The sequence below is a fragment of the Mycolicibacterium pallens genome, assembly GCF_019456675.1.
Lineage (GTDB): Bacteria > Actinomycetota > Actinomycetes > Mycobacteriales > Mycobacteriaceae > Mycobacterium > Mycobacterium crocinum.
In genome coordinates this window covers 5,131,681-5,185,673 of the sequence record NZ_CP080333.1, presented here as the reverse complement: position 1 = coordinate 5,185,673, position 53,993 = coordinate 5,131,681, and the positions used below count along the sequence as shown (strand labels likewise).

Annotated in this window: 62 protein-coding genes and 4 tRNA genes (2 of these 66 only partly in view); 28 read left to right on the top strand and 38 right to left on the bottom strand. The window is 66.9% G+C overall.

Annotated features, from left to right (window positions below; all coding sequences use genetic code 11):
• From K0O64_RS25265 to K0O64_RS25235, 7 genes are all read right to left on the bottom strand, one after another.
• A protein-coding gene (locus tag K0O64_RS25265) for a GMC family oxidoreductase (protein ID WP_096312322.1) crosses the window boundary here: on the bottom strand, nt 1-468 show its beginning. 1,095 nt of this gene lie to the left of the window's left edge; only the first 468 of its 1,563 coding nucleotides appear in the window; it begins with the start codon at nt 466-468; the stop codon falls past the left edge of the window.
• A complete protein-coding gene (locus K0O64_RS25260) occupies nt 468-659 on the bottom strand; it encodes a ferredoxin (RefSeq protein ID WP_071949093.1) in 192 nt (63 codons plus the stop codon). The genes K0O64_RS25265 and K0O64_RS25260 overlap by 1 nt, the downstream gene beginning before the upstream one ends.
• Nucleotides 660-672: 13 nt before the next feature.
• On the bottom strand, nt 673-1,098 hold the full coding sequence (locus K0O64_RS25255; protein ID WP_096312321.1) for a hypothetical protein: 426 nt from the start codon (nt 1,096-1,098) through the stop codon (nt 673-675).
• Nucleotides 1,098-1,625: a hypothetical protein gene (locus tag K0O64_RS25250; protein ID WP_096312320.1), complete on the bottom strand. Its 528-nt coding sequence runs from the start codon at nt 1,623-1,625 to the stop codon at nt 1,098-1,100. Before K0O64_RS25250 ends, K0O64_RS25255 begins: the two co-directional genes overlap by 1 nt.
• On the bottom strand, nt 1,622-2,977 hold the full coding sequence (locus K0O64_RS25245; protein WP_096312319.1) for an aromatic ring-hydroxylating oxygenase subunit alpha: 1,356 nt from the start codon (nt 2,975-2,977) through the stop codon (nt 1,622-1,624). The genes K0O64_RS25250 and K0O64_RS25245 overlap by 4 nt, the downstream gene beginning before the upstream one ends.
• A gap of 154 nt (nt 2,978-3,131) precedes the next feature.
• A complete protein-coding gene (locus K0O64_RS25240; RefSeq protein WP_071942352.1) occupies nt 3,132-4,325 on the bottom strand; it encodes an integrase core domain-containing protein in 1,194 nt (397 codons plus the stop codon).
• Between the two features lie 99 nt (nt 4,326-4,424).
• Complete coding sequence (locus K0O64_RS25235) at nt 4,425-5,063, bottom strand: hypothetical protein (RefSeq protein ID WP_096312318.1); 639 nt, start codon at nt 5,061-5,063, stop codon at nt 4,425-4,427.
• A gap of 51 nt (nt 5,064-5,114) precedes the next feature.
• On the opposite strand from K0O64_RS25235, the gene K0O64_RS25230 reads away from it, so the two are divergent.
• The 4 genes from K0O64_RS25230 to K0O64_RS25215 all read left to right on the top strand — a co-directional run bounded on the left by K0O64_RS25230 (nt 5,115) and on the right by K0O64_RS25215 (nt 9,377).
• A complete protein-coding gene (locus tag K0O64_RS25230; RefSeq protein ID WP_071949098.1) occupies nt 5,115-6,005 on the top strand; it encodes a phosphoribosylaminoimidazolesuccinocarboxamide synthase in 891 nt (296 codons plus the stop codon).
• Nucleotides 6,002-8,119: a S9 family peptidase gene (locus K0O64_RS25225; RefSeq protein WP_071949099.1), complete on the top strand. Its 2,118-nt coding sequence runs from the start codon at nt 6,002-6,004 to the stop codon at nt 8,117-8,119. Before K0O64_RS25230 ends, K0O64_RS25225 begins: the two co-directional genes overlap by 4 nt.
• Nucleotides 8,116-8,604, top strand: coding sequence for a glutathione peroxidase (locus tag K0O64_RS25220; protein WP_071949100.1), 489 nt, complete (start codon nt 8,116-8,118; stop codon nt 8,602-8,604). Before K0O64_RS25225 ends, K0O64_RS25220 begins: the two co-directional genes overlap by 4 nt.
• Nucleotides 8,605-8,672: 68 nt before the next feature.
• Complete coding sequence (locus K0O64_RS25215) at nt 8,673-9,377, top strand: DUF2334 domain-containing protein (RefSeq protein ID WP_071949101.1); 705 nt, start codon at nt 8,673-8,675, stop codon at nt 9,375-9,377.
• On the opposite strand, the gene K0O64_RS25210 is transcribed toward K0O64_RS25215, so the two are convergent.
• Together K0O64_RS25210 and K0O64_RS25205 are read right to left on the bottom strand one after the other, a co-directional pair.
• The gene (locus tag K0O64_RS25210) at nt 9,366-10,172 is read right to left on the bottom strand and encodes an SDR family oxidoreductase (protein WP_096312317.1); all 807 of its coding nucleotides are present in this window, start codon (nt 10,170-10,172) and stop codon (nt 9,366-9,368) included. The genes K0O64_RS25215 and K0O64_RS25210 overlap by 12 nt on opposite strands.
• Before the next feature lie 27 nt (nt 10,173-10,199).
• Nucleotides 10,200-10,838 carry an MBL fold metallo-hydrolase gene (locus tag K0O64_RS25205; protein ID WP_164520140.1) on the bottom strand — a complete coding sequence of 213 codons (639 nt, stop codon included), beginning with the start codon at nt 10,836-10,838 and terminating at the stop codon, nt 10,200-10,202.
• Here K0O64_RS25205 and K0O64_RS25200 point away from each other — a divergent pair.
• From K0O64_RS25200 to purQ, 3 genes are read left to right on the top strand one after another with little or no spacing between them, the layout of a single operon-like run.
• The gene (locus K0O64_RS25200; RefSeq protein ID WP_225933543.1) at nt 10,837-11,529 is read left to right on the top strand and encodes an ATPase; all 693 of its coding nucleotides are present in this window, start codon (nt 10,837-10,839) and stop codon (nt 11,527-11,529) included. The genes K0O64_RS25205 and K0O64_RS25200 overlap by 2 nt on opposite strands.
• 51 nt (nt 11,530-11,580) lie before the next feature.
• A complete protein-coding gene (gene purS, locus K0O64_RS25195) occupies nt 11,581-11,820 on the top strand; it encodes a phosphoribosylformylglycinamidine synthase subunit PurS (RefSeq protein ID WP_071949104.1) in 240 nt (79 codons plus the stop codon).
• On the top strand, nt 11,817-12,494 hold the full coding sequence (gene purQ, locus K0O64_RS25190; protein WP_071949105.1) for a phosphoribosylformylglycinamidine synthase subunit PurQ: 678 nt from the start codon (nt 11,817-11,819) through the stop codon (nt 12,492-12,494). The genes purS and purQ overlap by 4 nt, the downstream gene beginning before the upstream one ends.
• Before the next feature lie 4 nt (nt 12,495-12,498).
• On the opposite strand, the gene K0O64_RS25185 is transcribed toward purQ, so the two are convergent.
• Both K0O64_RS25185 and K0O64_RS25180 read right to left on the bottom strand, forming a co-directional pair.
• Nucleotides 12,499-13,296: a family 1 encapsulin nanocompartment shell protein gene (locus tag K0O64_RS25185; RefSeq protein ID WP_096312316.1), complete on the bottom strand. Its 798-nt coding sequence runs from the start codon at nt 13,294-13,296 to the stop codon at nt 12,499-12,501.
• Nucleotides 13,296-14,318: a Dyp-type peroxidase gene (locus K0O64_RS25180; RefSeq protein WP_096312315.1), complete on the bottom strand. Its 1,023-nt coding sequence runs from the start codon at nt 14,316-14,318 to the stop codon at nt 13,296-13,298. The genes K0O64_RS25185 and K0O64_RS25180 overlap by 1 nt, the downstream gene beginning before the upstream one ends.
• 42 nt (nt 14,319-14,360) lie before the next feature.
• Between K0O64_RS25180 and K0O64_RS25175 the strand changes: the two genes are divergently transcribed.
• The gene (locus K0O64_RS25175) at nt 14,361-15,632 is read left to right on the top strand and encodes a M18 family aminopeptidase (protein WP_096313018.1); all 1,272 of its coding nucleotides are present in this window, start codon (nt 14,361-14,363) and stop codon (nt 15,630-15,632) included.
• A gap of 6 nt (nt 15,633-15,638) precedes the next feature.
• On the opposite strand, the gene K0O64_RS25170 is transcribed toward K0O64_RS25175, so the two are convergent.
• Nucleotides 15,639-16,031 (bottom strand): nuclear transport factor 2 family protein, encoded by a 393-nt coding sequence (locus tag K0O64_RS25170; RefSeq protein ID WP_071950292.1) that lies wholly within the window; start codon nt 16,029-16,031, stop codon nt 15,639-15,641.
• A 142-nt stretch (nt 16,032-16,173) separates the two neighbouring features.
• Here K0O64_RS25170 and K0O64_RS25165 point away from each other — a divergent pair, with 142 nt between their 5' ends.
• From K0O64_RS25165 to K0O64_RS25150, 4 genes are read left to right on the top strand one after another with little or no spacing between them, the layout of a single operon-like run.
• A complete protein-coding gene (locus K0O64_RS25165) occupies nt 16,174-17,469 on the top strand; it encodes a cation:proton antiporter (protein WP_096312314.1) in 1,296 nt (431 codons plus the stop codon).
• Between the two features lie 10 nt (nt 17,470-17,479).
• A complete protein-coding gene (gene purL, locus K0O64_RS25160) occupies nt 17,480-19,774 on the top strand; it encodes a phosphoribosylformylglycinamidine synthase subunit PurL (RefSeq protein ID WP_096313017.1) in 2,295 nt (764 codons plus the stop codon).
• Nucleotides 19,771-21,555 (top strand): alpha/beta hydrolase, encoded by a 1,785-nt coding sequence (locus K0O64_RS25155; protein ID WP_096312313.1) that lies wholly within the window; start codon nt 19,771-19,773, stop codon nt 21,553-21,555. Before purL ends, K0O64_RS25155 begins: the two co-directional genes overlap by 4 nt.
• Nucleotides 21,552-22,100, top strand: coding sequence for an Rv0804 family intramembrane glutamic endopeptidase (locus K0O64_RS25150; protein ID WP_096312312.1), 549 nt, complete (start codon nt 21,552-21,554; stop codon nt 22,098-22,100). The genes K0O64_RS25155 and K0O64_RS25150 overlap by 4 nt, the downstream gene beginning before the upstream one ends.
• Here the strand turns inward: K0O64_RS25150 and K0O64_RS25145 are convergent.
• Nucleotides 22,097-22,522 (bottom strand): PPOX class F420-dependent oxidoreductase, encoded by a 426-nt coding sequence (locus K0O64_RS25145; protein ID WP_096312311.1) that lies wholly within the window; start codon nt 22,520-22,522, stop codon nt 22,097-22,099. The genes K0O64_RS25150 and K0O64_RS25145 overlap by 4 nt on opposite strands.
• Nucleotides 22,523-22,578: 56 nt before the next feature.
• Between K0O64_RS25145 and K0O64_RS25140 the strand changes: the two genes are divergently transcribed.
• Both K0O64_RS25140 and purF read left to right on the top strand, forming a co-directional pair.
• Nucleotides 22,579-22,971 (top strand): sterol carrier family protein, encoded by a 393-nt coding sequence (locus K0O64_RS25140; RefSeq protein WP_096312310.1) that lies wholly within the window; start codon nt 22,579-22,581, stop codon nt 22,969-22,971.
• A 92-nt stretch (nt 22,972-23,063) separates the two neighbouring features.
• The gene (purF, locus tag K0O64_RS25135; protein ID WP_372507783.1) at nt 23,064-24,593 is read left to right on the top strand and encodes an amidophosphoribosyltransferase; all 1,530 of its coding nucleotides are present in this window, start codon (nt 23,064-23,066) and stop codon (nt 24,591-24,593) included.
• Between the two features lie 3 nt (nt 24,594-24,596).
• Here purF and K0O64_RS25130 read toward each other — a convergent pair whose 3' ends face one another.
• Both K0O64_RS25130 and K0O64_RS25125 read right to left on the bottom strand, forming a co-directional pair.
• Complete coding sequence (locus K0O64_RS25130) at nt 24,597-25,919, bottom strand: DUF2867 domain-containing protein (protein ID WP_096312309.1); 1,323 nt, start codon at nt 25,917-25,919, stop codon at nt 24,597-24,599.
• A gap of 57 nt (nt 25,920-25,976) precedes the next feature.
• The gene (locus tag K0O64_RS25125) at nt 25,977-26,405 is read right to left on the bottom strand and encodes a cupin domain-containing protein (protein WP_096312308.1); all 429 of its coding nucleotides are present in this window, start codon (nt 26,403-26,405) and stop codon (nt 25,977-25,979) included.
• Between the two features lie 29 nt (nt 26,406-26,434).
• On the opposite strand from K0O64_RS25125, the gene K0O64_RS25120 reads away from it, so the two are divergent.
• Nucleotides 26,435-27,052: a DUF2461 domain-containing protein gene (locus K0O64_RS25120; protein ID WP_096312307.1), complete on the top strand. Its 618-nt coding sequence runs from the start codon at nt 26,435-26,437 to the stop codon at nt 27,050-27,052.
• A 48-nt stretch (nt 27,053-27,100) separates the two neighbouring features.
• On the top strand, nt 27,101-28,171 hold the full coding sequence (gene purM / locus K0O64_RS25115) for a phosphoribosylformylglycinamidine cyclo-ligase (RefSeq protein WP_096312306.1): 1,071 nt from the start codon (nt 27,101-27,103) through the stop codon (nt 28,169-28,171).
• A gap of 36 nt (nt 28,172-28,207) precedes the next feature.
• Here purM and K0O64_RS25110 read toward each other — a convergent pair whose 3' ends face one another.
• Together K0O64_RS25110 and ygfZ are read right to left on the bottom strand one after the other, a co-directional pair.
• Nucleotides 28,208-28,393, bottom strand: coding sequence for a DUF3073 domain-containing protein (locus K0O64_RS25110; RefSeq protein WP_071949117.1), 186 nt, complete (start codon nt 28,391-28,393; stop codon nt 28,208-28,210).
• A gap of 137 nt (nt 28,394-28,530) precedes the next feature.
• Nucleotides 28,531-29,619 carry a CAF17-like 4Fe-4S cluster assembly/insertion protein YgfZ gene (gene ygfZ / locus K0O64_RS25105; RefSeq protein WP_096312305.1) on the bottom strand — a complete coding sequence of 363 codons (1,089 nt, stop codon included), beginning with the start codon at nt 29,617-29,619 and terminating at the stop codon, nt 28,531-28,533.
• A gap of 38 nt (nt 29,620-29,657) precedes the next feature.
• On the opposite strand from ygfZ, the gene K0O64_RS25100 reads away from it, so the two are divergent.
• Nucleotides 29,658-30,542, top strand: coding sequence for an aminodeoxychorismate lyase (locus K0O64_RS25100; RefSeq protein ID WP_096312304.1), 885 nt, complete (start codon nt 29,658-29,660; stop codon nt 30,540-30,542).
• A 249-nt stretch (nt 30,543-30,791) separates the two neighbouring features.
• Here K0O64_RS25100 and K0O64_RS25095 read toward each other — a convergent pair whose 3' ends face one another.
• The 9 genes from K0O64_RS25095 to lmeA form a co-directional block, all read right to left on the bottom strand.
• The gene (locus tag K0O64_RS25095; protein WP_096312303.1) at nt 30,792-31,100 is read right to left on the bottom strand and encodes a hypothetical protein; all 309 of its coding nucleotides are present in this window, start codon (nt 31,098-31,100) and stop codon (nt 30,792-30,794) included.
• Nucleotides 31,101-31,122: 22 nt separating this feature from the next.
• A complete protein-coding gene (locus tag K0O64_RS25090; RefSeq protein WP_096312302.1) occupies nt 31,123-31,443 on the bottom strand; it encodes a hypothetical protein in 321 nt (106 codons plus the stop codon).
• A complete protein-coding gene (locus K0O64_RS25085; protein WP_096312301.1) occupies nt 31,443-32,090 on the bottom strand; it encodes a heme-binding beta-barrel domain-containing protein in 648 nt (215 codons plus the stop codon). The genes K0O64_RS25090 and K0O64_RS25085 overlap by 1 nt, the downstream gene beginning before the upstream one ends.
• A gap of 156 nt (nt 32,091-32,246) precedes the next feature.
• Nucleotides 32,247-32,549, bottom strand: a complete 303-nt coding sequence (locus tag K0O64_RS25080; RefSeq protein ID WP_047332252.1) for a DUF1416 domain-containing protein — start codon at nt 32,547-32,549, stop codon at nt 32,247-32,249.
• Between the two features lie 2 nt (nt 32,550-32,551).
• Nucleotides 32,552-33,385: a sulfurtransferase gene (locus K0O64_RS25075; protein ID WP_096312300.1), complete on the bottom strand. Its 834-nt coding sequence runs from the start codon at nt 33,383-33,385 to the stop codon at nt 32,552-32,554.
• Nucleotides 33,386-33,418: 33 nt separating this feature from the next.
• A complete protein-coding gene (locus tag K0O64_RS25070) occupies nt 33,419-33,892 on the bottom strand; it encodes a DUF4395 domain-containing protein (protein ID WP_071949138.1) in 474 nt (157 codons plus the stop codon).
• Between the two features lie 91 nt (nt 33,893-33,983).
• The gene (locus tag K0O64_RS30340) at nt 33,984-34,085 is read right to left on the bottom strand and encodes an Ms5788A family Cys-rich leader peptide (protein ID WP_350355560.1); all 102 of its coding nucleotides are present in this window, start codon (nt 34,083-34,085) and stop codon (nt 33,984-33,986) included.
• A 20-nt stretch (nt 34,086-34,105) separates the two neighbouring features.
• Nucleotides 34,106-34,525, bottom strand: coding sequence for a TlpA family protein disulfide reductase (locus tag K0O64_RS25065; RefSeq protein WP_071949140.1), 420 nt, complete (start codon nt 34,523-34,525; stop codon nt 34,106-34,108).
• Nucleotides 34,522-35,337, bottom strand: coding sequence for a mannan chain length control protein LmeA (gene lmeA / locus K0O64_RS25060; RefSeq protein ID WP_083542987.1), 816 nt, complete (start codon nt 35,335-35,337; stop codon nt 34,522-34,524). Before lmeA ends, K0O64_RS25065 begins: the two co-directional genes overlap by 4 nt.
• 189 nt (nt 35,338-35,526) lie before the next feature.
• On the opposite strand from lmeA, the gene K0O64_RS25055 reads away from it, so the two are divergent.
• The 6 genes from K0O64_RS25055 to pstB all read left to right on the top strand — a co-directional run bounded on the left by K0O64_RS25055 (nt 35,527) and on the right by pstB (nt 41,342).
• The gene (locus K0O64_RS25055) at nt 35,527-36,330 is read left to right on the top strand and encodes a winged helix-turn-helix transcriptional regulator (RefSeq protein ID WP_071950297.1); all 804 of its coding nucleotides are present in this window, start codon (nt 35,527-35,529) and stop codon (nt 36,328-36,330) included.
• Nucleotides 36,327-37,259, top strand: a complete 933-nt coding sequence (gene mshD, locus K0O64_RS25050) for a mycothiol synthase (protein ID WP_071949142.1) — start codon at nt 36,327-36,329, stop codon at nt 37,257-37,259. Before K0O64_RS25055 ends, mshD begins: the two co-directional genes overlap by 4 nt.
• A 151-nt stretch (nt 37,260-37,410) precedes the next feature.
• Nucleotides 37,411-38,544 carry a phosphate ABC transporter substrate-binding protein PstS gene (gene pstS, locus K0O64_RS25045; RefSeq protein WP_071949143.1) on the top strand — a complete coding sequence of 378 codons (1,134 nt, stop codon included), beginning with the start codon at nt 37,411-37,413 and terminating at the stop codon, nt 38,542-38,544.
• A 75-nt stretch (nt 38,545-38,619) separates the two neighbouring features.
• A complete protein-coding gene (gene pstC, locus K0O64_RS25040) occupies nt 38,620-39,645 on the top strand; it encodes a phosphate ABC transporter permease subunit PstC (protein ID WP_096313015.1) in 1,026 nt (341 codons plus the stop codon).
• Nucleotides 39,642-40,556 carry a phosphate ABC transporter permease PstA gene (pstA, locus tag K0O64_RS25035; protein WP_096312299.1) on the top strand — a complete coding sequence of 305 codons (915 nt, stop codon included), beginning with the start codon at nt 39,642-39,644 and terminating at the stop codon, nt 40,554-40,556. The genes pstC and pstA overlap by 4 nt, the downstream gene beginning before the upstream one ends.
• Before the next feature lie 9 nt (nt 40,557-40,565).
• Nucleotides 40,566-41,342, top strand: a complete 777-nt coding sequence (pstB, locus tag K0O64_RS25030; protein ID WP_071949146.1) for a phosphate ABC transporter ATP-binding protein PstB — start codon at nt 40,566-40,568, stop codon at nt 41,340-41,342.
• Nucleotides 41,343-41,399: 57 nt separating this feature from the next.
• Here pstB and phoU read toward each other — a convergent pair whose 3' ends face one another.
• From phoU to K0O64_RS25010, 4 genes are all read right to left on the bottom strand, one after another.
• Nucleotides 41,400-42,065 (bottom strand): phosphate signaling complex protein PhoU, encoded by a 666-nt coding sequence (gene phoU, locus K0O64_RS25025; protein ID WP_047333790.1) that lies wholly within the window; start codon nt 42,063-42,065, stop codon nt 41,400-41,402.
• Between the two features lie 94 nt (nt 42,066-42,159).
• Nucleotides 42,160-44,151, bottom strand: coding sequence for an LCP family protein (locus tag K0O64_RS25020; RefSeq protein ID WP_096312298.1), 1,992 nt, complete (start codon nt 44,149-44,151; stop codon nt 42,160-42,162).
• Between the two features lie 230 nt (nt 44,152-44,381).
• A complete protein-coding gene (dusB, locus tag K0O64_RS25015) occupies nt 44,382-45,515 on the bottom strand; it encodes a tRNA dihydrouridine synthase DusB (protein WP_096312297.1) in 1,134 nt (377 codons plus the stop codon).
• 26 nt (nt 45,516-45,541) lie between these two features.
• Nucleotides 45,542-46,537: an acyl-ACP desaturase gene (locus K0O64_RS25010; RefSeq protein ID WP_096312296.1), complete on the bottom strand. Its 996-nt coding sequence runs from the start codon at nt 46,535-46,537 to the stop codon at nt 45,542-45,544.
• 215 nt (nt 46,538-46,752) lie between these two features.
• On the opposite strand from K0O64_RS25010, the gene K0O64_RS25005 reads away from it, so the two are divergent.
• The gene (locus tag K0O64_RS25005) at nt 46,753-47,223 is read left to right on the top strand and encodes a hypothetical protein (RefSeq protein WP_096312295.1); all 471 of its coding nucleotides are present in this window, start codon (nt 46,753-46,755) and stop codon (nt 47,221-47,223) included.
• On the opposite strand, the gene K0O64_RS25000 is transcribed toward K0O64_RS25005, so the two are convergent.
• Nucleotides 47,205-47,801 (bottom strand): TetR/AcrR family transcriptional regulator, encoded by a 597-nt coding sequence (locus tag K0O64_RS25000; protein ID WP_096312294.1) that lies wholly within the window; start codon nt 47,799-47,801, stop codon nt 47,205-47,207. The genes K0O64_RS25005 and K0O64_RS25000 overlap by 19 nt on opposite strands.
• A gap of 69 nt (nt 47,802-47,870) precedes the next feature.
• On the opposite strand from K0O64_RS25000, the gene K0O64_RS24995 reads away from it, so the two are divergent.
• On the top strand, nt 47,871-48,905 hold the full coding sequence (locus tag K0O64_RS24995; RefSeq protein ID WP_096312293.1) for an oxygenase MpaB family protein: 1,035 nt from the start codon (nt 47,871-47,873) through the stop codon (nt 48,903-48,905).
• A gap of 252 nt (nt 48,906-49,157) precedes the next feature.
• Here K0O64_RS24995 and K0O64_RS24990 read toward each other — a convergent pair whose 3' ends face one another.
• From K0O64_RS24990 to K0O64_RS24975, 4 genes are all read right to left on the bottom strand, one after another.
• Nucleotides 49,158-49,316, bottom strand: a complete 159-nt coding sequence (locus K0O64_RS24990) for a hypothetical protein (protein WP_164520139.1) — start codon at nt 49,314-49,316, stop codon at nt 49,158-49,160.
• A gap of 116 nt (nt 49,317-49,432) precedes the next feature.
• Nucleotides 49,433-50,917 (bottom strand): sugar transferase, encoded by a 1,485-nt coding sequence (locus K0O64_RS24985; RefSeq protein WP_071949152.1) that lies wholly within the window; start codon nt 50,915-50,917, stop codon nt 49,433-49,435.
• Nucleotides 50,918-51,014: 97 nt separating this feature from the next.
• Nucleotides 51,015-51,680: a GAF domain-containing protein gene (locus tag K0O64_RS24980; protein ID WP_125477498.1), complete on the bottom strand. Its 666-nt coding sequence runs from the start codon at nt 51,678-51,680 to the stop codon at nt 51,015-51,017.
• An 83-nt stretch (nt 51,681-51,763) separates the two neighbouring features.
• Nucleotides 51,764-51,836, bottom strand: a tRNA-Lys gene (locus tag K0O64_RS24975).
• A gap of 122 nt (nt 51,837-51,958) precedes the next feature.
• On the opposite strand from K0O64_RS24975, the gene K0O64_RS24970 reads away from it, so the two are divergent.
• From K0O64_RS24970 to K0O64_RS24960, 3 genes are all read left to right on the top strand, one after another.
• Nucleotides 51,959-52,031, top strand: a tRNA-Glu gene (locus K0O64_RS24970).
• Nucleotides 52,032-52,072: 41 nt separating this feature from the next.
• Nucleotides 52,073-52,149, top strand: a tRNA-Asp gene (locus tag K0O64_RS24965).
• Between the two features lie 40 nt (nt 52,150-52,189).
• A tRNA-Phe gene (locus tag K0O64_RS24960) sits at nt 52,190-52,266 on the top strand.
• A gap of 38 nt (nt 52,267-52,304) precedes the next feature.
• Here K0O64_RS24960 and K0O64_RS24955 read toward each other — a convergent pair.
• The 3 genes in view from K0O64_RS24955 to K0O64_RS24945 are tightly spaced (at most 35 nt apart) and all read right to left on the bottom strand, a layout consistent with a single transcriptional unit that may run on beyond the window.
• Entirely contained in the window at nt 52,305-53,459 is a 1,155-nt protein-coding gene (locus K0O64_RS24955) for a tyrosine-type recombinase/integrase (protein WP_096312292.1), read from the bottom strand.
• The gene (locus K0O64_RS24950; RefSeq protein ID WP_096313014.1) at nt 53,459-53,695 is read right to left on the bottom strand and encodes a helix-turn-helix transcriptional regulator; all 237 of its coding nucleotides are present in this window, start codon (nt 53,693-53,695) and stop codon (nt 53,459-53,461) included. The genes K0O64_RS24955 and K0O64_RS24950 overlap by 1 nt, the downstream gene beginning before the upstream one ends.
• A gap of 35 nt (nt 53,696-53,730) precedes the next feature.
• Nucleotides 53,731-53,993, bottom strand: partial view of an FtsK/SpoIIIE domain-containing protein gene (locus K0O64_RS24945; protein ID WP_096312291.1) — the 3' portion only. It continues 1,060 nt past the right edge of the window; the window shows 263 of its 1,323 coding nt (coding positions 1,061-1,323); its start codon lies off the right edge, out of view; it ends in the stop codon at nt 53,731-53,733.

Here is a 53,993-nt window from a genome sequence, read left to right as displayed (position 1 = left end):
CGCGCTGTCGAGCCAGCGGATGGACGTCACGTCGGGCTCCGGCAGCCGTGTGATGCGCACCGGGCCGGATGTCCCGTGGGTCGGGCCGCCGAGGTAGTGCGACTCGATGCGTCGGAACACCTGCTCGACATCGGACCAGCCCCAGCCGGGCAGGTCCCAGCCGTCGTAGTCGATCCGGGTGCCGCGTATCCACACCATCGCGTTCATCGAGCTGGTGCCACCGAGGACCCGGCCGCGCGGTTGCGGAATGATCCGGTTGTCGCATGCCGGCTCGGGTGCGGTGCGGTAGTCCCAGTCGGTGGGGCCGCCCATCTGTGCGGCGAAGGCCAGCGGTGCGCGGACCGTCAGCCGGCGGTCGGAGCCGCCCGCCTCCAACAGCAGGACGCGCGACGGTCCTTCGGCCAGGCGCGCGGCGACGGCACAGCCGGCCGACCCGGCCCCGATCACGACGTAGTCGTAGTCGGCCACTAGCCTTCCGCGCTGATCGCGTGCTCCGGGCAGTCCTGCACGGCTTTCACGACGAGATCTTTGAACTGGTCGGGAATCTCGTCGAGCACGACTTCGGCATAGCCGTCAGCAGTCCAGGCGAATACGTCCGCGCAGGTCGACACGCAGTCGCCGTGGCCGGCGCAGCGGTCCGGATCGACCGAAGCCTTCATCGGTTCCCTATCGTCAGATCTCGACACCCTCGTAACTGGCGAGCATATCGGGATCGGGTAGGGCCATTTGGAGATATACGTCGATACGGGTGATCTTCCCGCGTTCGTCGAACTCATAGACCGACACCGAGTTCACCGAGTTGCTGAATTCGCCGATTCGGCTGTGCTCTTCGAGCTCCAGGAACACCGCGTTGCCGGCCTCGGTGACCCGCTTGAATTCCGACTCCCACTCCGAGGACGCCGCCCAGTTGGTCAGGAACGCGACGTAGGTGTCCCAGTCCATCACCTCTTTGAAGTTGCCTACCCGCACGAAGTTCTGCGTGTCGATGAGCTCGGCCAGCGGCGCCCAGCTGTCGGCGGTGAAGCCCGGTTGTTTGGCCTCGTCAACCAACCGCTTCATCAACCGGCTGTACTCCAGCACGGTGTCCGATGGGGTCATCAGACGGTCAGCCCCTCTTCGGCCAGCCGGCGATCCAACGCGTCGGTGTATTCGTGGGTTCCGTGGAATGGGCCGTGCACCCCGATCGCGACGTCGAGGAAGTCGCTGTACTCACTGTTGATGTGGGTTTCCCAGCGCACGACCTCACCGTTGTCGTCGGTGTCGATGAAACTGTATGAGTAGAAACCCATTACAGTGCCGGTGTCCTTGTTGGTGCCCTGCCAGCGCGTCTTCATCACGAAGCCGTTATCGGCCGGCCAGTGCTTGAAGTCGACCGGTTTCCAGTCGGGGAAACGCAGCGAGTAGACCTTGGCCTCCATGGTCGACGCGCGGGCGGACTCTTCGGGGAACTCGCTGAGCTTGAATGCCTCGTCGCCGGTGAAGTACGGCGAGGCATACATGCAGTCCGGGTGGAACTTCCAGACGTCGACGAACTTTTCGCCGTCCTGCACACCCTGGCGCAGGTAGGCGTCACCGTAGGCCCGAGCCATCCGATTGTGTAGGGCGATGCGGTCTTCGAGGTTCACTGTGCTGCCTTTCCTGCCATCCATCGGTCCATGGTGTCGTGAAATTTTGCGACGACGATCTCTTCGTTCACCAGCATCAGGTGATCGAGGTTCTCGTTGCGCAGGCCGGACTGTTGACGCTGCATCTGCTCGTAATCCTGTTGCAGCGCTTCGAAATACTTGTAGCTGCCGGGTTCGTCGACCTCGGTCAGGTCCACGGTGAAGGCGTCGGCCATCTCGGGTGGCAGATACATGTAGCTCGCCACATGCCAGATGCACCGGTTGGGGTCCCCGTCCGGGTGCGGCCTGGCCAGGATCACGTGGCACTCGCCGGCCCGGATGGTCATCATGAAGTTGGGGAACAGAAACCAGCCGTGGTTGTCGCTCATCTGAGCATCGGTGAGGCCGCTGACGTCCAAGCCCATCTCGGTCAAGTGCGCACGGGTAGCCTTCTGCAGCAGCGTGCGCGCCGTGACACCGTCGGGGAAGTCGATCGAGCCGTCGTCCGCGGTGTACTCCTTGACGAGTTCCTGGAAGCGCGGGATCACCGCGACCGTTCCCGGGAAGGTCTCGGGCAGCGACAGCGTGCCCTCGACCTGCTTTTCCGGGGTGGCGCCCACGACCTCGAAGGGGGCCATCGCGATGGTGTGGTTCTCAAAGAACTTGTAGCGCGTGGTCTCAGGCTGAATGTTGAGCACTGCCAACAGTTGTGGGTGCACACCATTGACGTGATAGCCCTCGTTGAAGGCGTCCATCACGACTTTCCAGTTGCAGTCCAGCGCTTCTCGGACGTTCATCACCGTGGACATCAGTTCGAGGTGATACGGCGCCAGCGTCGCCATGGCCTCCTCGCCGATCCACTCCGCGAGCGGTTGGGCCTCGGGATCCGGGTTGATGAAGACGAAGCCGCCGAAGGTGTCGACCGGAACCGCGATCAGCGAGTTGTCGCTCTTGTCGAGGCCGCCGGCGTTCTCTTCCCGCAGCAGTCCCTTGAGTCGGCCGTCGAGGTCGTAGGACCACAGATGGTATTGGCACAGGAAGCCGCGCTTGGCGTTGCCGGTGCGACCCTGGCAGAGGGCATTGCCGCGATGCCGGCAGGCGTTGACGAAGCCGCGCAGTTGCTCGTCCTTGCCCCGCACGATCAGGAAGGACTGGTCGTAGAGCTTGTATTCCATCCAGTCGCCGACCTTGGGCAGGTCGTCGATCCGGCCGGCGATCTGCCACGTCTTCATCCAGATCGCCGCGCGCTCACGGTCGGCGTACTCGCGAGATCGGTAGCGGTCGGTTGAGACCTGAGACCTGAAGCTCCCCGCGAGATCTTCGAGTCCCGGTGCGTGCTCGACCCATTCACCGGGCAGGGCTGTAGACGTCATCGAGCGACCTCCCTGAGGCAGTAATCAATCATTTGATTAATTACTTTGCGATCGTGGAGCCGCGGTGTCAAGGTTTGGCGCGCTAACCGGGGTACAGCTCCGTGTGGTGTCTCGGGACATCGCTGACACTTATGTCTCGGGACATCGCTGACATTCATGATGTCGGTTTGGGTTCGCGGGTGCGGTAGGTCCGGGTGGTTTTGTCGCTGCGCTGGTAGTTGCGAGTGGGGTCGGCGGTGAAGGATCGGACCAGGGCCGTGCCGCTGAGGATGGTGATGTGCTCGCCGTCGCGGATGACGTCGCAGTCGTGGCCGGCCCAGCGCAGTCCGACGTTGACTTTGTAGGGCGCGACGAAGATGTATCCCGAGGTTTCGCCAACCGTGTGGCGGCTGACCATAACTGGGGCCGGTACCGGTCGGTCAGCGGGCCGGGCCTTGGCGGTGGCGTGGAATACTTCGGCGGGGGTGGCGCCTCGGTGGGCGCGGTGGGGCCGCTGGTGGTTGTAGAAGCTGCGGAACTGCTCGAGCAGGGCGTTGAGCTCGTCGAGGGTGGCGGCGGGGTCGCGGGCGGTGAGCCATTTCTTCAACGTCTTCCAGGACCGTTCGATCTTGCCGCAGGTCTGCGGGTGAAATGGCGCCGAATTGATGGTCCGCACGCCCAGTGCCCGCAGGTTGGTCTCAAACGCCGATTCATAGGCGCGGAACCGTCCGGTGTAGACAAGTCCGTTGTCTGACAACGACATCGACGGAATCCCGCATTCGTCGATGCCGGCCAGGATCACCTCCCAGACCAGCGCGGCGTCGGCATCACCAGCGCAGGCACGCAACCCCACCATGTAGCGGGAGTGATCATCGAGACTGCCCGCGATACCCACCGCAGCGCCATCGGCCAGCGCCCAACCGGTCCAATCGGACTGCCAGCACTCGTTGGGCCGATCAAAGACGAACCGCTTGGTCGCCGACTTCGGGCGTTTCTGCGGCTGCGGGGTGATCGCCCCGCGGCGGGTCAGGACCTGCCACACCGTCGATACCGACGGCACCGCGGCACCGTCGCGCTGCAGCGACCACACGATCGACTGGGCGCCGTGATCGAGGCCCTGCTCAATCAACTGCTTGCGCCGCAACACGATCAGTTCCTCGATCTCGACCGGAGTCTGACCCGGACACCTCAACGGACGCCGCGAGAGCTCCTGCAGCCCCGCGATACCGTCCTCGCGGAATCGTCGGCGGTACTTGTAGAACGTCTGCCTACTGATACCGCTATCGCGGCAAAACTGCGCCACGTTCTCGATCTGCCCGGCCAATGCTGCAGCCATGCGAATGTCCATCGCCGTCACCTTCTGGGCCATGAACCATGCTGGTCCCAGCCACTACCCAGGTGTCAGCGATGTCCCGAGACATACAACTGTCAGCGATGTCCCCGAACAGAACAAGGGGTACAGCTCCGGTTATCGCGCCGAAGTCCGCCAGTAGCGCGGCGCGGCGACGCCTGCCGAGCGCAGCTCGAGTGCGGCGAGCCCGCGAATCGCATACGGATCCTCGCGCCGCCAGGCGCCCACGGGGTCCACGTTGACCTCGGTGAGCTTGCGCAGTGGCCGGTTGGCCAGCGCCCGCAACGCGAGCAGTTGTTCGCCAGCGGGTGTGCGGGTCAGGGCGATGACCGTCCACTTGCGGCGGAAGAACCGGATCCGCAGGAACAGCCACGGCATGCCGATCGCGAGGATCGGCGGCGCGGCCACCGCGATCGCGAGCAACACCGCCAGCCAGGTGGCTGTGGTGTCGAGGTTGTGCCCCGCGCCGGCCAGGTCCAGGGCGGCCTCGCTGGCCGCCCGCAGCGGCTTGGCGACAGTGTCGCCGACCAGCGGGATCTTGTGCGCACTGTCGCCGGCGGAGTGCAGGTTGTCCGAGATGCCGGTCGCGCCGTCGTTGACCTGGCGGCCGACGTCGGCGATCGTCGCGACCGCGCTGTGCACCCCGAGCCCGACCAGAACCCACACCGTGATCCACAACGCGACGGCCATGTCGCTGACCAACTGTCCGAGCAGCCGGCCCGGGGTGGTGGCGTAGGGCAGGAAGCGCGATCTCATGGCTTGATCCCAGCACAATCGCGCCGGGTCAGCGGCCGTTAGGCTGACGCGATGCCCCGCCCCGCTCTGAGCGACTATCAGCACCTGGCCAGCGGTAAAGTCCGCGAGATCTTTGCCATCGACGACGAGCACCTGCTGTTCGTCGCCAGCGACCGGATCTCGGCCTATGACTACATCCTGGACAGCCTGATCCCCGACAAGGGCCGCATCCTCACCGCGATGAGCGTGTTCTTCTTCGACTACATCGACGCGCCGAACCATCTGGCCGGCCCGCCCGACGACCCGCGGATCCCCGAGGAGGTCCTGGGTCGTGCGCTGGTGGTGCGCAAGCTCGAGATGGTGCCGATCGAATGTGTGGCCCGCGGTTACCTGACCGGCTCGGGCCTGCTGGACTACCAGCGCGACGGCACGGTCTGCGGCATCGCGCTGCCGCCCGGCCTGGTCGAGGCGAGCAGGTTCGACACTCCGCTGTTCACCCCGGCGACCAAGGCCGAGATCGGCGAGCACGACGAGAACATCTCGTTCGACCGGACCATCGAGATCGTCGGCGCGGTGCGCGCCAATCAGCTGCGCGAGCGCACGTTGCAGATCTATATGCAGGCCGCCGACCACGCCCTGACCAAGGGCATCATCATCGCGGACACCAAGTTCGAGTTCGGTGTGGACGCCGACGACCGGGTGGTGCTGGCCGACGAGGTGTTCACTCCGGACTCCTCGCGGTACTGGCCTGCCGACACCTACACAGTGGGGCAGGTGCAGCCCAGCTTCGACAAGCAGTTCGTCCGCAACTGGCTCACCGGCCCCGAATCGGGTTGGGACCGTTACGGTTCCACGCCTCCACCGCCGCTGCCCGACGACATCGTCGCCGCCACCCGCGCGCGCTACATCGAAGCCTACGAACGCATCTCGGGACTGTCGTTCGCCGACTGGATCGGAGCATGAGCATGAATCCGCCCATCGCCAAGCGGGTCGACACCGAGCGTGTTTTCCACGAGGACGTCTTCGTCGACCCCTACGAATGGCTGCGCGAGAAGTCCGATCCGGAGGTCATCGCACACCTCGAAGCCGAAAACGCCTACGCCGATAAGGCCACCGCCCATCTGGAGCCGCTGCGGCAGAAGATCTTCGACGAGATCAAGGCGCGCACCAAGGAGACCGACATGTCGGTTCCCACCCGCCGCGGTGAGTGGTGGTACTACGGCCGCAGTTTCGAAGGCAAGCAGTACGGGGCGCACTGCCGCTGCCCGGTCGCCGGGCCGGACGATTGGAATCCGCCGGTCTTCGACGAGGACACCGAGATCCCCGGCGAGCAGGTGCTGCTCGACGAGAACGCCGAGGCCGACGGATACGAGTTCTTCTCCCTCGGTGCCAGCAGCGTGAGCATCGACGGTCACCTGCTGGCCTACTCGGTCGACACGGTCGGCGACGAGCGATACACGCTGCGGTTCAAGGACTTACGCACCGGTGAGCTGTACCCCGACGAGATCGCCGGAATCTCCTCCGGCGTGACGTGGGCAGCGGACAATGCGACGGTCTACTACACGACGGTCGACGAGGCCTGGCGCCCCGACACCGTGTGGCGCCATCGGCTCGGCTCCGGGCAGCCCGACGAGCAGGTTTTCCACGAACCCGACGAACGGTTCTGGGTCGGCATGGGCCGCACCCGCAGCAACAAGTACGTGATCATCGCCGCCGGCTCGGCGATCACCTCGCAGGTGTGGTTCGGTGATGCCGCCGACCCGAACGCGGAGTTCATCTCGGTGCTGCCGCGCCGCGACGGCGTCGAGTATTCGGTGGACCACGCCGTGATCGGCGGTGAGGACCGATTCCTGATCCTGCACAACGACGGTGCGGTCAACTTCACCCTCGTCGAGGCGCCGGTCAGCGACCCCACCGACCAGCGCACATTGATCGAGGCCCGCGACGATGTCCGTCTCGACGGCGTCGACGCCTTCGCCGACCAGCTGGTGATCAGCTACCGTCGCGAGGCGCTGCCGCGAATCCAGTTGTGGCCCATCGGCGCCGACGGGTACGGCACCCCCGAGGAGATCGCCTTCGACTCCGAGCTGGCCTCGTCCGGCTTGGCGGGCAACCCGAACTGGTCGACGCCCAAACTGCGGGTCGGCACCACCTCCTACGTGACGCCGCTGCGGATCTACGACCTCGACCTCGCCACCGGCGAGCGCACCCTGCTGCGCGAGCAGCCGGTGCTCGGCGGTTACCGCCGCGAGGACTATGTCGAGCGCCGCGACTGGGCGCTCGCCGACGACGGCACCCGCGTCCCGATCTCGATCGTCCACAAGGCTGGCATCGAATTCCCCGCTCCCACAGTGCTGTACGGCTACGGGGCCTACGAGTCGTCCGAAGACCCGCGGTTCTCGGTGGCGCGCCTGTCGCTGCTCGACCGCGGCATGGTCTTCGCCGTCGCCCACGTCCGTGGTGGCGGCGAGATGGGGCGGCTCTGGTACGAGCGCGGCAAGCTGCTGGAGAAGCGCAACACGTTCACCGACTTCATCGCGGTGGCACAGCATCTCGTCGACACCGGCCTGACCCGGCCGCAGAACCTGGTAGCCCTCGGCGGCAGTGCGGGTGGTCTGCTGATGGGCGCGGTCGCGAACCTGGCGCCGCACCTGTTCGCAGGGATTCTCGCGCAGGTTCCGTTCGTGGACCCGCTCACCACGATCCTCGACCCGTCGCTGCCGTTGACGGTGACGGAGTGGGACGAGTGGGGAAACCCGTTGGAGAACAAGGACGTCTACTTCTACATGAAGTCCTATTCGCCGTACGAGAACGTCGAAGCCAAGGAGTACCCGGCGATCCTGGCGATGACGTCGCTCAACGACACCCGGGTGCTCTACGTCGAACCCGCGAAGTGGGTTGCCGCGCTTCGGCACACCAAGACCGACGGCCATCCGGTGCTGTTGAAGACGCAGATGGCCGCAGGCCACGGCGGAATCAGCGGCCGCTACGAGCGGTGGAAGGAAGCAGCGTTCCAGTACGCGTGGCTGCTGGCCACCGCCGGGGCCGAAGAGCACGAGGTAACCTCACCGGCATGAGTCTGACCGACATCCCGCTGACCACGCTCGACGGCAAGCCCACCTCGCTGGGCGACTACGCCGACCGGGCCATCCTGCTGGTCAACGTCGCGTCCAAATGCGGCCTCACCCCGCAGTACAGCGCGCTCGAGCAGTTGGCCCGCGACTACGGGGACCGCGGCCTGACCGTGATCGGGGTGCCCTGCAACCAGTTCATGGGGCAGGAGCCCGGGACGGCGGAGGAGATCCAGACGTTCTGTTCCACCACCTACGGTGTGACGTTCCCGCTGTTGGCGAAGACCGATGTCAACGGCGACGACCGGCACCCGCTGTATGCCGAGCTCACCACTGTCGCCGACGGCGACGGCAAGGCCGGCGACATTCAGTGGAACTTCGAGAAGTTCGTGATCGCACCCGGCGGCAGGGTGGTCAACCGGTTCCGTCCGCAAACCGAGCCGAACGCCCCCGAGGTGGTCGCCGCGATCGAGGCGGTCCTGCCGGGCTGAACCGAATGGTTGCCTGACCTCAAGCTGGCAGACACCGTCCGGACACCTGGAATTGCCACACTGCGGGAGTGGCTGGACAACTCATCGTGTCGGTGTCTGGGATCAATGACCGGACGCTGGGCGAGGTCGACGAGTTCGCCCGTGCGCTCCAGGGTCGCGGGGTTCCGCTGTCGCTGCTCGTCGCGCCCCGGCTCAAGGACGGTTATCGCCTGGAGTCCGACCCGCGCACCATCACCTGGCTGACTCACCGCCGCGCCGGCGGTGACGCGGTCGTGTTGCACGGGTTCGACGCGGCCGCCACGAAGAAGCTGCGCGGTGAGTTCGCCACGCTGCCCGCGCACGAGGCCAATCTGCGGCTGATGGGCGCCGACCGGGTGCTCGAACACGTCGGCCTACGGACCCGGCTGTTCGCCGCTCCCGGGTGGACGGTCTCCGCGGGAACAGCATTCGCGCTGCCGCGCAATGGGTTTCGGTTGCTGGTCGACCTGCACGGCGTCACCGACCTGGTCACCGGCGCCACCAGCCGAGCCAGGGTGGTCGGCATCGGTGAGGGATTCGTCACCGAACCCTGGTGGTGCCGCACGCTGGTGCTGTCGGCCGAACGCACCGCCCGCCGCGGCGGCGTGGTCCGATTGGCCGTCACCGCAAAGCAATTGCGCAAGGTCGGGCCGCGGCAGGCCATGCTCGACGCGGTCGACCTGGCCCTGATGTACGGCTGCACGCCGACGGTGTACCGCTGGGATCCGGAGATCCCAGCCAGCTCAGCTGCGTGAGCCGGAGCCACTCGCCGTCGTCGCCATCCCGCCGTCGACCGGGATGATCGCCCCGTTCACATAGGAGCCGGCCCGGCTGGCCAGGAAGATCGCGATGCCGGCCATATCGTCGTCGCGGCCGATGCGCTGCAGCGGCGACGAAGCCGCGATCGCGTCACCGAACGCGTCGAGCGTGGCGGCCATCATCTTCGACTGGAACGGGCCCGGTGCGATGGCATTAGCCGTGATGTGTTGCGGGCCAAGCTCTTTGGCGAGCACCCGGGTCAGCTGATGCACGGCTGCCTTGCTGGCCGAATAGGAGTAGGTGTGCATCACCGGTACGTGGATACCGTCGATGCTGCCGATGTTGATGATCCGCGCCGGGTCATCGTGCGTGCCGGCCTTCCGCAGCGCGCCGACCAGCTCTTGCACCAGCCAGAACGGCGACTTCACGTTGAGGTCGAGAACCTTGTCCCACGCCGAGGCCGGAAACGACTCCAGCGGTTCGCCCCACGTCGCACCGGCGTTGTTGACCAGGATGTGCAGCGTGTCAGTGCCGGCGAGGACCTCGGCGGCCAGCCGCTTGCACTCCTCCTGGCGGGAGAGGTCGGCCGGGATGGCGCGGATGGTCCCGAATTCGGAGAGTTCGGCGACGACCTGCTCGCATTTGTCGGCCTTGCGGGAACTGATGATCACCTCCGCGCCGGCCTGCAGCAGGCCGCGCGCGATCATCACCCCGATGCCGCTGCTCCCGCCGGTGACCAGAGCGGTCTTCCCGGACAGTCCGAACAGCTTGGTCAGGTCGGCTTCACTCAACTCAGATGCCTTTCGCAGCAGGAGATTTCAGAACCGGAACGAGTTCTCTTCCGGCAACACCCGGAAATCGGTGTCGGTCATCTCGGTGAGCCGACCGTAATAGATCCCACGCGCCTCGGGCGCCACCACCCCCTGGTGGATCGGGACGGCGTGCTCCGGTGCGACGGCCCGTAGATAGTCCACCGCCTCGGAGATCTTCATCCACGGTGCCGCCGCGGGCGTGGCCAGCACGTCGACCGGCTCGCCGGGTACGAACAGCGCGTCACCGGGATGCATCAGCCGGGCCGGGTGCTCGGCATCGCCGACCAGATACGAGATGTTGTCGATGATCGGGATCTCCGGGTGGATGACCGCGTGCTTGCCGCCGACGCCGCGGATCCAGAGACCGGCCACGTTCAGCTCGTCGCCGACGTGCACCGCGCGCCACGGTTCACCGAGCTCGGCCGCGGTCGCCGGGTCGGCGTAGAGCACCGCGTTCGGATTGGCTTCCACCAGCGCCGGCAGCCGTTCGCGGTCCGCGTGGTCGGGGTGTTGGTGGGTGATCAGGATCGCCGAGAGGCCCGTCACGCCCTCGAAGCCGTGCGAGAAGTTACCCGGATCGAACAACAGCGTGGCGCCATCGAACTCGGCGAGAAGACATGAATGCCCGAAATGAGTCAACTCCATGCTTACGATTGTGCGCGCACCGGAAGGCGTCGAATACATGCGGTTGGTCATCGCGATGATGCTGGTGGCCTGCGGGCTCACCGTCCCACCGCACGCTGCCGCCGATTCCGACACCTGCCCGCCCAATTGCGACAGCATTCCCGACGCGGCGTGGATCGCCCCGTGGGCGATGCCGCTGAACGCCCGGTACACCTGGCCTCGGCTCTCCGGAGTGGCGGTCACCGCCGTCGCACCGCGGTTCCGGTTCGAGGAGCTGTGCGGGTCACCGCCGGTGGCCGACGATCCGCGCGCCTACGCCGTCGCCGAACGCGCGACCGTGGCGAATCCCGACGGGCAGTGGCAGCTGCAGGCCACGGTGATGCACTGGCGTGGCGAGACCTGGCGTGGGGGGCAGCTCGCCGACGACGTCTTCCACCACGCCGTTACCGCGCTGCGGTCCTGTCAGCGCACCAATCCGTCGACCTCCCCGTCGTTGACCTTCGACGGCTACGACCGGGTGGCCGCCGTGATCAGCGGGCCGGTGATCCTGCGCCAGTACATCGTGGCCACTCCGGCCAACAGCACGGTGACGGAACTGGCGATGTGGTCAACCGCACCTCCGCAGACGCCATGGCCGATGGGCAGCGATGAAAGCCTGCTCGACGCGCTCGGCGCGCCGCTGTGCACCGCCTACATCGGGTCCTGCGGGTGAGCCGCCGGTAGAGTTGACCCGCAATAGTCGTCGACGTCAGCAGGAGCGCCTGTGGCCCGTGTAGTGGTCAACGTGATGCCCAAAGCCGAGATTCTCGACCCGCAGGGTCAGGCGATCGTCGGTGCGTTGGGCCGGCTGGGACACGCCGGTATCTCAGATGTCCGGCAGGGCAAGCGATTCGAGCTCGAGGTCGATGACTCGGTCAGCGACTCCGCGCTCGCCGAGATCGCCGAGTCGCTACTGGCGAACACGGTGATCGAGGACTTCACGGTCACCCGGGACCCCTCGTGAGCGCCCGCATCGGCGTCATCACCTTCCCCGGCACCCTCGACGACGTCGACGCGGCCCGGGCGGTGCGGCTGGCCGGCGCCGAGGCGGTCAGCCTGTGGCACGGCGACGCCGACCTCAAGGGGGTCGACGCCGTGGTGGTGCCGGGCGGCTTCTCCTACGGCGACTACCTGCGCTGCGGCGCGATCGCGAAGTTCGCGCCCGTCATGGGTGAGGTCATCATGGCCGCGAACAAGGGCATGCCGGTGCTCGGCATCTGCAATGGCTTCCAGGTGCTGTGCGAGGCCGGGCTGCTGCCCGGCGCGCTGACCCGCAACGCGGGACTGCACTTCATCTGCCGCGACGTCTGGCTGAAGGTGGACTCGATCACCAGCGCGTGGACCTCGCGCTACGAGTGGGGCGCCGAGCTGCTGGTGCCGCTCAAATCGGGCGAGGGTCGCTATGTGGCCAGTGAGGCCGTGCTCGACGAACTCGAGGGCGAGGGCCGGGTGGTGTTCCGCTACATGGAGAACCTCAACGGCTCGATGCGCGACATCGCGGGCGTCAGCTCCCCCAACGGCCGGGTGGTCGGGCTGATGCCACATCCCGAGCACGCCACCGAAGCGCTGACCGGCCCGTCGGACGACGGGCTCGGCATCTTCTACTCGGCGCTCGACGCGGTGCTGGCCGCGACCTAGCGGCTCAGGCGGTCAGCGCGACCGAGGCTTCGGCGGTGTAGCAGAGGAACGTCATCGTCTCCTGCAGGTACAGCTGCACGGTGTCGGCGTCGTGACTCAGGTAGCCGATCGCGACGTCGGTGCCCAGCTGCAGGTCGAAGTCGCCGCCACGGGTGCTCAGCAGGAACGCGCCGTCGATCGCGGGCGCCCAGATGATGTCGCCGTCCACCAGCCGGTTGAGGTGCTCGCGGATCGGATAGCCGTGCTCGGTGGTCTCACTGACCTTGGTGTAGGCGTCGGCGGACAGCAGCACCGAGTAGGGTCCGTCCACACCGGCGAGCCGCAGCTCGGACAGCGCCTGGGCGAAGACGTCGGGGTATTCGCGGGCGTCCTCGGGCAGGGCCAGCGCCGGGTTGGAGCTGCACATCCGGATGCCGTCGATCGCGGCCTCTTTGTAGCCCTCGAAGATCGCGCGGTCCTCGATGAACGCCAGCTTCTTGGCGGCGGCCTTGACCGGATCCCAGTCGGAGTCCTGCGCGCCGCGCTCCACATCGTCGATTGCGGTGCGCGACACCGTGAACGGCACCCGCAACCGAACCAGCGGCTTGGACTCGCGAAGGTGCGCCACCACACCGTCGGCCGGCGCCGCCACATCACGCAGGTGGCCGGTGCTCACCGCCGCCGTCACCGGACCGCCCGGCTCGCTCACGTCGACGACGCGGCGGCCGGCGATATGCCGCTTGAATGTGCGCGAAGCCTCCAATTCGATTTCGCTCCAAGCTGATTCGGTGATCGGAGCGAGCTCGCGGTAGAGGTTGTTCATCAGGGCTGTCCTTTCAGGCTGCCGATCGCCAATGAGCCGTCGGAAGTGGGGGCGGGTGCCGGGGGAGCTGCGTCGTCGTCGCCAAAGCCCGGCCTCGGCGGCGGATCGTTGAGGAAATCGGTGATGGGCGTGAAGAACAGGGCGCCGGTGACCGCGGTGGAGAAGTCCAGGATCCGGTCGGTGTTGCCGGGCGGGTCGCCGATGAACATGTTCTCCAACATCTTCTCGGTGACATCGGGCGAACGCGAGTAGCCGATGTAGTACGTGCCGAACTCGTCCTTGCCGATCTCCCCGAACGGCATGTTGTGCCGGATGATCTTGAGCTCGTTACCGTCGTCGTCGGAGATCACGTTGAGGGCGATGTGGGAATTCGACGGTTTCACGTCGTCGGGCATCTCGATGTCCTCGAGCTTGGTGCGACCGATCACGCGCTCCTGCTCGGTCACCGACAGTGCGTCCCACGACGTCATGTCGTGCAGGTACTTCTGCACGTGCACGTAACAACCGCCCGTGAAATCCGGGTCCTCGTCCCCGATCTGGCTGGCGCTCACCGCAAGTGGGCCGTCCGGATTCTCGGTGCCGTCGACGAAGCCGAGCAGATCGCGGTTGTCGAAGAACTTGAAACCGTGCACCTCGTCGACGATCGTGATCGCCCCGGCCATCGCCTTGACCACCCGGCCGGCCAGCTCGAAGCACACGTCGAGCACCTCGGCGCGGATGTGGAACAGCAGATCGCCCGGGGTGGCCGGGGCGTGGTGCCGTGACCCGTGCAGCTCGACGAACGGGTGCAGATCCTTGGGTCGCGGTCCGGAGAACAAGCGGTCCCACGCCTCGGATCCGATCGAGGTCACCATCGACAGGTTCTTCGACGGATCGCGAAACCCGATCGCGCGCACCAGGCCGGCGAGGTCCGGCAGTGCGTCGTGCACGGCGGCCTCACCGCCCTCGTTGATCGTGGCCACCAGGAAGATGGCGGCGGGTGTCAGCGGAGCCAGTACCGGTTGGGGTAGCGGGGAGGGCACCGCTTGACCCTAACGAAAATGATGTCGGCGATGATGGTGAACATGTCTACAGCGGCCAGCGCGCAGGGTTTGTGCGAATTCATCGACGCGTCGCCGTCGCCGTTCCACGTCTGCCAGACGGCTGCCGGACGGCTGCGCGACGCCGGCTACACCGAACTCGCCGAGACCGACCGGTGGCCCGATCGGGGCGGCCGGTACTTCACAGTGCGGGCGGGCTCGCTGGTCGCATGGGACAGCAGCGATCCGAGTCGCGCCTTCCGCATCGTCGGCGGCCATACCGACAGCCCGAACCTGCGCGTCAAACAGCATCCGGACCGGGTGGTGGCGGGCTGGCGAGTGGTGGCGCTGGAGCCGTACGGCGGGGTGTGGCTGAACTCCTGGCTGGATCGCGACCTCGGGGTCAGCGGCCGGCTTTCGGTGCGGGACCGCGGCGCCGACGGCGGTGTGTCGCACCGGCTGGTGCGCATCGACGCGCCGATCCTGCGGGTGCCGCAGCTGGCCATCCACCTCGCCGAGGACCGTGCGGCGGTGAAGCTCGATCCGCAGCGCCACGTCAACGCCGTGTGGGGTTTGGGGGATACGCCACGGTCGTTCCTCGCCTACGTCGCCGAACACGCCGACGTGGACCCGGCCGACGTGCTGTCCGCCGACCTGATGACCCACGATCTGGCCCCGTCGGCGTTGATTGGCGCGGACGCCGAGTTCGTCAGCGCCCCGCGGCTGGACAACCAGGGCACCTGCTACGCCGGGCTGGAGGGGTTCCTGGCCGCCGAGCCGGGCGGCTATCTGCCCGTGCTGGCGCTGTTCGACCACGAGGAGGTCGGCTCGACGTCGGATCACGGTGCGCAGTCGGATCTGTTGCTGACCACGCTCGAGCGCATCGTGCTCGCGGCCGGTGGTGACCGCGAGGACTTCCTGCGCCGGCTGACCGCGTCGATGGTCGCCTCCGGCGACATGGCGCACGCGACGCATCCCAACTATCCCGACCGCCACGAACCCGGGCACCTGATCACCGTCGACGGTGGGCCGGTGCTCAAGGTGCAGCCGAACCTGCGCTACGCCACCGACGGGCGGACCGCGGCCGCCTTCGAGCTCGCCTGCCGGCAGGCCGGGGTGCCGCTGCAGCGCTACGAGCATCGCGCCGATCTGCCGTGCGGATCGACGATCGGGCCGATGACGTCGGCGCGCACCGGCATCCCCACCGTCGACGTGGGGGCACCGCAATTGGCCATGCACTCGGCCCGTGAACTGATGGGCGCGGCCGACGTCATCGCGTATGCCGCTGCGCTGCAGGCGTTTCTGGCGCCGCGGTAGCCGCGCTCAGCCGGGAAACTCGGCCGGGTCGTAGCGGATGACGTTTTCCACCACGATGCCGTCACGGGTGCGAACGCGGTCGATCCCGCGGATGCTGAACGGTCCGCGCGGACCGGTCGCGGTTCCGACGTAGTGTAGGAACACCAGTTCCTCGTTCGCCGATGTGCCGGGAACCGTTGCGCTGTCGATCAATTCGAGCCTCAGATCGGGATAGGCCGCCAGCAGGTCGGCGATCTTCTGCGTGTAGCCGTCGAGGCCCCGAACCGGTTCCTGCTGACCGGGCCAGTAGCCGACGATGTCGTCGGCCAGGATGTCCTGCCCGGCCGATAGCTCGGGCGCGGCCCAGAACGCGGCCCACATCTGCGCGCTGAACCTGGGCGTGGTCTGGATGTCGGTCATGGTCGCCTCCTGCGTCGGGCGCTCGGTGTCGAGCGCGTCACCGTCAGCTTCTCGCCGTCGGTGTGCCGGCTCAATTACCCGGGAGGTCATGCCGGTTACCCCGGCGCGCGAAGGCCGGGTGTCTGCGGAAAGATGCGTTGCTGTGGTGCAGTCGCTGATCGCGCTCTCGCTGGTGCTGGCGGTCTGGGCGCTGCTTGCCCGACCGATGCAGCGGGGCCGGATCACCGCGCCGATCCTGCTGGTCGTGGTTGGGGCGGGCATCGAGTACGGCACGTACCACGCGGTGGCAGACACGTTGAACTCCCAGGTCGCCCAGCATCTGGCGGAACTGATCCTGGCGGTGCTGGTCTTCGTCGACGCCACGGATGTGCGCGGCGGGCTGCTGGGTCGCGATCCCAAGTCGGCATTGCGGTTGCTGGGTGTCGGCCTGCCGCTCAGTATCGGGCTGGCCTTCGTCCTGGGCTGGTTGCTGTTGCCAGGCGTCACCTGGCCGGTGCTGCTGGTGCTGGCCTGCATCGTGGTGCCGACCGATTTCGCGCCCGCGTCCCAAATCCTGCGCGACGCACGCATTCCCGAGCGGGTGCGCGATCTGCTCAACGTCGAGGCGGGCTACAAAGACGGAATCGTCGCGCCGGTGCTGGTTTTCGCGCTGGCACTGGCATCGGGTCCGGACGACGAGGAGCCGCCGATGGAGGCGCTGGCCGAGGCGCTTCCCGAGATCGGCATCGCCCTGGTCGTCGGCCCGGCGGTCGGGTGGCTGCTCGGCAGGTTGGCCAACGCCGCCGACCGCCGCAACCTGATGACCGAACAGTCCAAGCGGATCATCTATGTGGCCGCGCCGCTGCTGTCCTACTCGCTGAGTGTGGGCCTGGGCGGTAACGGGTTCGTGTCGGCGTTCCTGTGCGGGATGGCGCTGAACTATGTGCGCAAGATCCGGCGGGCTGGGGGTACCGCCCCGCCGAAGGCTAGGGGGAGAGCGGAGCGACCCGGGGATTTGGCTGAGCACAAGCGCCGGGAACTGGAACTCATCGGCGACGTGGCTGTGCTGCTCACCGCGTTCATGTGGTTCGTGGTGGCCGGGATCGGCGTGATCGCGCTCATGTCGGGCGGTGTCACGTGGGGCATCGTCGGCTACGCGGTCGTCGCCGTGACCCTCGTCCGGCTGATCCCGGTGATGTTGGCGCTACTCGGATCGAGAATGGACCGGCGCGAACGGCTGCTGGTCGGCTGGCTGGGACCCCGGGGCACCACCTCGATCGTGTTCGGTCTATTGGCGTTCAACGTGCTCGAAGGCGGTATCGAGAAGCAAGTGCTGTTGATCATGGTGCTGGTGGTGTTGAGCAGTGTGGTGGTCCACGGCTTGTCCGCCGGGGGCGTCGCGCATGCGTTCGCTCGAAGCCAAGCGCGACGACGCGGCATCGCGCAGGTGCGCCACTAGACTGTTCGGCGTGACTTCTGGGCTCTCTGGAGCAGTCGACACCGTCGACCACGCGTCAACCACCCCCGAGCACCCGCAGCCGTACCGCGAACTCGGCCTCAAAGACGACGAATATCAGCGGATCCGCGACATCCTCGGCCGCAGGCCCACCGACGCCGAGCTCGCGATGTACTCGGTGATGTGGAGCGAACACTGCTCGTACAAGTCCTCCAAGGTGCACCTGCGCTATTTCGGTGAGACCACCACCGAGGCCATGCGGCAGTCGATGCTCGCCGGTATCGGCGAGAACGCCGGCGTGGTCGACATCGGCGACGGCTGGGCGGTGACGTTCAAGGTCGAGTCGCACAACCACCCGTCCTACGTCGAGCCCTATCAGGGTGCGGCCACCGGAGTCGGCGGTATCGTCCGCGACATCATGGCGATGGGCGCGCGCCCGGTGGCGGTGATGGACCAGCTGCGCTTCGGCGCGGCGGATGCTCCCGACACCCGCCGGGTCCTCGACGGCGTGGTCCGCGGTATCGGCGGCTATGGCAACTCGCTGGGCCTGCCGAACATCGGCGGCGAAACGGTGTTCGACGCCTCCTATGCGGGCAACCCTCTGGTCAACGCGCTGTGTGTCGGCGTGCTGCGCAAAGAGGATCTGCACCTGGCGTTCGCCTCCGGCACCGGCAACAAGATCATCCTGTTCGGTGCGCGCACCGGCCTGGACGGTATCGGCGGGGTGTCGGTGCTGGCCTCCGACACGTTCTCCGGTGACGAGTCCGGCGCAGGCCGCAAGAAGCTGCCGAGCGTTCAGGTGGGCGACCCGTTCACCGAGAAGGTCCTCATCGAGTGTTGCCTGGAGCTGTACGCCGCCGGTCTGGTGGTGGGCATCCAGGATCTCGGTGGGGCTGGATTGTCTTGTGCTACTTCGGAGTTGGCGTCTGCCGGTGACGGAGGTATGCGCATCGAACTGGACCGGGTGCCGCTGCGGGCTAAGGACATGACCCCTGCCGAGGTGCTCTCCAGTGAGTCGCAGGAACGCATGTGTGCGGTGGTCACCCCGGAGAACGTCGAGGCGTTCATGGCGGTATGCCGCAAGTGGGACGTGCTGGCCACCGTCATCGGCGAGGTCACCGACGGGGACCGGCTGCAGATCACCTGGAACGGCGAGACCGTGGTCGACGTGCCGCCGCGCACCGTGGCCCACGAGGGCCCGGTGTACGAGCGTCCAGTGCAGCGGCCCGACAGCCAGGATGCGCTGATCGCCGACACGTCGGCCTCGCTGCCCCGGCCGAAGACGGGCGACGAGCTGCGCGCGACTTTGCTTGCGCTGGTGGGCAGTCCGCATCTGTGCAGCCGGGCGTTCATCACCGAGCAGTACGACCGCTACGTGCGGGGCAACACCGTGCTGGCCGAGCATGCCGACGGTGGCGTCCTGCGCATCGACGAGGCCACCGGCCGCGGGATCGCGGTGTCCACCGACGCGTCGGGGCGCTACACCCAGCTCGACCCGTACACCGGTGCGCAGCTGGCGCTGGCCGAGGCCTACCGCAACGTCGCCGTCACCGGGGCCACACCGATCGCGGTGACCAACTGCCTCAACTTCGGCTCACCCGAAGACCCCGGCGTGATGTGGCAGTTCTCGCAGGCCGTCCGCGGGTTGGCGGATGGCTGTGCGGCCCTTGGCATCCCGGTCACCGGCGGAAACGTCAGCTTCTACAACCAGACCGGCGCGACGGCCATCCTGCCGACCCCGGTGGTCGGTGTCCTCGGCGTCATCGATGACGTGACCCGGCGGTTGCCCACCGGACTGGGCAACGAACCGGGGGAGACGCTTTTCCTGCTCGGTGACACCCGCGACGAGTTCGACGGCTCGATCTGGGCGCAGGTCACCGGCGACCATCTCGGTGGCGTGCCGCCGCAGGTCGACCTCGAGCGGGAGAAGTTGCTGGCCGAGGTGCTGGCGTCGGCGTCGCGCGACGGCCTGGCTTCGGCGGCCCACGATCTCAGCGAAGGCGGCCTCATCCAGGCGGTCGTCGAGGCGGCGCTGGCCGGTGAAACCGGTTGCCGCATCGTGCTTCCCGAGAACGCCGATCCGTTCGTATTCCTGTTCTCCGAGTCTGCAGGCCGGGCCCTGATCGCCGTGCCGCGCACCGAGGAGAGCCGCGTCGTGTCGATGTGCGAGGCCCGCGGCTTGCCCGCGACGCGGATCGGGGTGTCCGACCCGGCCTCGGATTCCGTTGAGGTGCAAGGCTTATTCACTCTGACGCTGGCAGAACTGCGCGCCACCTCCGAGAAAGTGCTGCCCGGGCTGTTCGGATGACCAGTGCGGTCGACGACGTCACCGGCGAGGCCGCGGCCCCGCCAGCGGCGCAGCGCCGCCGGGAGTCGTTCATCGAATGGGCCTGGAGCCTGGTCCGGCTGGACTTCGTCGGGGTGGGGTTCGGCGCGTTCTTCTTCTGCCTGTCGCTGACCCCGTCGCTGGTGCCGCGCGACTGGGTGCTGGCCGGCGTGATCGGCGGGATCAACGCGGCGATCGGTTACGGCATCGGGGTGTTGGCCAGCAAGCTGGTGCGGCGGCTGTTCCTCGACCACCGGCCGTGGTGGCCACCGAGTGCGCGAGTTCTGTACTGGCTCAAGGGCGTGACGGTGGCGCTGTCGATCGGCGCCAGCCTGCTGATGCTCGTGCCTGCGGCCGCCTGGCAGCGCCAGATCGCCGCGGTTATGGGCATCGAGGGGCCGTCCACGCTGATCTTCCTGCGCACCCTGGTGGTCGCGCTGGTGGTCGGGGGTCTTCTGGTCAGTGTGTCGCGGGTGATCAAGGACGCCATCAAGTTCCTCGCCCGGGTGATGATCCGGCGCTGGCAACTCAACGACGAGGTCGCCATGTTCATCGGCACCGCGATCGTCGTGGTACTGATCATCACCCTGGTCAACGGTGTGCTCTACCGCGGCTTCATCGCCGGTGCCAGCGCGATCTTTCAGCCGCAGAACGACACCACCCGACCCGGCGTCGAGCGACCCGTTCAGCCCGAAAGATCAGGCAGCGCAGCCTCGTTCGCTGCGTGGGACACCCTGGGCTTCCAGGGCCGTAACTTCGTCGGCACCGGTCCGCACGCCGCCGACCTCACCGAGCTCAACGGGCGTCCCGCCAAGGAGCCGATCCGAATCTATGCCGGTCTGGAGACCGCCGACACCAACGAGGGTCGGGTCGCGACACTGCTCTCGGAGTTGCAGCGCACCAAGGCCTTTGAACGCAAGGTGCTGGTGATCATCCCGACCACCGGCACCGGCTGGGTGGACCCGGTGGCGGCCAGGGCGATCGAGTCGATGTACAACGGCGACACCGCGCTGGTGGCCATGCAATATTCGTACCTGCCCAGCTGGATCTCGTTCCTGGCCGATCGGGACAAGTCGGTCGAGGCGGGCCGGGCCATGATCAACGGAATTCAGCGCCGGTGGCTGCAGTGGCCCGAGGCCAGCCGGCCGAAGTTGATGCTCTACGGCGAGAGCCTGGGTTCTCTGGCCGGCCAAGGCGCGTTCGGATACCTGCCCGATGTCGTGGACAAGGGGTTCTCGTCGGTGCTGTGGGTCGGGCCGCCGAATGCCAGCACGCTGTGGAAAGCGTTGACGGTGCGACGCGATCCCGGCACCCCGGAGTATCAACCGCGCTACGACGGCGGGCGCACCGTGCGGTTCGCGCAGGCGGCCGGCCCGGCGCAGATCGCCGGGGTAGCGGCGTCCCCCGAGTGGAAGGGCACCCGGGTGCTGTATCTGCAACACCCGTCGGACCCGGTGGTGTGGTGGTCACCGAACCTGCTCTTCAGGAAACCGGACTGGCTGAAGGAGCCGCCGGGATTCGACCGCAGCCCGGCCATGCGCTGGTATCCGATCGTCACGTTCTGGCAGGTCAGCGCGGATATGGCGGGCAACGTCACGAGTTCGCAAGCGGCACCCAACGGGCACGGCCACAATTACGGCAACAGCCCGCTCGACGGCTGGGTCGCCGTCGCCGCACCAGCCGGGTGGACGCCGGAGGACACCGAACGCATCAGGCGTTCCTTGGAGAAGCTCATCGCGGCAGGGGGGCCCGAATTCCAATGATCACCAAGGATTCTGGCGCGCCCGGTGTGCGTGCGATTGTCAGTACCGCGATCGCGGCAGCCGTCGGTGCACCGTTGGGCCTGCGGCCTCCCCAGCTGTGGTCGGGTCTGCGTACCGGCGCGGTGGCCTTCGGGGCGGTGGCCATGACGGTCGCGGCGCTGACGGCGGTGCCCCGGGTGCGTCAAGGGATGATCGACCGCACGGTCCCGGCGAAGCCCGTCCGCTGGCTGGCGCTGGATATCCCGGTCGCCACGGCCTGGACCGAGGAGATGCTGTTTCGCGGCATGCTGCAGACGGTCGCTGAGCGTGCGCTCGGCCGGACCGTCGGCTCGCTGGTTCAGGCGACGGCCTTCGGGCTCTGGCATATCCCCGATGCCAGGAGGGTCGGCGATCCCGTGCTCGGCACGGTCGTGGTGACCGGCGTGGCCGGCCTGGTATTCGGCTGGCTGGCCAGGCGGTCCGGCAGCGTGCTGGCTCCGGTGCTCGCGCATGTGGCGTTCAACGAGTCCTCAGCGGTCGCCGCGATCGTGCTGCAGCGGCGCTAGCTCGCCGTCGTCGGCACGTCCCTGGCATCGGGCACCAAGTCGTGCGGCTCGGTCTCGGTGTCGTCGATACCGAAGCTGATGATGCGCTTGGGCGTGATCCGGATGATCGCGCTGTCGATGCCGTCACCGGGCGGCTCGGCCTCGGCCTGCTGGGCGGTGCCGCGGATCTCCAGGCACCGCACCCGCCACGGGTCGCGCGAGACGATGTCGTCGACGACGAACGCGACGGTGTTGTTGGTGGTCAGGTTTCGGAACTTGCGGCTCTTGGACATGTTGTAGCCGACAACGTCGATGGTGCCGAGCTCGTCGTTGTAGGAGAAGCCGACGGGGCTGTTCTGCAGCGTGCCGTTCGGCTGGATGGTCGCCAGCCGGCCCAGATCCGCCGACTTCAGGTACTCGATTTCGTGCGGTTTGAAAGCCATAACCCCAACGTAGGACCTCAACTTAGGTTGACGTCAACGAGCACTAGGCTCGACTCGTGCCCGCCCGCAGCAACGCCGACCCCGAAGCGACGGTCGCCGCCGTCCGCGCCGTGGCGACCTGGTTGCGCGACGAGGCCGCGGCGACCCCCGACCGCCCGGCGATCGCGGCGGCGGTGCGGTTGACCGCCCGCACCCTCGCCACACTGGCACCGGGTGCCAGTGTGGAGGTGCGCATCCCGCCTTTCGTTGCGGTGCAATGCATCTCCGGGCCGCGCCACACCCGCGGCACGCCACCCAACGTGGTGGAGACCGATCCCCGGACCTGGCTGCGGTTGGCGACCGGTCTGCTCGATGTAGACCAGGCGTCTCATAACGGCGCACTGCGGCTGTCCGGCTCGCGGGCCGGCGAGGTCGCCGCCTGGCTTCCCGTCGTGTCACTCACCGACTGAGAGCCCGACACTCGGCGTTCAATTCCGCGATTCCCGCCGATGCCCGTAAACTGGCTTACGTCACCAACCTGCGCCAGGGAGCAGCCGATATCGTGACCGACCAAGTGGAGAACGACCCTCGGGAAGAGTGCGGCGTCTTCGGCGTATGGGCTCCGGGCGAGGATGTAGCCAAACTCACTTATTACGGTCTCTATGCCCTGCAGCACAGGGGCCAGGAGGCCGCAGGCATCGCCGTCGCCGACGGGTCGCAGGTGCTGGTCTTCAAGGATCTGGGCCTGGTGAGCCAGGTCTTCGACGAGCAGACCCTGGCCGCCATGGAAGGCCACGTCGCCGTCGGCCACTGCCGGTATTCCACCACCGGTTCCACGACCTGGGAAAACGCCCAGCCGGTGTTTCGCAACACTGCTGCGGGCACCGGAATTGCGTTGGGCCACAACGGAAATCTCGTCAACACCGCTGAACTGGCCACGCGGGCGCGCGAAGCCGGGCTGATCAACCCGAACATGCCGGGTGCGGCGACCACCGACTCCGACATCCTCGGCGCCCTGCTGGCGCACGGCGCGGCGGACTCCAGCATCGAGCAGGCCGCCCTGGAGTTGCTGCCCAGCGTGCGTGGCGCCTTCTGCCTGACCTTCATGGACGAGAACACGCTGTATGCCGCCCGCGACCCGTACGGCGTACGGCCGCTGTCGCTGGGCCGGCTGGACCGCGGCTGGGTGGTCGCGTCCGAAACCGCGGCCCTGGACATCGTCGGCGCCTCCTTCGTCCGCGACATCGAACCCGGTGAGCTGCTGGCCATTGACGCCGACGGCGTCCGGTCCACCCGGTTCGCCAACCCGACCCCCAAGGGCTGCGTCTTCGAGTACGTCTACCTGGCCCGGCCCGACAGCGTCATCGGTGGTCGCTCCGTGCACGCCACCCGCGTCGAGATCGGTCGCCGCCTGGCTGCCGAGAAGCCGGTCGAAGCCGACCTGGTCATCGGTGTTCCGGAATCCGGGACGCCCGCCGCGGTCGGCTATGCCCAAGGCTCCGGCATCCCGTTCGGGCAGGGCCTGATGAAGAACGCCTACGTGGGGCGCACATTCATCCAGCCGTCGCAGACCATCCGCCAGCTCGGTATCCGGCTCAAGCTGAACCCGCTGAAGGAAGTCATCCGCGGTAAGCGGCTCATCGTCGTCGACGACTCGATCGTGCGCGGCAACACCCAGCGCGCGCTGGTGCGCATGCTGCGCGAGGCCGGCGCTGTCGAGGTGCACGTCCGTATCGCGTCTCCGCCGGTGAAATGGCCGTGCTTCTACGGCATCGACTTCGCCACCCCGGCCGAACTGATCGCCAACGCGGTGGACAAAGAGGGCGAGATGCTCGAAGCGGTGCGCCACGCGATCGGTGCGGACAGCCTCGGTTACATCTCCAAGCAGGGGATGATCGCGGCGACCGAACAGCCCGCGACGCGGCTGTGCTGCGCCTGCTTCGACGGCAGCTATCCGATCGAACTACCCGGCGAGACCGCGCTGGGCAAGAACGTCGTCGAGCACATGCTGGCGACCGCCGCCCGCACCGGCCTGCCGATCCAGCCGGCGTCGGCCGACAACGACAACGTCTCGGCGCTCAGCAGGCCCTGACGGTCAGCCGACTGCCTCGGTGACCTTGCGCAGCTGCGCACCGAGCGTCACCGCATGCACCGGCCGCCCGGCGATCCAGTACAGCCGACCCAGCAGCCCACGCGGGTAGAAGATCGCCCGCTGTTCATATCGGCTGCCGCCCCGGTCCGGTGCCACCCGCATCTCCAGCCACCGCACGCCGGGAGTGCGGTCGTCGGCCCGCAGCCGCAGCAGCGCACCCTCGTCGCGGCTCTCGACCTGCCAGTGGTCGGGGACGCTGTGCTCGACGGCTTCCCAGAGCCGTTGCGGGCTGGCCGCCGTGTGCCGCGACCGGGTGTCGGTGTAGACGATCGCGCCGGCCCAGTCCGGGTCGCTGGGTACCGACGCCGCGGTACCGGTGTCCCACGTGGTCTCCACCTCGCCGCGTGCAATGCGGGCCAGTGCAAGTGAGACCGCCCGCCGGTAGGGGGTGAGACCGGCGGGCGGCGGGTCGATGATGGTGTCGATGTCGTGATTGGCCATGACGGCATCGCAGTGCAGAGACTCGACCAGCGGACGGGCCAGACCTGACGGGATGGGCGTCACCAGGCCCACCCACAGCGCCGCGATCCGGGGCGTCAGCACCGGCAGCACCACCATGTGGCGTCGGCTCAGCCCCGCGACCTCGGCGTAGATCTGCATCATGTCGCCGTACTCGAGTACGTCGGGGCCGCCGATGTCCCAGGCCCGCGACGACGGCACCTCGGCGGTGGCCGCGGCGGCCAGGTAGTGCAGCACATCGCGGATCGCGATCGGCTGGATCTTGTTGTGCACCCACTTCGGCGTCGTCATCACCGGCAGCCGGTCGGTGAGGTGCCGGATCATCTCGAACGAGGCCGAGCCCGAACCGACCACGACCCCGGCCTGCAGCACCACCGTTTCGATGCCCGAGGCGATGAGGATCTCCCCGACCGTGGTGCGCGAGGCGAGATGCGTTGAGAGCTCCGCACCTTCAGGATGCAGGCCGCTGAGGTAGACGATGCGCCGAACGCCCGCAGTGCGGGCGGCGATCACGACGTTCTGGGCGGCGCGGCGTTCGTCGGCGGCGAAGTCCGCCGATGTGCCCATCGAGTGCACCAGGTAGTAGACGACGTCGACATCGGTGAAGGCTTCGGCGAGTGAGTCGGCGTCGGTGAGGTCCCCGCGCGCGATCTCGATCTTGTCTCGCCACGGCACGCCGTTGAGCTTGTCCGGGGTCCGCGCCAGCGCACGCACCGCGAAGCCCTCCTCGAGCAGTCGCGGCACCAGACGGCCGCCGATGTAACCAGTGGCACCGGTGACCAGGCATCGGGTTCGCTGCGCCGCCATGAATCCTCCGTTCGTCGGTATCGGTCATTCGGAGCCGACGAGCGGTTGGATTGCCGCTTATTCGAAGGGGCAACCAGGGTTGGGCGCGTCGACCGCCAGCGGGCTGCCGGCCGGCTTGATGTAGAGCACCGTCATCACCAGCGGGACCGGTCCCTCGTTGCGGCCCTCGTGGATGTAGCCGTCACCGCTGCCCTCGCTGATCGCGTCGCCGGCGTTGTAGACACCGTCGACCGAGCAGTCGCCCCGGTAGTGGGTCAACGTGCCCTGCTTGATGACGCCGAACACCTGGCCGGGGTGGTAGTGCCAGCCGGTCGTGCCGCCCGGGGCGACGGTGAGCTCGCGGGTCACGTAATCCTTGCCGTCGAGCGTGGACTGCACCAGGGTCTCCGCCTCGATACCCGAGCTCGGGGTCGCCGCCGCAGTCCCGGGGACCACGATCGCGCTGCCCAAGGCGACGGTCATCGCCACGGGGAACCACTGTTTCATGGGAGACCAGAGTGTCACACAATGGCGGAATGGCGTTCCGAGGCTGGCCGATCGAGGCGGTGGAGTTCTACGAGGGCTTGGAAGCCGACAACTCCAAGGTCTATTGGACGCGGCATCGCGAGGTGTACGACCGTCACGTGAAGGCGCCCATGGAGGAACTGCTCGCCGAACTGGCCGGCGAGTTCGGCGAAGGCACGCTGTTCCGGCCGCACCGCGACGTCCGGTTCAGCGCCGACAAAGCGCCCTACAAAACCAACTGCGCGGCGCGGCTCGGCTCCGGCTACGTCTCGTTCTCGGCCGACGGTCTGTCCGTCGGCAGCGGGCTGTACATGCCCGACGCCCCGGCGCTGGCCCGCTACCGGGCGGCCGTCGACGCCAAGAAGTCCGGCGCCGAACTCGTCGCGATCGTCGACGCCCTGCGTGAAGGCGGCTACGACACGATGGCGCACGACGTTCTCAAGACCGCGCCGAAGGGTTACCCGAAGGATCACCCGCGCATCGAGCTGCTGCGCTACAAGGGCATCGCGATGATGAAGGCCTGGCCGGTCGGCGCCTGGCTGGGCACCGCGAAGGCCAAGGATCGGGTGGTCACCACCCTGCGGGTCGGGGCACCGTTGCGCGACTGGCTGGCCCGCAACGTCGGCTGACGGCTGGCCCGTATCGGCGGCGGACGTCGACCGGTAGCCTTATGCGCGATGACGGATCGCGAGGAAGACAACCTGATCTCCTACGCATCGGCCGGGGTGGACATCGAGGCCGGTGACCGCGCGGTCGAGCTGTTCAAGCCGCTGGCGAAGCGGGCCACCAGGCCCGAGGTGCGTGGCGGGCTTGGCGGCTTTGCCGGGCTGTTCGCGCTGCGCGGAGACTATCGGGAGCCGCTGCTGGCCGCGTCGACAGACGGGGTCGGGACCAAGCTCGCCGTGGCCCAGGCGATGGACAAGCACGACACCGTGGGCCTCGACCTGGTCGCGATGGTGGTCGACGACCTCGTGGTGTGCGGCGCCGAGCCGCTGTTCCTGCAGGACTACATCGCCGTCGGGCGCACGATCCCGGAACGCGTCGCCGCGATCGTGGCCGGTATCGCCGAGGGGTGTGTGCTGGCCGGCTGCGCATTGCTGGGCGGAGAGACCGCAGAGCATCCCGGGCTGATGGAGCCCGACCACTACGACATCTCCGCCACCGGCGTGGGTGTCGTCGAGGCCGATGACGTGCTGGGCCCGGAGCGGGTCCGGCCGGGCGACGTGATCATCGCGATGGGCTCATCCGGCCTGCACTCCAACGGCTACTCGCTGGCTCGCAAGGTTCTGCTCGAGATCGACCGGATGAACCTGGCCGGCCACGTCGAGGAGTTCGGCCGCACGCTCGGTGAGGAACTGCTCGAACCCACCCGTATCTACGCCAAGGACTGCCTGGCGCTCGCCGCCGAGACGCAGGTCCGCACCTTCTGCCACGTCACCGGCGGTGGGCTGGCAGGCAACCTCGAACGCGTCATCCCACACGGCCTGGTGGCCGAGCTGGACCGCGGAACGTGGACGCCCGCACCGGTATTCGCGATGATCGCCCAGCGCGGACGCATCGACCGGCCGGAGATGGAGAAGACGTTCAACATGGGTGTCGGCATGGTCGCCGTCGTCGCGCCGGAGGACACCGACCGCGCACTGGCGATTCTGACTGCACGCCATCTGAACTGCTGGACGCTGGGGACTGTCACCAAGGGGAAGGACGGCCCGCGAGCCAAGCTCGTCGGGCTACATCCCCGCTTCTAGGGGATCACGCCCAGCGCTTGGGGAGGAGGCGGCGGCTCAGCGCCGCCAGCTGCCCTCGTCGGCCCAGGGGTCCTCGTCTAACCCGTTGTCGACGGTGTCAGGCTCATCCGACTCCGACCCCGACAGCTCTTGTTGGAGCCGACTGAAATCGGTCTGTGGGGAGCTGTATTTCAGCTCTCGAGCAACCTTGGTCTGCTTTGCCTTTGCCCGGCCGCGGCCCATGGGGGAACCCCCTCGCGCAATAACGGAGCGGCCCGGGATGCAGGCGGCTCCGATCTGTGTGTTCGTTATTGTCCTGCCCACACCTTACCGTGCCCCGCTCCGATGTGCTGGCAGGCCCGTTCGGCCGTGCGTGAACGTCAGGATGCGCCGCGGCGCAGACGCTCCACCGCGAGCCGGCCGGCGCCGACCGCGTCCGTCGGCGGCAGCGACTCCGGGTCGATCTCCGCGGCCACTTCGTGCTCGCCGCCCGTGGTCAGCGCGGTATCGGCCGGGATTCCGCGCTTCACCAGAGCCAGCGCGATGGGTCCGAGATCGACATGGTCGACGACGGTGCCCAGCCGGCCCACGACACGCCCGGCGGCCAGTAGGGGATCGCCGGTGGCCGGACGCTCGCCGGAGCCGTCGAGATGCACGAGGACCAGCATCCGGGGTGGCTTTCCCAGGTTGTGGACGCGCGCGACGGTCTCCTGACCGCGATAGCAACCCTTGTCGAGGTGCACGGCTCCTTGCCCGGGACCGCCGATCCACCCGGCCTCGTGCGGGATCGTCCGGTCATCGGTGTCCACACCGAGCCGGGGTCGCTGCGCGGCGACCCGGTGCGCCTCGTAGGCCCACACCCCGGCGCGGCGCACGCCCGCCGCTTCCAGCCTGGTCAGCCAGCTCGCGACGTCGCCACGCGGAACCACCAGGTCGAGCTCGATCTGCCCGGCCGGTGACGGAACCCGGCGCAGGAAACCGCCGTCCACCGAGACGGCGAAGGATTCCGCAGGCAGCCCGTCGAGGCCCAGGACGTCGAGGACCGCGGGGTCGGCCAGACGCGGGCCGAGCAGTGAGAGGACGGCCAGATCGGCGGCTTCGAGCGTCACGTCGGCCCAGAACACCATCTTGCGCAGATAGGCCAGCAGCGGTTCGCCGCGCTCACGTTCGGTGTCGAGATAGGTGACGCCGTCCAACTCGGTCTGCACCCAGTGATCCTCAACACGGCCCTGCCCGTCGAGGCTGAGGTTTTCGGTGGAGGCGCCGTCGGGCAGCGCCGTGACGTGCTGCGAGGAGATCGAGTGCAACCAGCTCTGCCGGTCGGGTCCGGTCAACGTGATGACCGCGCGGTGCGAACGATCGATCACGACGGCGTCGTGCTCGGCGGCGCGTTGCTCACCGAACGGATCGCCGTAGTGCCAGATCGCGCCGGCGTCGGGGGAGCTGTCAGGTGCGGGAACGGCTGACACACATCAACTCTACGGGGCTGCCACTACGCTCATGTCTCATGTCTGCCCCGTCATCGGTGATCGTCACGCTCGACGGCGAGGTGCACGACCCGGCCCAGCCGCTGCTGTACTCGGACGACCTTGCCGCGGTGCGCGGCGACGGAGTCTTCGAGACGCTGCTGGTCCGCGACGGCCGCGCATGCCTGGTGGAACCGCACCTGCGCCGGCTCGGGCAGTCCGCCAAGATGATGGACCTACCCGAGCCGGACCCGTCCGACTGGCGGCGGGCGATCGACATCGCCGTCGGGCAGTGGGCCTCGTCGACGACCGCTGAGGGCGCGCTACGACTGGTCTACAGCCGCGGCCGCGGCCGCGAGAGCGGCTCGGCTCCCACCGCCTACCTGACGGTGAACCCCGTGCCGGAGCGAGTGGTGGCCACCCGCCGCGACGGTATCGCCGCGGTGCTGCTCGACCGGGCACTGCCGTCGACCGGGGTGGACGCCATGCCGTGGCTGGTGGCCGGCGCCAAGACGCTGTCGTACGCGGTGAACATGGCCGCCCTGCGGTATGCCGCCGACAAGGGCGCCGGCGACGTCATCTTCGTCAGCTCCGACGGCTACCTGCTCGAGGGCCCGCGCTCGACGGTCGTCATCGCCAGCGACGAGGGCTCGGGAACGACTTTGCTCACGCCGCCGCCGTGGTATCCGATCCTGCGTGGAACCACCCAGCAGGCGTTGTTCGAAGTCGCCCGCGACAAGGGCTACGACTGCGACTTCCGCGCGCTGCGACCAGCGGATCTGTTTGCCGCGCAGGGGGTTTGGCTGGTGTCCAGCATCACTTTGGCGGCGCGGGTGCACACAATTGACGGACGCGTCCTTCCGCCCACCCGATTGGCCGCCGAGATGACCGCGTTGGTCGACGCCGCGATCACCCACGATCGCTGATCGCGAAAACCTGTTGGCACAACCCTTCTGACGCGGGTACTTTCGTCGGTACACAAGAAGGGAGGTGGTCCGGAAAATTGATAGCTTCTAGGACATGTGAGGTGGCTGCCCGCTAGCAGCACCAGGTGCATGGAATCACCTGCGCACTGAGCGCGCTGGCGAATTCCAGGCAGCTACCCGGCCCCCGAGCTCTTGGTTAGTCCGACCAGGGATAACGGCTCGGGGGCCGCCCCATTTCCGGGTCCTGAATCACCAATCGTCGTGATCGGGGCAGGACACATCGATGTATACCGTTGTCGGCGAGGCTGATTCGTCGGGTGGCGGTCCGCCAGGATTGTGGATCGCGGTGACAGAGCACCGGTCGAGCGGTGTGCGGGTGTAACCGAAGACCCAATTGATGCCGACGCGATAGCCCTGACTCTGTAGGTCGCGGATGGTGTCGGCCGCCGATTCGGCGCCCGCCACGGGCCACGGCGGATCGGCCGCGGCGGGTGGAGCGGCCGCCAGGAGCGCGGCAACAACCGCGACGACGATCGCCCTGAACCCTGCGGTACCCATGATCTAACGGTACGAGCAGTTGCTAGCCGGCCGGTCCGGGTTCCAACGGTGAACACGCCTTCTTCGCCTGATCCCACACACCGGGGTCGACGCCCTGCGGGGGACCCAGCACGCCGCTGCCAGCCGAGTCGGGCACACCGTGTTCGTGCAGGCAGTGTGCCAGCGATCCGTGTTCGGCGGGCGCGGACGTGGCGGCACTCGGTGCGGAGGTGGTGCCCGGCACAGGGCTGGTGGTGCTGGGCGCCGGGCTGATCGCCGTCGGCTGCGATGGGGTCGGGGCCGGGGCGCAACCGGCGAGGATCGCGGTGGCCGCCGCGGCGACCCCGAGGGGAAGGGTGCGCATCAGCCGACGTGTCGTGTCAGTCGCGCCGACAGATGAGGGACCAGTCCGCCGTCGGCGTCGACCCGCTCCTCGACGTACGCCAGATCGCCGCCCTCGACGATGCCGTAGAGCCGCTTGGCGCCGCCGACCAGTACACCGGACTTGCTGCGCGCCAGTGCATCGGTCACGAGCTCCCAGGACGACTGGTTGCGCGGGTGGCCGTAGAACAACTCGACATACCCGGCGGAATGGGCCAGCAGCAGCTCGATCGCCTGCGATTCGTCGGGGTCGGCCGGGTCGCTGACGAACCGCCAGAAGCCGGTCTCGCGGAGGCCGGGGGAGTGATAGTCGCCGCCCTCGTCGAGGCGCCAGGACCGCGACTCCCAGTTCAGATAGTCGCCGCCGTCGTGCGAGACGATGATCTGCTGGCCGAAGTGGTAGTCCCCATGCGTGCCGCGCCCCTCGCCCTCACCGCGCCAGACGCCGACCAGCGGCAGCAAGGCCAGCAGGGCGTCGCTCAGATTGGCGCCCAGCCGCAGATTGGCGGTGTCGGCGGGCAGCGGAAGGTCTTCGAAAACCGGGATGTTGCGGCCAGCCGTCTCTTTCGCCCGTTCGGCTGCAGCCGCTACGACGCGATCGCCGCTCCCGGAGATGTCTGGAGAACTCACGACTCGTCGGTGATCAGTCGGTAGAGCGCGTACAACGCGAACCAGGTGATCAGAACGACCGTCGCAACCAGCAGGATCTCGTAGAAAAGAACCACGGTGTCAGTCTATCCGGGGCTCGGGCAGGCTCACCGCCCGAGCCACCGTCGTCTTTGTGAGTTAAGCGACCTTGATGTCGACTTCGTGGATCCCCGCGCCGGTCGGTGCCACGGTGGCATCACCGTTGCCGACCTTGGACAGCGCACGCACCGTCCACGTACCCGGCGCGGCGAAGAACCGGAAGTCACCGGTCGCCGAGGCGACGACCTCGGCGGTGAACTCGTCGCTGGAGTCCAGCAGGCGCACGAAGGCACCGCCGACCGTCTGGCCCGCGTCGTCCACGACGCGGCCCGTGATCACGGTCTCCTTCTCGAGGTCGACACCGGCGGGCAGGGTCTGTCCTTGTTTAGGTGCAGAGCACATGATCAACTTCCCAACTCGATCGGGGCCCCCACCAGGGAGCCATATTCGGTCCAACTACCGTCGTAGTTCTTTACGTTCTTGTGCCCCAACAGTTCTTGAAGCACGAACCAGGTGTGCGAAGACCGCTCGCCGATACGGCAGTAGGCGATGGTCTCCTTCTCGCCGTCCAGGCCGGCCTCGGCGTAGAGCTTGGCCAGCTCCTCGTCCGACTTGAAGGTGCCGTCCTCGTTCGCAGCCCTGCTCCACGGAACGTTGATGGCGCCGGGGATATGCCCGGGGCGCTGGCTCTGCTCCTGCGGCAGGTGAGCCGGCGCGAGGATCTTGCCGGAGAACTCGTCGGGGGAGCGGACGTCGACCAGGTTCTTGGTGTTGATCGCGGCGATCACCTCGTCGCGGAACGCGCGGATGCTGGTGTCGGGCGCCTTGGCCGCGTACGACGTGGCGGGGCGATCGGGCACCTCGGTCACCAGCGGGCGTCCGTCGAGTTCCCACCTCTTGCGGCCGCCGTCGAGCAGCTTGACGTTCTCGTGGCCGTACAGCTTGAAGTACCAGTAGGCGTACGCCGCGAACCAGTTGTTGTTGCCGCCGTAGAGGATCACGGTGTCGTCGTTGCTGATTCCCTTGTCCGACAACAACTTCGAGAACTGCTGCTGGTCGACGAAGTCACGCTTGACCGGGTCCTGCAGCTCGGTCTTCCAGTCGAGCCGCACGGCGCCGGCGATGTGGCCGTCTTCGTAGGCCGAGGTGTCCTCGTCCACCTCGACGAAGACGGTGTTCGGCGCGTCGAGATTGCTCTCGGCCCAGTCGGTAGAGACCAGGACGTCGGAGCGTGCCATGTAGTGGTTCCTTTCGGTTTCTTGTCTGAAGGCTCAGGTGGTGGCCGGCGTGCGGCGCAGCCTGGCCACGAGGGGGTAGATCTGGCAGCCGAGGCAGATGCCGAAGGCGGCGTTGAGGAAAGCGGCGAACAGGGCGAAGGCGGTGGCGATGGTGCCGAGCAGCGGTGCCCCCAGGCCGAAGCCGGCGACACCGACGACGGCGAACACGAAGCCCACCAATTGGGCGAACTTCAACGGCGGCACCGGTTCCCGCTCGGACACCGGGCTCAGCCGCGGCGCCACCAGGTTGGCGAAGATCAGCCCGTACGGGTGCTGACGAGGCCCGCGCACGGCGCCGATCGCGAACACCACGGCCTGCAGCGCCAGCACGATCGTCGCGGCGATCGTGCTGAACCCCGAGACGACGAGCACCGCCACCAGGACGGCTGTGGTGACCCAGGCGGCGAAGCGGGGCCCACGGACGTCCACCTGTGCGATGGCGGGGGAATGAGTGGTGGTGGTCGACATGATCTTTTCTCCTGTTGCTGAACGGGGCTGGACGGAGACGGGCCGCAAACGGCCGCTCCAGAGTGGCGGCGCGAAAGAAAGGCGCGGCTACTCAGCAGCTACAGCAACAACAGCAACAACCCGCAACGCGGCACAGATCAACTGCGCGACGCTTGGTGAGCATGAGCTCGAGGCGGGCCGACACGCGAGCCATGGTACCCAATGACCCCGGTCTCAAGCCAACAGAGGTTCGAGGGCCGAGCGCAGGTCAGCGGCCTTGGGAACCCCCGCCGTGCGGTATCGCTGCCGGCCCTGCGCATCGAAGATGAATGTGGTCGGCAACGACAGCACCGAAAGCCGTCGTGCGGCAGCCGGATTGGCATCCATGTCGATTTCGACGTGGGCGACGTCACGCAGGTCGGCGCACACCTGGTTGACCACTCGCCGGACGCCCGCGCAGGGTCCGCACCACACTGCGCTGAAATGCACGACCGTCGGCCCGGTCCGAGATAACCCCAGGTCGCTGACGTCGACATCGAGTGGTTCGGCTTCGCGCACGACGCCGGATCGGCGGTTGTGCAGCACGCCCGCGACGCCCGCGACCACCAATGCGGCGGCGATGGCGACGATCGCGGTGATCAATGCGGGACTCATGTCTGTTTGAACCCGTCGAGGCGGATGGTTACTCCCTCGGTGATGCCTTCGATGATGATGTCCGACCCGCGGGCGCCTTCGGTGGTCGGGCGGACGCCGAACGGCAGCTTCTGCCCGGGCAGGCTGCCACTGAACGCCGCCAGCACCGCCGCTTTCTTGTCATCGGGTACCGGCTGGTCGGCGGTGCCCGGCCCGGTCTGGATGTCGGTGGCCGTGAAGACCAGCGTGGTCTGGTCGGGGCCGGCCACCGACAGGTCGACGGCGACACTGACCGGCTTGTCGAAATCGGCCTTCTTCGGCGTCCCGGTGAACACCAGGCCCTTGCTGCCGGAGATGCCCGACTCGGTGGTACCGCCGGTGGCGTCGTTGGTCTCCTTGGACGGGGCCTCCACCATCAGGTCGGTGATCCCGACGAACCGGCCCAGATGGAGCGAATCGATGATGATGCGACTCTCCAGCTTGCCGACCGGCAGATTCGCATCCGGCCTGATCAACCAGGACGCCTCGGTCAAGTCGATGTTGTGCAGCGTGGCTTCCAGCGAAGCCTTGCCGACCACCTGATGGCCCACCCCGTTCGCCTTGATCTCGATCTCGTCGAAGTGGTGATGCATGGCCTGGCGGATGAACGGAAAGCCCAGGATCGCCACCGACGGGTCGAATGAGAGGCCTGCGGCGCTGCGGACGGTACGGGCCAGCCGGTATTCGGCGTAGATCGTCGCCCCGAAATCGACGCCGACCGCCCCGATGACCACGGCCAGCAGCGTGGCACCCAAAGTGATCAGCAGCTTTCGCACCTGCACATTCTGGCCCACGGTGGGTGCAAAGCTGGCAGCGCGCATGCCCTGGGCAATGCGCTGAGTCGTTCAGATCAGCTAAATAGCAGGTAGCGGGTTAAAGTTAGTTGACCCATGGCCGGGTAACGGCCATATGTCGCCCATGAGTCTGGTAGGTCACCGCGACGGCGCTGTCGACGATGAGTATCCGGGGCATTGGAGAGTTTGTTGGACCTGCTACTTCTCACCGTCGACCCGCACCCCGAATCGGTGCTGCCGTCGCTGGCGTTGCTCGCGCACACCGTCCGGGCCGCACCCACCGAAGTCTCGTCGCTGCTGGAAGCCGGCTCGGCGGACGTCGCGATCGTCGACGCCCGCACAGACTTGGCGGCCGCCCGCGGCCTGTGCCGGCTGCTCGGGACCACCGGCACCTCGGTGCCCGTGGTAGCCGTCGTCAACGAGGGCGGCCTGGTCGCCGTCAACATGGACTGGGGTCTCGACGAGATCCTGCTGCCCAGCACCGGCCCTGCCGAGATCGACGCCCGGCTGCGTCTGCTCGTCGGCCGCCGCGGCGGCGTCGCCACCCAGGAGAGTGCGGGCAAGGTCAGCCTCGGCGAGCTGGTCATCGATGAGGGCACCTATACGGCGCGGCTGCGCGGCCGCCCGCTGGACCTCACCTACAAGGAGTTCGAGCTCCTCAAATACCTGGCGCAGCACGCGGGCCGGGTGTTCACCCGTGCACAGCTGCTCCAGGAGGTCTGGGGTTACGACTTCTTCGGCGGCACCCGCACCGTGGACGTCCACGTGCGGCGACTGCGCGCCAAACTCGGACCCGAATACGAATCGCTGATCGGCACCGTTCGCAACGTGGGCTACAAGGCGGTCCGGCCGGCCAAGGGCCGTCCCGCACCGGTCGAGTCGGACTTCGCCGAGGATGACGACGAGGACGCGTTCGACGACGCGGAGGACGCGATCGCCGATTCGATGAGCGTGCGATCGGGGCCCATGTCCCAGCCGCTGCGCAGTCAGTGACCGCGCCGCACTGGCGCACCGCTCTGACGTCGGCTGAGCAGGAGCAGGTGCGCGCGCTGATCGAGGCCGCCACCCGAACCGACGGGCTGGCCCCGGTGGGCGAGCAGGTGCTGCGCGAGTTGCCACTGTCCCGCACTCAACACCTGATCGCCGCCGACGGCGACGAGCTGACCGGCTACCTCAACCTGACGCCCGGACGCGACGACGAAGACGCAATGGGCGAGCTGGTCGTCGCACCACATGCCCGTCGCCGCGGCATCGGCACGGCCTTGGTGCGCGCGGCCACCGACCGCGCAGACGGGCCGGTCCGGTTCTGGGCGCACGGCACCCTGCCCGCGGCCATAGCGGTGGCCGACACGCTCGGCCTGACGGCGGTCCGGGAACTGATGCAGATGCGCCGGACCTTGCGCGACGTCCCGCATGCCGACGTGCCCGACGGTGTCTCCATCCGCACCTACGAGGGCGAGGCCGACGACGCCGAGCTGCTGCGGGTCAACAACGCTGCCTTCTCCTGGCATCCCGAACAGGGCGGCTGGGAGCAGGCCGATCTGGACGAACGACGGCGTGAGCCGTGGTTCGACCCCGAGGGCCTGTTCCTCGCTTTCGACGACGACACCGGCCGGCTGCTCGGATTCCACTGGACGAAGGTGCACGCCGACCATCCCGGGCTGGGGGAGGTCTATGTCGTCGGAGTAGACCCCGCCGCGCAGGGCCGCGGCCTGGGCCGGCTGCTGACCGTCGTGGGCATCGACCACCTCGCGCGGCGGCTGGGCTCACAGGAGAATCCGGAAGTCATGCTCTACGTCGAAGCCGACAACGTCGCCGCGGTGAAAACCTATGAGCGGCTTGGCTTTGCTGTGTCCACCGTCGACACCGCGTATCAAGCCCCGGAAACAGCAAATATTGACTGCGACGGCAGCCACAGCTAGTTAGCGGTTTGGCGCAACGCCACGTTCATCTACCTGTTCACCTTCCGTTCATATTCCGAACGGGTTCCGTCCACTACCAACGCCTAACTTGCCGGGTGGTGCATGTGCTCCTACCGGGGCGAACAGGGCAACATTGGAGAAAGTGGGATAGGTGAATCTGAACAGGTTTGGCAAGGCGTTCCTCGTGACTGCGTCAGCAACGGCCATCACCGGCCTGACGCTCACCGCCTGCGGGAGCGACAACAACTCCTCGTCGTCGGGCACGTCGGGAACCAAGGCGTCCGGTTCGTCCAGCGCATCGGCCGACTGTGGTGGAAAGAACGCCGTGACTGCCGAAGGCTCGACCGCTCAGCAGAACGCCGTCGCGGTGTTCAACCAGGTGTGGGGCCAGAAGTGTGCGGGCAAGAACCTCTCGTACAACCCGACCGGCTCGGGCGCGGGCGTCACCCAGTTCATCGCCGGCCAGGTCGACTTCGCCGGCTCCGACTCGCCGCTGTCCAAGGATCAGGTCGATCCCGCCGCCAAGCGTTGCCAGGGCAACCCGGCCTGGAACCTGCCGCTGGTCTTCGGCCCCGTCGCGCTGGGTTACAACCTGCCCGGTGTCGACAAGCTCGTCATCAACGCCGACGTGCTGGCCAAGATCTTCACCGGTGCCATCACCAACTGGAACGACCCGGCCATCGCCGCGCTGAACAGCGGTGTCTCACTGCCCGACCAGAAGATCACGCCGATCTACCGGTCGGACTCCTCGGGCACCACCGACAACTTCCAGAAGTACCTGGCCGCCGCGGCGCCGCAGACCTGGAGCAAGGGTGCGGGCAAGGAATTCCAGGGTGGCGCCGGTGAGGGCGCGCAGAAGTCGGCCGGCGTTGTGCAGGCCGTGCAGGCCACCCCGGGTGCGATCGGTTACGTCGAGAAGGGCTTCGCCGACCAGGCCAAGCTGACCGCCGCCCAGATCGACACGGGCAGCGGCCCTGTCGCGCTGAGCGACGATTCCGCCAAGGCCGCCATTGACTCCGCGAAGTTCGCGGCCGAGGGCAACGACCTGAAGCTGGACCTGAACTCGCTGTACGCCACCAAGGCCGCGGGCGCCTACCCGCTGATGTTGGCGACCTACGAGATCGTCTGCTCCAAGGGCTACGACGCCGACACCGCCGCGGCGGTCAAGTCGTTCCTGACCGTGGCGGCCAACGACGGTCAGTCCGGCCTGGCGGCCGCCGGCTACGTTCCGTTGCCGGACGCCTTCAAGCAGCGGCTGCTCACCGCCGTCAACGCAATTCAGTAACAGCGCTGGCGAGACAGGTCGATTGCGGTGACGATGGAGAGATCAGTGAGCGATGGGGTGGATGTGACCCAAGATATGCCCGGGCCAAATCCAGCTGAGGCTGGATCCGGCGAGGTCGTGGCCGCACCCTTCCCGGAGAAGCCCGCGATCCCGACGAACCCGTCCGGACACGCCAAGGTGCGCCTCGGCGACCGGGTCTTCCGGGCGCTGTCCGAAGGCTCCGGCATCTTCGTCATCGCGCTGATCGCCGCGATCGGCCTGTTCCTCGTCTGGCGTGCGGTACCGGCGCTGGGGCGAAACGACGCGAACTTCTTCACCTACGGCGGCAACTGGGTCACCACCGATACCGCCCACATGAAGTTCGGCATTCTGGACCTGCTGCAGGTGACGGTGTTCGTCTCCCTGTTCGCCTTGGTCCTGGCGATGCCGGTCGCGCTCGGTATTGCAATCTTCCTGACGCAGTACGCCCCGCGCCGGGTGTCCGGGCCGCTGGGCTACATGGTGGATCTGCTGGCCGCCGTGCCGTCCATCATCTACGGCGTCTGGGGCCTCTACGTGCTGGCCCCGGTGCTCAAGCCGTTCGCGCTGTGGCTCAACAAGAACCTCAGCTGGCTGTTCCTCTTCGACACCGGGAACGCATCGGTCGCCGGCGGCGGCACGATCTTCACCGCCGGGATCGTGCTGGCGGTGATGATCCTGCCGATCATCACCGCGGTCACCCGCGAGGTGTTCGTCCAGACGCCGCGCGGCCAGATCGAGGCCGCACTGGCGCTAGGCGCCACCCGCTGGGAGGTCGTCCGGACGACGGTGCTGCCGTTCGGCCTGTCCGGCTACATCAGCGGCGCGATGCTCGGCCTGGGCCGCGCCCTGGGCGAGACGATCGCACTGCTGATCATCCTGCGTGGCACCCAGAAGGCGTTCGGCTGGTCGCTGTTCGACGCCGGCTACACCTTCGCCAGCAAGATCGCTTCGGCCGCTTCGGAATTCAACGACCAGTACAAGGCGGGCGCCTACATCGCCGCCGGCCTGGTGCTGTTCGTGCTGACGTTCGTGGTCAACTCGGCGGCTCGCGCCGCGGTGGCCGGAAGGGGAGCCCGATGACCTCGACGCTGGACAAGCCAGTCAAGGCACCCACATTCCAGTCGGTGAGCCTGCGGCGCAAGCTGACCAACAACACCGCCACGGTTCTGGTGACGTTGTCGGTGTTCATCGCCGTGGTACCGCTGGTCTGGGTGCTGTACTCGGTGGTCACCAAGGGCATCGGCATCGTCTTGGACAGTGCGTGGTGGACGCATTCGCAGTCCGGCATGACGGCGTTCATGGCCGGCGGCGGTGTCTATCACGCGCTGGTCGGCACACTGCTGCAAGGTCTTTTCTGCGCGGTCATCTCGATCCCGGTCGGCGTCTTCGTCGGCATCTATCTCGTCGAGTACGGCGGCGGCACCAGGCTGGGCAAGGTCACCACCTTCATGGTCGATATTCTCACCGGTGTGCCCTCGATCGTGGCCGCGCTGTTCATCTACGCACTGTGGGTCGCCACCCTGGGCTTCGGGCGCTCCGGCTTCGCGGTCTCGCTGGCTCTGGTGCTGCTGATGATCCCGGTGATCGTGCGATCCACCGAGGAGATGCTGCGGATCGTTCCGATGGACCTGCGCGAGGCCAGTTATGCCCTCGGCGTGCCGAAGTGGAAAACCATTGCGCGCATTGTCATTCCGACCGCACTGTCGGGAATCGTCACCGGCGTGATGCTCGCGCTGGCGCGCGTCATGGGTGAGACCGCACCGCTGCTGATCCTGGTCGGCTACTCGCAGGCGATGAACTTCGACATGTTCAACGGCTTCATGGGCTCGCTGCCCGGCATGATGTACGACCAGACATCGGCGGGTGCCGGCGCCAATCCCGTTCCCACCGACCGCCTCTGGGGTGCGGCGCTGACGCTGATCCTGCTGATCGCAGTTCTCAACGTCGGTGCGCGCTTCGTCGCCAAATTCTTTGCCCCGAAAAAGGTATAGGAGCCTTCGATGGCCAAGCGGCTTGATCTCAAAGACGTCAACATCTACTACGGCGCGTTCCACGCTGTCGCCGACGTGTCGCTGGCGGTACCTCCGCGCAACGTGACCGCGTTCATCGGGCCCTCGGGCTGCGGCAAGTCCACCGTGCTGCGCACGCTCAACCGCATGCACGAGGTCATCCCGGGCGCCCGAGTTGAAGGTTCGGTGCTCCTCGACGGCGAGGACATCTACGGCTCCGGCGTCGACCCGGTCGGCGTGCGCAAGACCATCGGCATGGTCTTTCAGCGGCCAAACCCGTTCCCCACCATGTCGATTCGCGACAACGTGGTGGCCGGTCTGAAACTGCAGGGCGTGCGCAACAAGAAGGTGCTCGACGAAACCTGCGAGCGATCGCTGAAGGGCGCCAACCTCTGGAACGAGGTCAAGGACCGGCTGGAGAAGCCCGGTGGCGGCCTGTCCGGCGGTCAGCAGCAGCGGCTGTGCATCGCCCGTGCGATCGCCGTGCAGCCCGATGTGTTGTTGATGGACGAGCCCTGCTCGGCACTGGACCCGATTTCCACGCTGGCCATCGAAGACCTCATCGGTGAGCTCAAGCAGGAGTTCACGATCGTCATCGTCACGCACAACATGCAGCAGGCCGCGCGCGTCAGCGATCAGACTGCGTTCTTCAACCTGGAGGCCACCGGCAAGCCGGGACGTTTGGTGGAGATCGACGACACCGAGAAGATCTTCTCAAACCCGAGCCAGAAAGCCACCGAGGACTACATCTCCGGCCGGTTCGGCTGAGGCCACAACTACAAAAAGGCCGGTATCGCCAAGCGATACCGGCCTTTTCGTACGTCTCTAGGTGGCCGCGATTTCCTCTTCTTCGGGCAGGCGGCCGGTGACCTGGAAGATCACCCGACGGGAGATCTCCACGGCGTGGTCGGCGAAGCGCTCGTAGAAGCGGCCCAGCAGCGTCACGTCGACCGCGGCGGCCACGCCGTGCTTCCACTCGCGATCCATCAGCACGGTGAACAGATGCCGGTGCAGGTCGTCCATCGCATCGTCTTCCTCGCGGATGCGGCGCGCCTTCTCCGGATCGCGGGACAGCAGCACCTCGCGAGCGCTGTTGCCCAAATCGACTGCGACACGGCCCATTTCAGCGAAGTAACCGTTGACTTCCTCCGGCAGGGTGTGCTGGGGATGCCGGCGGCGGGCGATCTTGGCGACGTGCAGTGCCAGCGCACCCATCCGGTCGACGTCGGCGACGATCTGGATCGAGCTGACGATCGCGCGAAGGTCACCGGCGACCGGCGCCTGCAGGGCGAGCAGCACGAAGGCGGCTTCCTCTGCGCGCGCGCTGGCGGCGGAGATCTGTTCGTGGTCGGTGATGACCTGTTCGGCCAGCACCAGATCGGCCTGGAGCAGCGACTGGGTCGCTCGTTCCATCGCGAGTCCGGCCATCCGACACATCTCGGCCAGCTGGTTGGTCAGAGCATCGAGCTGCTCGTGGTATGCGGTACGCATGGCGTCCACCCTACTTTCTGCAAGTGCACCCAGTATGCCGAGGCAGGATGAACGACCGGTGAATGAACGCACACGCGTGCGCCGCTGACCCGGCTTATTCGCAGGTGACGTCCGCCGCGTTGGTGACGGTGAGGTCCTCGGGCAGCTCGGTGGGCGTGCTCTTCGAGGTGTGGCTGACGTGCACGCTGACCGCGGATCCGCTTGGCGGCGGGGCGGCCACGCTGCTGAAGTCGGGTCCGAGGACCACCTGCACGTTTTCACCGAGGCCGGACACCCGCTCCATCTGGGCGGCGGGGAACGCGGCGGCGACGGTGGCGGCGGCCTGCTCGTTGCCCGCCGAGAACATCACGGTCGTCGCGGTCACACTGCCCGTGTAATCGTCCGGGGCCAGCACGTGGAAGCCGTGTTGTTTCAGGGCGGTGGCGGCGGTGGAGCCCAGCCCGTCCTGGCCGGTGGCATTCGACACCTGCACGGTGATGTCGTGCGGGTCGGTGGTCACCGCGTTGACCAATTCGGTCTGCGTGGTTTCGGCCTGCTGCTCGACCGAGCTGGGCTTGGCGGCCTGAAGTGCGTTCTGCGACGCCGTCGTCGGGCCCAACGTGGCATTGGTGTCGTTCTCGCCGGGCAGCGGATCGTCGTTGATGATCGCGTCGAACAGCGCGCGGATGTCCTGGGTGCGGGGTTGCTCGTTACCGTCGCTGTCGGTGATGCCCGTGGTGGGCACGGTGACGAACGTGATCCGGCCCGCGTTGACGCCCTGCAGCGACTGGCCGAGGTCGACCAGGTCCTTGGTCCTGACGTTGTCGACGTAGGTGTCGTCGATGAACTCGTTGACCACGTTGTTCAGCTTGTTGAGGCTGAACAGGGTGTCCTTGGAGATGATCGAGCGCAGCAGCGAGGACAGAAACAGCTGCTGGCGCTTGATCCGGCCGTAGTCGCCGTTGACCTCGGTGGTGACCTGGCGGGCGCGCACGTAGTTCAGCGCGGTGTGCCCGTCGAGCGTCTGGCGCCCCGCTTTTTCCAGCACGGTGCCCAGCTCGTAATCCTTCAGTGGGGTGGTGCTGCACACTTCGACTCCGCCGACCGCGTCGACCATCTTGGAGAAGCCGGCGAAGTCGACGGCCATGAAGCGGTTGATGGACAACCCTGACATCTTCTGGATTACCTTGACCAGGCATTTCGGTCCGCCGTAGGAGTACGCGGAGTTCAGCTTCGTCTCGGTGTACCGGTAGTCGTCGCTCATCTCGCCGGTGGTTTTGTCGGCGACCGGCCCGTACTTGCCGGTGTCGGGATCCCACGCCTGGCAGTAGGCCGGGGTGATGGCCAGGTCGCGGGGGAAGGACACCACGACCACACGCTTGCGGTCGGCGGGGACGTTGACCAGCATCACGGTGTCCGAGCGGGCGCCGCCGGCGTCCTCGGTGGTTCCGGCGCCCATCTCACCGTTGGCGCCGGTGCGGCTGTCGACACCGACGATCAGGAAGTTCTCGTCGCCGAACTGGGCGTTCGGGTCGATGATGTCGCGCGAGTTGGTGTCCAGCGCCGCGACGTTGCGCAGCAGATCGTTCTTGGTGGATTGCCACTGCCAGGCGCCGCCGGTCAGCGCCAGCGCCGACACCGCGAAGATCGCCGCCGCCGATCGCCCGGCCAGGAGCACGGGCTTGCGGCGCGACTTGGGCTTCTTCTTTTTCTTCGTGGGGGTCGGCGCCAGGACTGCCGGGTCAGGCTCGACGGCCAGCGGACCGCGGGCCTGGCTGATCGCCTCGAGGTCGGGTACCTCGTCGGCGTAGGCGGCGGTGACAACCGGGATGGGTTCGGTGAGGTCGGTGACGAAGAGGTCGGTGGCGTCGTCACCGTCGTCCTCGACGCGGTGCCGGGTAGGCTCGACCGGGGGCCGGGAGCCGGACACCTTGGCGATCAGGTCGGCGACGGTGACGCCCGTGGTGTGGTTCCCGCTCGGCGGGGCAGCCGCCGGCATGCGTTCCCACGGCGCGGCACCGGCCGCGGCGCGGGGCGCGCGGGTTACCCGCTCGCCCTCGTCGGGGGCGCGGTGCTGGCCAGGCGTGGCGTTGCCGCCATCACTCATGTTCCAGTCGCCTCCGACTTGTGGTCGTGCGCGTCTCTGCGCTTGCAAATGTTGGTGCGATTGTCTGGCACACCTCGGCCGGCAACGCTGCGCGGCCCTCTCAACTGTCCTATGTCTTGTAGCAGCAGTCGGCGGGTGTCCGCCACTCCAGCGACCCACAACAAGATCACCATCGTACTGAGACAAGCCGTGACATCGCTAGCTCGCAGAGATGTCGAGACCGTCTCGGTTCAGCCTCCGGAATGCATGACGTCGGCTCCGGCCGGCACCGTGCAATCGTCGGGGTCGTCCAGCCATCCTTCCGGCAGGGTGACCGACGAGGCTGACCCCTGACGTCCGCGCGGTCCGGTCGCGGCGTCCGGGAACGGGACGTCCCGGTCGAGCTTGTCGAGCAGGTTATCCAACTCGGCCAGCGTCTTGACCAGCGCCAATGCTCGCCTGATATCGGCGCCCGCGGGAAAGCCGTGCAGGTACCAGGCCACGTGCTTGCGGATGTCCCGCATGCCCTTGTCCTCGCCGAAGTGGTCGGCCAGCAGCCGGCCGTGCCTGCGGACGATGTCGGCGACTTCGCCGAGGGTCGGCGGGGTCGGGGTGGGCGCGCCGGTGAACGCCGCAGACAGCTCGGCGAACAACCAGGGCCGGCCCAGGCAGCCGCGGCCGATGACGACTCCGTCACACCCGGTCGACGCCATCATCGCCAGGGCGTCGTTGGCCTCGAAGATGTCGCCGTTGCCGAGCACCGGGATCGTGGTGACCGCCTCTTTGAGGCGGCCGATCTCGTCCCAGTCCGCGGTTCCGGAGTAGCGCTGGGCGGCGGTCCTCGCGTGCAGCGCCACCGCGGCGGCGCCTTCCTGCTCGGCGATCCGCCCGGCGTCCAAGTGGGTGCGGTGCTCGTCGTCGATCCCGATCCGGAACTTCACCGTCACGGGCACCGAGGTGCCCTCGGTGGCGCGGACGGCGGCCGCGACGATCTGGCCGAAGAGGCGACGTTTGTACGGCAGGGCGGCCCCACCGCCGCGGCGGGTGACCTTGGGCACCGGGCAACCGAAGTTCATGTCGATGTGGTCGGCGAGGTTCTCGGTGACGATCATCCGGGCGGCCTCATAGGTGGTCGCCGGATCCACGGTGTAGAGCTGCAGCGAGCGTGGCGACTCCGCAGGCGCGAACGTCGTCATGTGCATCGTGACGGGATGACGCTCGACGAGGGCGCGCGCGGTGACCATCTCGCACACGTACAACCCACTCACGGTGCCGACCCGTTCTTCCTCGAGTTCGCGGCACAGGGTGCGGAAGGCGACGTTGGTGACGCCGGCCATGGGCGCCAAGACAACCGGGCTGCGGAGGGCGAAGGGCCCGATCCGCAGCCCGGTGGCGGCTGGTGCGATGTCGACTATGACGCCGCCCCTGCCAGTGCTTTGGCGCTGCGCTTCTCGGCGAGGCGCGCGTCGCGCTCCAGCTTGCGCATCTTCGCCTCCTCGAACTTGTCGCAGGTTTCCTCAAGTTCTTTGATCAGCAAGGCCAAGTCGTCGCGCATCTCGGCGGCTTCTCCGGTGAAGTCCTCGCGCTCAAAGATGCGCCACTTCTTCAGCACCGGCATCACAACGTCATCGAGGTGGATCCGCGGGTCGTAGACGCCGCCCATCGCGATGATGACCGCCTTGCGCCGGAAGTCCGGCACGGTGTATCCGGGCATCTTGAAGTTCTTCAGCACGCGGTGCAGCGACTTCATCGCCTGGTTCGGCGCCACGTCAAAGCCGGCCTCGCTGACGTCGCGGTAGAAGATCATGTGCAGGTTCTCGTCGTTGGAGATCCGAGCCAGCAGCTGATCGGCAACCGGATCGTTGCACGCCTTGCCGGTGTTGCGGTGCGACACCCGGGTAGCCAGCTCCTGGAAGCTGACGTACATGACGGAGTCGAACAGGCTCTCGGCGAACAGGTCACCCTGCTGGTTCTGGCCGGGGGAGAAGCCGCGGGTCATCTGCTCGACGCGCAGCTCTTCGAGCTCGACGGGGTCGCAGTTACGCGTGACGACCAGGTAGTCGCGGATGGAGATGCCGTGGCGGTTCTCCTCGGCGGTCCACCGGTTGACCCAGTAGCCCCACGGACCGTCCATCGAGAAGTTCATCGCGATCTCGCGGTGGTACGCGGGCAGGTTGTCCTCGGTCAGGAGGTTCTGGATGAGGGCCGTGCGGGCGACTTCGGAGAGCTTGGCCTGATCGGGATGCCAGTCCTGGCCGCCGAGGGCGTAATAGTTCTTGCCGTCCGACCACGGGATGTAGTCGTGCGGGTTCCAGTCTTTCATCATCGAGATGTGGCGGTTGATGAGCTTTTCCGCTACCGGTTCCAGTTCGTGCAGGAGATCCAGGTCGGTCAGGTCCTTCGACATGAGCCCTCCAGTTATCTGTTCCTCGTGGTTGCACTCAATATATCTGTGTATCCCGGTGACATTCAAGTTCCTGCCCGTCGGCATGTCGTTACGGTTCCGGGGAGGCTTTGTCCGCGCCCGCTGCACACTGGCGCGACCCGGCGTATTATTTGCGCACCGAAGTACCAGCAATTGGTACGTAAACACACAGGCAACGCACATGTCCGGAGGTCGCGATGAAGAAGTATTTGGTCCTCGGTCTCGGCGCTGCCGGTGCAGCGGCGGCATCGGTTGCGGTGTTCGGCACCGGCGTAGCCTCCGCGATCAACGAGTACGCGGGCCAGACCTATGCCGACGCATCGCAGGCGATCAGCGACGCCGGTCAGTCGGCGACGATCGCGACGCGGGTCGGCAGCTTCCTGCCGACGGACCAGTGCATCGTCACCGGATCTCGCAGCGCCGACTTCCTCGACTCCAGCGGCACCAACCCGGGCAACCGGGTCCTGCTGTACCTGAACTGCAACAACACGTTCGCGACGGCCGGTGTGCCGGGTAATTCGATCGGCAGTCCGGAGGGCCGTGCGGCCCGCGCCGACTACGAGGAGAAGCAGGCCCAGGCGCAGGCCGAGGCCCAGCAGAGCGAGTCGACCGAGCTCGAGCAGACCGGAAACGTGCCGGGCGAGGCGGGTCAGGTCGCCGGCGGATAACTCGCCGCGCGGGCAAGCAGTAGGTCGACGCAATAGTCGATGAACTGTTCCCGGGACGCTGCCAGGCGACCGTCGAGGTAGGCGGTGAACAGTGCCGTCAGGGCGCCGATCAGCCCGGTGGCCATCATTTTCTGAAGCACCGGGTCACTGATCGCAGTGAGCTTGCTCTGCAGCAGCTCGATGAAGCTCGGCATCCACTCGGCGCCGGAGTGGATCAGCACGGCTTCGACCTGCGGCGCCAGCAGTAGCACGCGACCCCGCACCGGGTCGTCGACCATCAGCGCCACGAATTGTTCGACCGCCTCGCGTGGGGTGCCTGCGGATCTCAGTGCGCTCATCGCGCGATTACAGACATCGTCGTAGACGGCCCGGACGAATTCGTCGCGGTCGGCGAAGCTCTCGTAGAAGTACCGTTCGGTGAGCCCGGCATGGCGGCAGACCGCTCGCACCGTGACCGCAGGGCCGCCCGGGCTGCCCAGCAGCGTGACACCGGCCGCGATCAGCTCGTCGCGGCGCAGCGCCTGGCGGTCCGGCAGTGGGACGCCGGACCAGCGGCCCCGTCGTTGACCCGACGTCACATCGCTCCTAAGCTCTTGGTGACAACGCATGTAGTCAAAATGCCACGGTTTCCTCGGGAAGGTCACCAGTTGAGTCAAGATACGTCCGAAACGTGCCCCGTCACCAGCGAAGGCGCGCAGGTGGCAGCCGGCTGCCCGGTGACCGGCGGAGGTTATGACGGGCCGCCCGCAGTGCTCGGGCCGGATTCCTTGACGTGGAAATACTTCGGTGACTGGCGCGGACTGCTGCAGGGACCATGGGCCGGCTCGATGCAAAACATGCATCCTCAGCTTGGCGCTGCCGTCGAGGAACACTCGATCTTCTTCTCCGAACGCATGCCGCGCCTGCTGCGCTCGCTCTACCCGATCGGCGGGGTCGTGTTCGACGGTGAACGGGCGCCGATGACGGGCGCCGAGGTCCGCGACTATCACATCCCGATCAAAGGTGTTGATTCCCAAGGCCGTCGCTACAGCGCCTTGAATCCCGACGTCTTCTATTGGGCCCACTCGACGTTCTTCATGGGCACCATCCTGACCGCCGAGCACTTCGGCGACGGCCTGACCGAGGACCAGAAGCGCCAGCTCTTCGACGAGCACGTCACGTGGTACCGGATGTACGGCATGAGCATGCGGCCGGTGCCTGCCAGCTGGGAGGACTTCGGAGTCTACTGGGACCACATGTGCCGCAACGTGTTAGAGAACAACTGGGCCACCCGCGAGGTGCTCGACCTCTCTACGATGCCGAAACATCCTTCGCTGCAATGGATTCCGGACTTCATGTGGTCGGCCTATCTCAAGGTGCTCGGGCCGTTCGCAGTGTGGGTCACGGTCGGTCTCTACGATCAGCCGGTCCGTGACCTCATGGGCTACACGTGGTCCAAGCGTGACGAGCGGCTGCACTGGTTGTTCGGCCGACTGGTGAATCTGGCGTTCAAGGCGCTGCCGAAGCGCAGGCGGATGCATCCGCGTGCACGAGCCGGTTGGGACCGCGCGACCGGGCGGATTCCGGTCGACGCCCCGCTGATCCACACTCCCGCTCGGAATCTGCCGCCAGTGGGGGAGCGCGACAAGGGAATCCACTACTTGGGCGACGCCTGCCCGGCGAAAAACGTGGCGTCGACGTAGCTCAACGACGATTTTAGAACTAAAACTATCCGCGATGCGGCTCAGCAATGTCGGGCTAAAACTGCCCAATGCTTGCCAGCGCAATTTTTGCGGACCGAATAAGTTGCTGGTCTGGCGCAAGTGCCGGTGGTCTACATGAACGGCGAAAGGCCAACGGACTAGCTGCTGCCGGCCTCGAAGGTCGGTGACGGCATCCAGATGGCGGCGACTGTTGTCGTTGTGAAGGGGTCGTACGCAGAACTGACAGAGATGTCAATTGCTTTGGGACGCAGTCAAACCCCAGCACATGACGGCATAGGAGGCGGCAAAGGCAATATCGTCGATGTTCTCGTCGGTGCCGCCAAGGCGCCGAACTTGATCAGCAATCGCATGGCGGATCACATCGGTCGATGTGAGGAGGGGGTGACTCATGTTAACTCCTGAGGCGCGCGTGAAACAGGACTGCCCCGCTCCCCGATGCGTTAACTGGCCTGTACCCACTCCGGGTATTTTCCACACACCAGCTAACCGCGATTGTTACCGAAGCTTTACTCCGCGCGCCGCAGGACTGCGGGGATCGTGAGCGCCAGGATCTTGAGGTCGAGGGCGATCGAGAAGTTCTCGATGTAGTAGTTGTCCCATTCCGCCCGATCGGCGATCGACGTCTGCCCACGTAGCCCGTGCACCTGGGCCCAGCCGGTGACACCGGCTCGGACGCGGTGACGCTCGCCGTATCGCTGGATCTGTGCCTCGAACAGCTCGACGAACTCCGGCCGTTCGGGTCGCGGACCCACCAGGCTCATTTCACCCTTGAGCACATTGAGGAACTGCGGCAGTTCGTCGAGCGATGTGGCGCGCAGGATTCTGCCGATCTTGGTCCGACGGTCGATGCCCTCCACGCCGCCGGGGGCGGCACCGGTCTTGAGCGTGAAAGCAGCATCGGCAGCATCCGGTGCGCGCATCGTCCGGAACTTCAAGCAGTCGAAGACGCGGCCGTCGCGGCCCACGCGCGGCTGGCGGAAGAAGATCGGCCCGGGGGAGCTCAGCTTCACGAGGAGCACCAGGGTGAGGAACACCGGCGAGATCATCAGCAGCAGAAGGAAAGACATCACCCGGTCGATGATGTGCTTGACGGTGAACTGCCAACCGCGGGGATTGGTGTGGGGCAGCGCCAGCAGTGGGGTGCCACCGACGTGCTCGATGCGGGCGCGCTCACCGATCGTGTCAAACATGCGCGGTACCACCCAGACCCGCAGTCCGTTCTGGTGCGCGGTCCGGACCACTTGGGTGAGCACCTGGTCCTGGGTGCGCGAGAACGCGATGACGACGTTTTGTGCGCCCGTCTCCCGGATGGCCTTGTCGATATCGTCCGGCGTGCCTAACCACGGGATGTCCGGGCGTGGGTCACCAGGCTGACCGAACCACGCCTCGGCATCGATGATGCCGACCGGTCCGAGACCGTACTCCGGGAACTCTTCGAGGCGGTTGATGATGTGCCCGGCGACACGACCGTTGCCGACGATGAGGGTCGGCGCCACCAGATGGTGGTGTCGCCGCAGGCTGCGCTGAATGATCACCCGGACCAGACGGCCGAACGGCATGAGCACCGCGGCGCAGATCCAGATCTTCACCACGGTCGCACCGGGACGCCCGGTGTCGTTGCCTATCAGCATCGCGCCGAGCAGGAACATCGTCGACATGGCGACAGTGGCTTCGATGGGCCCGATCTCGTCGAGGAATTCGCGGTTCAAGCGCCGCCGGTACACCCCGCGCGCGCCGAGCATCGCGATGACGACCGGCACGTACAGGAACACCCAGTATTGATTCGGGGGATATTCGTCGGTGGATTTTGCCCACCAGGTGCCGAGAGCGGCCGCGACCGACACCGACAGGACGTCGATCGAGACCGTGACGATCGTGCTCAGCGGGTCGGTGCGGATTCGTTCGGCAAAGGTTTTCTTGCGCTTGGCGGGTGTCCCGCTAGGAGCGGGCGCGGCCGGCAGATTCTCGACGTGAAGGGTTCGTATCGCCATGACCGCTCACTTCACCCGCCGAACCACAGGCGGGACGCTACCCGACTCACTACCCGTCGAGTCATATATCCCCCCGTGTGGCGAACTTTGGCAAAGATCACTTGTGGCCCGGCTCGGCGAGTAGCCGTTGGCGTGCGACGGCAGCGAGATCGTTGAGGATCTGGATCTGGCCGCTGGACCAGTGCCGAGGGCGGGTGTCCCAGGTGCACAACGTCCCCGCCACATGACCGTTGCTGTCGATCAACGGAATGCCTGCGTAGGCCAGAACTCCCTCGCGGACCGCGGGATGGTCGGCCAGTAGGGGATGCGTTCGGGTGTCGTCGACCACCAGCGGCTCACGGCTGGCGACGGTGAACTTGCAGATCGACATCTCGATCGGGCGCACCCGCGACAGCTCTTCGTCGCTTGCGTTACTGCCCGCAAGCACCTGGCGGTCCGGGTAAACGATGGACACCGCAGCCATCTGGGTGCCCAGCGCTTCGGCGGTCAGGGCTGCCACCCGGTCCAGCGTCGCGCTGCGGTTGTCGTCGTGGTTGCCGAGGCGCTTAAGCGCCTCGAGGCGCTCGGGGTCGGACACAGCGTCTTCGACGATCGCGTCGACGGCGCTCTGCTCACCGGACAGAAGATCGACGACGGCCCGAACCGTCTGGTCGTTGTCGGGTCCGGCAAGGCGGGCGATCACATGCCTGCCGGTCTGCCGGTCGACGCCGGGGCGCGGACCGTGTCCAGCGCTGTCCGCAGGCTGCGGCGTCGAATCGCTCATGTCGTTCACGATAAGTCACCCCCCGATAGCCAGGGGCGATCTGACGAAAAGGTCGGCTCTCGCCGACCGTCGATCCCCCGTCGTGCCCCCACCAGGGCTCGAACCTGGGACCTGCGGATTAAAAGTCCGTAGCTCTACCGACTGAGCTATAGGGGCGCGTCGCACACAATACTGCCTCCGGCACGGTTGCTCGGTTTTGGGATTGGGCCCGCGGTGCCCTAAGCTAACGACGCTCTAACGTGCACTCGTTGTGAGTACCCCGAAGTGATTCGGTTCTGGCCCCCATCGTCTAGTGGCCTAGGACGCCGCCCTTTCACGGCGGTAGCACGGGTTCGAATCCCGTTGGGGGTACGCGTGACGACGGTATCGTCGGAGCGAAGCAGTACAAGTAAGGCCCTGTGGCGCAGTTGGTTAGCGCGCCGCCCTGTCACGGCGGAGGTCGCGGGTTCGAGTCCCGTCAGGGTCGCCATGTATGTGGTGAGGCACTCGAGTTTCAGACGGTGCCTTCCGGCCAGGTAGCTCAGTTGGTACGAGCGTCCGCCTGAAAAGCGGAAGGTCGCCGGTTCGATCCCGGCCCTGGCCACCATCCTTTACCTGCATTGACACGGGTCTTGCACTCGGATGTCAGTTTTCTTTGTCCGGTTCTTGTCCGGTCTTCTGTTGGTGACTCTCGGTCGCGTGAAGCTGATCGAGGTTCGTTGCGACCTGGTCGAGTTCATCTGCATAGAGGTCGCTGTAGATGTTCGCGGTCACTGTCGGCGTCGAGTGGCCCATCGTCTTCTGTACGTAGCGAAGGTCAGCGCCGGATTTGCGGGCCAAGCTGGCATAGGTGTGCCGTAGATCATGAATGGTCAGCGGGGCCAGGCCGGTCTTCTTGAGCGCCTTATTCCAGTGGGTGTGTCGGCGCCAGTTGTTGGAGCGCAGCATCGCGCCGTTGGGTGAGGTGATGGCGGGCTCATCGGGCGCCCGACCGCCGATCCGCGTTTTGAAGATGTCGACGACGACGTGGGGGAGCGGGACCGTTCGGATGCCAGCGCGGGTTTTGGGCGGACCGATGACGATTCGGCCTTCGACTTCGGGCGCGGCTCGTCGGACGTAAAGTCGGCGAGCCACGAGGTCGATGTCCTTGACGCGGAGGCCCACGAGTTCGGACCAGCGCAGACCGGTGTAGGCCAGGATCGTGACCACGTCACCCTGGTCGCCGCACGCGGTGGCAAGCGTGTGGACTTCCGGGGCGGTCAGGTAGCGGTGACGCTCCCGCTCGGGAATGCGGCCCGCGGAGACGCCGAGGGCCGGGTTGCGGTGGATTCGGCCGTCTTGGTGTGCGACATCGAGGATCGAGCGCAGGAGACGCAGCGTCGACACCTTCGCCCACGGCCCGACAGTCAGGCCGGCAACGAACGCTTGAACGTCGGCGCGGGTGATTTCATCGACTGGCACGTGGCCGAACCGCGGTTTGATGCGCAGTTCCCAGTGCTGGGTGTAACCGCTCCAGGTCTTCGGCGACACCGCCGGCTTCTTGGAGTCGGAGAACTGTGTCCAAATCCGCTGCAGTGGTGTGCGGCCCAGGCGAGGGTCGAATCGACGTGCGCCGAGCGCGGCCTCGTTGTCGCGTTCGGATTTGAACGCCTTGGCCTCGCGCAGAGTCGGGAACGTGGCCGATGTTTCCACCCATCCTGACGGGGCGTCGGGGTCCCGGATCAGGTAGCGGACTTGGTAGCGGGGCTCCCCGGCGGTGTTGAGGCGTTTCCGGATGCCGCGTGGGGTGTTGCCGGCCATTACCGACGCACCTGCTTGAGCCAGGACCGGAGTTCTGCGCAATCCCAACGGCGCACCCGCTCTGACAGCGTGTAGCAGGGCGGCCCGATTTGTTCGCCGGTGGTTTCGCGGATCGCGGCCCAGCGGTTGAGGGTCGCCGCGGAGACGCCGAGGAGGGCCGACACCTGCTCGGCGGTCAGCAGCTCGGGGAAGTTGCCGGCGGCTACGAGTGCCTCCCGGAGGCCATGAGTAACCATCGCGTCACCTCGCTGCACGGATCGAGTCGAACCGGTCATTCACTGCTCTGCCCTCCGGCGGTCGTTGATCTTCCGTATTGCCTTGCGGTGGAGCGGATTTGATCGTCGGACCAGAAGTCGGATCGGACTTTGACCGTGTGGCCGTCCGCGGCGATGACGTAGCCGGTGCCTGGTCTGTCGGGGGCGATCCGATGCGCGGGCGCTTTGTCGGCAATGCCGTCGCCGAGGACCATCGTGACTTCCTCGCGTGATCGCAGTCGAAGCGCGATGGTTTGGGTGAATAGTCCTCGCATCGGCA

Bases quoted from the DNA above. Each gene is read 5' to 3' on its own strand.
- K0O64_RS25260 (WP_071949093.1), bottom strand. From the start codon at position 659: ATGAAGGCTTCGGTCGATCCGGACCGCTGCGCCGGCCACGGCGACTGC.
- K0O64_RS25255 (WP_096312321.1), bottom strand. From the start codon at position 1,098: ATGACCCCATCGGACACCGTGCTGGAGTACAGCCGGTTGATGAAGCGG.
- K0O64_RS25245 (WP_096312319.1), bottom strand. From the start codon at position 2,977: ATGACGTCTACAGCCCTGCCCGGTGAATGGGTCGAGCACGCACCGGGA.
- K0O64_RS25240 (WP_071942352.1), bottom strand. From the start codon at position 4,325: ATGGCCCAGAAGGTGACGGCGATGGACATTCGCATGGCTGCAGCATTG.
- K0O64_RS25235 (WP_096312318.1), bottom strand. From the start codon at position 5,063: ATGAGATCGCGCTTCCTGCCCTACGCCACCACCCCGGGCCGGCTGCTC.
- K0O64_RS25230 (WP_071949098.1), top strand. From the start codon at position 5,115: ATGCCCCGCCCCGCTCTGAGCGACTATCAGCACCTGGCCAGCGGTAAA.
- K0O64_RS25225 (WP_071949099.1), top strand. From the start codon at position 6,002: ATGAGCATGAATCCGCCCATCGCCAAGCGGGTCGACACCGAGCGTGTT.
- K0O64_RS25220 (WP_071949100.1), top strand. From the start codon at position 8,116: ATGAGTCTGACCGACATCCCGCTGACCACGCTCGACGGCAAGCCCACC.
- K0O64_RS25200 (WP_225933543.1), top strand. From the start codon at position 10,837: ATGCTTACGATTGTGCGCGCACCGGAAGGCGTCGAATACATGCGGTTG.
- K0O64_RS25205 (WP_164520140.1), bottom strand. From the start codon at position 10,838: ATGGAGTTGACTCATTTCGGGCATTCATGTCTTCTCGCCGAGTTCGAT.
- K0O64_RS25185 (WP_096312316.1), bottom strand. From the start codon at position 13,296: ATGAACAACCTCTACCGCGAGCTCGCTCCGATCACCGAATCAGCTTGG.
- K0O64_RS25175 (WP_096313018.1), top strand. From the start codon at position 14,361: ATGTCTACAGCGGCCAGCGCGCAGGGTTTGTGCGAATTCATCGACGCG.
- K0O64_RS25170 (WP_071950292.1), bottom strand. From the start codon at position 16,031: ATGACCGACATCCAGACCACGCCCAGGTTCAGCGCGCAGATGTGGGCC.
- K0O64_RS25155 (WP_096312313.1), top strand. From the start codon at position 19,771: ATGACCAGTGCGGTCGACGACGTCACCGGCGAGGCCGCGGCCCCGCCA.
- K0O64_RS25150 (WP_096312312.1), top strand. From the start codon at position 21,552: ATGATCACCAAGGATTCTGGCGCGCCCGGTGTGCGTGCGATTGTCAGT.
- K0O64_RS25145 (WP_096312311.1), bottom strand. From the start codon at position 22,522: ATGGCTTTCAAACCGCACGAAATCGAGTACCTGAAGTCGGCGGATCTG.
- K0O64_RS25130 (WP_096312309.1), bottom strand. From the start codon at position 25,919: ATGGCGGCGCAGCGAACCCGATGCCTGGTCACCGGTGCCACTGGTTAC.
- K0O64_RS25125 (WP_096312308.1), bottom strand. From the start codon at position 26,405: ATGAAACAGTGGTTCCCCGTGGCGATGACCGTCGCCTTGGGCAGCGCG.
- K0O64_RS25120 (WP_096312307.1), top strand. From the start codon at position 26,435: ATGGCGTTCCGAGGCTGGCCGATCGAGGCGGTGGAGTTCTACGAGGGC.
- purM (WP_096312306.1), top strand. From the start codon at position 27,101: ATGACGGATCGCGAGGAAGACAACCTGATCTCCTACGCATCGGCCGGG.
- K0O64_RS25110 (WP_071949117.1), bottom strand. From the start codon at position 28,393: ATGGGCCGCGGCCGGGCAAAGGCAAAGCAGACCAAGGTTGCTCGAGAG.
- K0O64_RS25100 (WP_096312304.1), top strand. From the start codon at position 29,658: ATGTCTGCCCCGTCATCGGTGATCGTCACGCTCGACGGCGAGGTGCAC.
- K0O64_RS25095 (WP_096312303.1), bottom strand. From the start codon at position 31,100: ATGGGTACCGCAGGGTTCAGGGCGATCGTCGTCGCGGTTGTTGCCGCG.
- K0O64_RS25090 (WP_096312302.1), bottom strand. From the start codon at position 31,443: ATGCGCACCCTTCCCCTCGGGGTCGCCGCGGCGGCCACCGCGATCCTC.
- K0O64_RS25080 (WP_047332252.1), bottom strand. From the start codon at position 32,549: ATGTGCTCTGCACCTAAACAAGGACAGACCCTGCCCGCCGGTGTCGAC.
- K0O64_RS25075 (WP_096312300.1), bottom strand. From the start codon at position 33,385: ATGGCACGCTCCGACGTCCTGGTCTCTACCGACTGGGCCGAGAGCAAT.
- K0O64_RS25070 (WP_071949138.1), bottom strand. From the start codon at position 33,892: ATGTCGACCACCACCACTCATTCCCCCGCCATCGCACAGGTGGACGTC.
- K0O64_RS30340 (WP_350355560.1), bottom strand. From the start codon at position 34,085: ATGGCTCGCGTGTCGGCCCGCCTCGAGCTCATGCTCACCAAGCGTCGC.
- K0O64_RS25065 (WP_071949140.1), bottom strand. From the start codon at position 34,525: ATGAGTCCCGCATTGATCACCGCGATCGTCGCCATCGCCGCCGCATTG.
- pstC (WP_096313015.1), top strand. From the start codon at position 38,620: ATGCCCGGGCCAAATCCAGCTGAGGCTGGATCCGGCGAGGTCGTGGCC.
- pstA (WP_096312299.1), top strand. From the start codon at position 39,642: ATGACCTCGACGCTGGACAAGCCAGTCAAGGCACCCACATTCCAGTCG.
- pstB (WP_071949146.1), top strand. From the start codon at position 40,566: ATGGCCAAGCGGCTTGATCTCAAAGACGTCAACATCTACTACGGCGCG.
- phoU (WP_047333790.1), bottom strand. From the start codon at position 42,065: ATGCGTACCGCATACCACGAGCAGCTCGATGCTCTGACCAACCAGCTG.
- K0O64_RS25020 (WP_096312298.1), bottom strand. From the start codon at position 44,151: ATGAGTGATGGCGGCAACGCCACGCCTGGCCAGCACCGCGCCCCCGAC.
- K0O64_RS25010 (WP_096312296.1), bottom strand. From the start codon at position 46,537: ATGTCGAAGGACCTGACCGACCTGGATCTCCTGCACGAACTGGAACCG.
- K0O64_RS25005 (WP_096312295.1), top strand. From the start codon at position 46,753: ATGAAGAAGTATTTGGTCCTCGGTCTCGGCGCTGCCGGTGCAGCGGCG.
- K0O64_RS24990 (WP_164520139.1), bottom strand. From the start codon at position 49,316: ATGAGTCACCCCCTCCTCACATCGACCGATGTGATCCGCCATGCGATT.
- K0O64_RS24985 (WP_071949152.1), bottom strand. From the start codon at position 50,917: ATGGCGATACGAACCCTTCACGTCGAGAATCTGCCGGCCGCGCCCGCT.
- K0O64_RS24980 (WP_125477498.1), bottom strand. From the start codon at position 51,680: ATGAGCGATTCGACGCCGCAGCCTGCGGACAGCGCTGGACACGGTCCG.
- K0O64_RS24955 (WP_096312292.1), bottom strand. From the start codon at position 53,459: ATGGCCGGCAACACCCCACGCGGCATCCGGAAACGCCTCAACACCGCC.
- K0O64_RS24950 (WP_096313014.1), bottom strand. From the start codon at position 53,695: ATGGTTACTCATGGCCTCCGGGAGGCACTCGTAGCCGCCGGCAACTTC.